This window comes from Thermosynechococcus sp. TG215, assembly GCF_031583455.1.
Classification (GTDB): Bacteria; Cyanobacteriota; Cyanobacteriia; order Thermosynechococcales; family Thermosynechococcaceae; genus Thermosynechococcus.
In genome coordinates this window covers 975,093-1,032,763 of record NZ_CP134178.1, presented here as the reverse complement: position 1 = coordinate 1,032,763, position 57,671 = coordinate 975,093, and the positions used below count along the sequence as shown (strand labels likewise).

53 protein-coding genes (2 of these 53 cut by a window edge) are annotated in these 57,671 nt (G+C 53.9%); 25 read left to right on the top strand and 28 right to left on the bottom strand.

The annotated features are described in order from the left end of the window. The 4 genes in view from RHJ02_RS04840 to RHJ02_RS04825 are tightly spaced (at most 41 nt apart) and all read left to right on the top strand, a layout consistent with a single transcriptional unit that may run on beyond the window. Positions 1-404: the end of a transglycosylase SLT domain-containing protein gene (locus tag RHJ02_RS04840; protein ID WP_206201308.1), read on the top strand. The gene continues 1,705 nt to the left of window position 1, outside the view; the window shows 404 of its 2,109 coding nt (coding positions 1,706-2,109); its start codon lies beyond the left edge, outside the window; it ends in the stop codon at positions 402-404. A gap of 41 nt (positions 405-445) precedes the next feature. After that, entirely contained in the window at positions 446-1,168 is a 723-nt protein-coding gene (locus RHJ02_RS04835) for a D-alanyl-D-alanine carboxypeptidase family protein (protein WP_310800517.1), read from the top strand. Then, on the top strand, positions 1,165-1,869 hold the full coding sequence (fabG, locus tag RHJ02_RS04830; RefSeq protein WP_206201306.1) for a 3-oxoacyl-ACP reductase FabG: 705 nt from the start codon (positions 1,165-1,167) through the stop codon (positions 1,867-1,869). Before RHJ02_RS04835 ends, fabG begins: the two co-directional genes overlap by 4 nt. Positions 1,870-1,880: 11 nt before the next feature. After that, the gene (locus RHJ02_RS04825; protein WP_190278145.1) at positions 1,881-2,042 is read left to right on the top strand and encodes a hypothetical protein; all 162 of its coding nucleotides are present in this window, start codon (positions 1,881-1,883) and stop codon (positions 2,040-2,042) included. On the opposite strand, the gene RHJ02_RS04820 is transcribed toward RHJ02_RS04825, so the two are convergent. From RHJ02_RS04820 to RHJ02_RS04805, 4 genes are read right to left on the bottom strand one after another with little or no spacing between them, the layout of a single operon-like run. Beyond that, on the bottom strand, positions 2,029-3,228 hold the full coding sequence (locus RHJ02_RS04820) for an LL-diaminopimelate aminotransferase (RefSeq protein WP_206201305.1): 1,200 nt from the start codon (positions 3,226-3,228) through the stop codon (positions 2,029-2,031). The genes RHJ02_RS04825 and RHJ02_RS04820 overlap by 14 nt on opposite strands. Then, on the bottom strand, positions 3,225-4,610 hold the full coding sequence (gene ftsY, locus RHJ02_RS04815) for a signal recognition particle-docking protein FtsY (RefSeq protein ID WP_310743467.1): 1,386 nt from the start codon (positions 4,608-4,610) through the stop codon (positions 3,225-3,227). The genes RHJ02_RS04820 and ftsY overlap by 4 nt, the downstream gene beginning before the upstream one ends. 28 nt (positions 4,611-4,638) lie before the next feature. Further along, positions 4,639-5,499, bottom strand: a complete 861-nt coding sequence (locus RHJ02_RS04810; protein WP_310743466.1) for a 3'(2'),5'-bisphosphate nucleotidase CysQ — start codon at positions 5,497-5,499, stop codon at positions 4,639-4,641. After that, the gene (locus tag RHJ02_RS04805) at positions 5,500-7,230 is read right to left on the bottom strand and encodes an ABC transporter ATP-binding protein (RefSeq protein WP_310800516.1); all 1,731 of its coding nucleotides are present in this window, start codon (positions 7,228-7,230) and stop codon (positions 5,500-5,502) included. Between the two features lie 57 nt (positions 7,231-7,287). Here RHJ02_RS04805 and RHJ02_RS04800 point away from each other — a divergent pair, with 57 nt between their 5' ends. Beyond that, positions 7,288-8,550, top strand: a complete 1,263-nt coding sequence (locus tag RHJ02_RS04800) for a PAS domain-containing sensor histidine kinase (RefSeq protein ID WP_206201301.1) — start codon at positions 7,288-7,290, stop codon at positions 8,548-8,550. On the opposite strand, the gene RHJ02_RS04795 is transcribed toward RHJ02_RS04800, so the two are convergent. Then, entirely contained in the window at positions 8,545-10,863 is a 2,319-nt protein-coding gene (locus RHJ02_RS04795) for a diguanylate cyclase domain-containing protein (protein ID WP_310800514.1), read from the bottom strand. The genes RHJ02_RS04800 and RHJ02_RS04795 overlap by 6 nt on opposite strands. Positions 10,864-11,306: 443 nt before the next feature. Here RHJ02_RS04795 and RHJ02_RS04790 point away from each other — a divergent pair, with 443 nt between their 5' ends. The 6 genes from RHJ02_RS04790 to RHJ02_RS04765 all read left to right on the top strand — a co-directional run bounded on the left by RHJ02_RS04790 (position 11,307) and on the right by RHJ02_RS04765 (position 17,115). Beyond that, positions 11,307-13,178, top strand: a complete 1,872-nt coding sequence (locus RHJ02_RS04790; protein ID WP_206201299.1) for a PP2C family serine/threonine-protein phosphatase — start codon at positions 11,307-11,309, stop codon at positions 13,176-13,178. Then, the gene (queA, locus tag RHJ02_RS04785; protein ID WP_206201298.1) at positions 13,178-14,242 is read left to right on the top strand and encodes a tRNA preQ1(34) S-adenosylmethionine ribosyltransferase-isomerase QueA; all 1,065 of its coding nucleotides are present in this window, start codon (positions 13,178-13,180) and stop codon (positions 14,240-14,242) included. Before RHJ02_RS04790 ends, queA begins: the two co-directional genes overlap by 1 nt. Positions 14,243-14,686: 444 nt before the next feature. Continuing rightward, entirely contained in the window at positions 14,687-14,884 is a 198-nt protein-coding gene (locus tag RHJ02_RS04780; protein WP_206201297.1) for a hypothetical protein, read from the top strand. A gap of 60 nt (positions 14,885-14,944) precedes the next feature. Beyond that, a complete protein-coding gene (locus tag RHJ02_RS04775) occupies positions 14,945-15,757 on the top strand; it encodes a carbon-nitrogen hydrolase family protein (RefSeq protein WP_302676632.1) in 813 nt (270 codons plus the stop codon). A 120-nt stretch (positions 15,758-15,877) separates the two neighbouring features. Continuing rightward, positions 15,878-16,075 (top strand): hypothetical protein, encoded by a 198-nt coding sequence (locus tag RHJ02_RS04770; RefSeq protein ID WP_206201295.1) that lies wholly within the window; start codon positions 15,878-15,880, stop codon positions 16,073-16,075. Positions 16,076-16,248: 173 nt separating this feature from the next. Further along, positions 16,249-17,115 carry an alpha/beta hydrolase gene (locus tag RHJ02_RS04765; RefSeq protein ID WP_310800513.1) on the top strand — a complete coding sequence of 289 codons (867 nt, stop codon included), beginning with the start codon at positions 16,249-16,251 and terminating at the stop codon, positions 17,113-17,115. 12 nt (positions 17,116-17,127) lie between these two features. On the opposite strand, the gene RHJ02_RS04760 is transcribed toward RHJ02_RS04765, so the two are convergent. After that, positions 17,128-17,661, bottom strand: coding sequence for a P-loop NTPase family protein (locus RHJ02_RS04760; RefSeq protein ID WP_206201293.1), 534 nt, complete (start codon positions 17,659-17,661; stop codon positions 17,128-17,130). A gap of 163 nt (positions 17,662-17,824) precedes the next feature. On the opposite strand from RHJ02_RS04760, the gene RHJ02_RS04755 reads away from it, so the two are divergent. The 5 genes from RHJ02_RS04755 to RHJ02_RS04735 all read left to right on the top strand — a co-directional run bounded on the left by RHJ02_RS04755 (position 17,825) and on the right by RHJ02_RS04735 (position 21,732). Then, positions 17,825-18,472 carry a DUF3386 domain-containing protein gene (locus RHJ02_RS04755; protein WP_206201292.1) on the top strand — a complete coding sequence of 216 codons (648 nt, stop codon included), beginning with the start codon at positions 17,825-17,827 and terminating at the stop codon, positions 18,470-18,472. 2 nt (positions 18,473-18,474) lie between these two features. Further along, positions 18,475-19,683: a ribonuclease Z gene (locus RHJ02_RS04750; protein ID WP_310800512.1), complete on the top strand. Its 1,209-nt coding sequence runs from the start codon at positions 18,475-18,477 to the stop codon at positions 19,681-19,683. A gap of 135 nt (positions 19,684-19,818) precedes the next feature. Further along, complete coding sequence (locus tag RHJ02_RS04745) at positions 19,819-20,049, top strand: hypothetical protein (RefSeq protein WP_149817400.1); 231 nt, start codon at positions 19,819-19,821, stop codon at positions 20,047-20,049. Positions 20,050-20,103: 54 nt separating this feature from the next. After that, a complete protein-coding gene (locus RHJ02_RS04740) occupies positions 20,104-21,273 on the top strand; it encodes a cysteine desulfurase family protein (RefSeq protein ID WP_310800511.1) in 1,170 nt (389 codons plus the stop codon). Between the two features lie 9 nt (positions 21,274-21,282). Further along, a complete protein-coding gene (locus RHJ02_RS04735; RefSeq protein WP_206201289.1) occupies positions 21,283-21,732 on the top strand; it encodes a hypothetical protein in 450 nt (149 codons plus the stop codon). On the opposite strand, the gene RHJ02_RS04730 is transcribed toward RHJ02_RS04735, so the two are convergent. Further along, a complete protein-coding gene (locus RHJ02_RS04730) occupies positions 21,729-25,451 on the bottom strand; it encodes an EAL domain-containing protein (RefSeq protein WP_310744891.1) in 3,723 nt (1,240 codons plus the stop codon). The two genes, RHJ02_RS04735 and RHJ02_RS04730, sit on opposite strands and share 4 nt — an antisense overlap. 712 nt (positions 25,452-26,163) lie before the next feature. Here RHJ02_RS04730 and RHJ02_RS04725 point away from each other — a divergent pair. The 4 genes from RHJ02_RS04725 to RHJ02_RS04710 are packed head-to-tail and all read left to right on the top strand — an operon-like array spanning position 26,164 to position 28,707. Continuing rightward, on the top strand, positions 26,164-26,319 hold the full coding sequence (locus RHJ02_RS04725) for a hypothetical protein (RefSeq protein ID WP_206201287.1): 156 nt from the start codon (positions 26,164-26,166) through the stop codon (positions 26,317-26,319). A 44-nt stretch (positions 26,320-26,363) separates the two neighbouring features. After that, positions 26,364-26,612 carry a hypothetical protein gene (locus tag RHJ02_RS04720; RefSeq protein ID WP_225901658.1) on the top strand — a complete coding sequence of 83 codons (249 nt, stop codon included), beginning with the start codon at positions 26,364-26,366 and terminating at the stop codon, positions 26,610-26,612. A gap of 13 nt (positions 26,613-26,625) precedes the next feature. After that, positions 26,626-28,002 (top strand): magnesium transporter, encoded by a 1,377-nt coding sequence (mgtE, locus tag RHJ02_RS04715; protein WP_206201286.1) that lies wholly within the window; start codon positions 26,626-26,628, stop codon positions 28,000-28,002. A gap of 3 nt (positions 28,003-28,005) precedes the next feature. Continuing rightward, positions 28,006-28,707: an MgtC/SapB family protein gene (locus RHJ02_RS04710; RefSeq protein WP_206201285.1), complete on the top strand. Its 702-nt coding sequence runs from the start codon at positions 28,006-28,008 to the stop codon at positions 28,705-28,707. A gap of 5 nt (positions 28,708-28,712) precedes the next feature. Here RHJ02_RS04710 and RHJ02_RS04705 read toward each other — a convergent pair whose 3' ends face one another. From RHJ02_RS04705 to RHJ02_RS04660, 10 genes are all read right to left on the bottom strand, one after another. After that, complete coding sequence (locus tag RHJ02_RS04705) at positions 28,713-29,114, bottom strand: hypothetical protein (protein ID WP_206201284.1); 402 nt, start codon at positions 29,112-29,114, stop codon at positions 28,713-28,715. A gap of 139 nt (positions 29,115-29,253) precedes the next feature. Then, on the bottom strand, positions 29,254-30,657 hold the full coding sequence (gene leuC, locus RHJ02_RS04700) for a 3-isopropylmalate dehydratase large subunit (protein WP_206201283.1): 1,404 nt from the start codon (positions 30,655-30,657) through the stop codon (positions 29,254-29,256). A 145-nt stretch (positions 30,658-30,802) separates the two neighbouring features. Further along, a complete protein-coding gene (locus tag RHJ02_RS04695; protein WP_206201282.1) occupies positions 30,803-31,468 on the bottom strand; it encodes a hypothetical protein in 666 nt (221 codons plus the stop codon). Positions 31,469-31,485: 17 nt separating this feature from the next. Next, positions 31,486-32,487 (bottom strand): DNA methyltransferase, encoded by a 1,002-nt coding sequence (locus RHJ02_RS04690; protein WP_310800510.1) that lies wholly within the window; start codon positions 32,485-32,487, stop codon positions 31,486-31,488. Between the two features lie 67 nt (positions 32,488-32,554). After that, entirely contained in the window at positions 32,555-33,511 is a 957-nt protein-coding gene (gene gshB / locus RHJ02_RS04685) for a glutathione synthase (protein ID WP_206201280.1), read from the bottom strand. A gap of 5 nt (positions 33,512-33,516) precedes the next feature. Further along, positions 33,517-33,780, bottom strand: a complete 264-nt coding sequence (grxC, locus tag RHJ02_RS04680; protein ID WP_250682073.1) for a glutaredoxin 3 — start codon at positions 33,778-33,780, stop codon at positions 33,517-33,519. Between the two features lie 96 nt (positions 33,781-33,876). Beyond that, positions 33,877-35,190 carry a CO2 hydration protein gene (locus RHJ02_RS04675; protein ID WP_206201278.1) on the bottom strand — a complete coding sequence of 438 codons (1,314 nt, stop codon included), beginning with the start codon at positions 35,188-35,190 and terminating at the stop codon, positions 33,877-33,879. 15 nt (positions 35,191-35,205) lie between these two features. Then, a complete protein-coding gene (locus RHJ02_RS04670; protein WP_310743460.1) occupies positions 35,206-36,681 on the bottom strand; it encodes an NADH-quinone oxidoreductase subunit M in 1,476 nt (491 codons plus the stop codon). Positions 36,682-36,708: 27 nt separating this feature from the next. Continuing rightward, on the bottom strand, positions 36,709-38,544 hold the full coding sequence (locus RHJ02_RS04665; protein WP_310800509.1) for an NAD(P)H-quinone oxidoreductase subunit F: 1,836 nt from the start codon (positions 38,542-38,544) through the stop codon (positions 36,709-36,711). 163 nt (positions 38,545-38,707) lie between these two features. Continuing rightward, the gene (locus RHJ02_RS04660; protein WP_310744888.1) at positions 38,708-40,042 is read right to left on the bottom strand and encodes an HlyD family efflux transporter periplasmic adaptor subunit; all 1,335 of its coding nucleotides are present in this window, start codon (positions 40,040-40,042) and stop codon (positions 38,708-38,710) included. Between the two features lie 318 nt (positions 40,043-40,360). On the opposite strand from RHJ02_RS04660, the gene RHJ02_RS04655 reads away from it, so the two are divergent. Both RHJ02_RS04655 and RHJ02_RS04650 read left to right on the top strand, forming a co-directional pair. Beyond that, positions 40,361-40,735: an FHA domain-containing protein gene (locus tag RHJ02_RS04655; RefSeq protein ID WP_206201274.1), complete on the top strand. Its 375-nt coding sequence runs from the start codon at positions 40,361-40,363 to the stop codon at positions 40,733-40,735. A gap of 74 nt (positions 40,736-40,809) precedes the next feature. Then, positions 40,810-41,352 carry a biotin transporter BioY gene (locus RHJ02_RS04650; protein ID WP_399375764.1) on the top strand — a complete coding sequence of 181 codons (543 nt, stop codon included), beginning with the start codon at positions 40,810-40,812 and terminating at the stop codon, positions 41,350-41,352. 10 nt (positions 41,353-41,362) lie between these two features. On the opposite strand, the gene cobN is transcribed toward RHJ02_RS04650, so the two are convergent. Then, the gene (gene cobN / locus RHJ02_RS04645) at positions 41,363-45,040 is read right to left on the bottom strand and encodes a cobaltochelatase subunit CobN (protein WP_310800507.1); all 3,678 of its coding nucleotides are present in this window, start codon (positions 45,038-45,040) and stop codon (positions 41,363-41,365) included. A gap of 158 nt (positions 45,041-45,198) precedes the next feature. Here cobN and RHJ02_RS04640 point away from each other — a divergent pair, with 158 nt between their 5' ends. Then, positions 45,199-47,391, top strand: coding sequence for an ATP-binding protein (locus RHJ02_RS04640; protein ID WP_310437873.1), 2,193 nt, complete (start codon positions 45,199-45,201; stop codon positions 47,389-47,391). On the opposite strand, the gene coaE is transcribed toward RHJ02_RS04640, so the two are convergent. The 3 genes from coaE to RHJ02_RS04625 form a co-directional block, all read right to left on the bottom strand. Next, positions 47,362-47,973: a dephospho-CoA kinase gene (gene coaE / locus RHJ02_RS04635; protein WP_310437874.1), complete on the bottom strand. Its 612-nt coding sequence runs from the start codon at positions 47,971-47,973 to the stop codon at positions 47,362-47,364. The two genes, RHJ02_RS04640 and coaE, sit on opposite strands and share 30 nt — an antisense overlap. Further along, a complete protein-coding gene (locus RHJ02_RS04630; RefSeq protein ID WP_206201270.1) occupies positions 47,966-48,529 on the bottom strand; it encodes an FxLYD domain-containing protein in 564 nt (187 codons plus the stop codon). Before RHJ02_RS04630 ends, coaE begins: the two co-directional genes overlap by 8 nt. Positions 48,530-48,628: 99 nt before the next feature. Further along, complete coding sequence (locus tag RHJ02_RS04625; RefSeq protein WP_310800506.1) at positions 48,629-49,552, bottom strand: DUF928 domain-containing protein; 924 nt, start codon at positions 49,550-49,552, stop codon at positions 48,629-48,631. A 156-nt stretch (positions 49,553-49,708) separates the two neighbouring features. Between RHJ02_RS04625 and RHJ02_RS04620 the strand changes: the two genes are divergently transcribed. Next, a complete protein-coding gene (locus RHJ02_RS04620) occupies positions 49,709-50,446 on the top strand; it encodes a 7-carboxy-7-deazaguanine synthase QueE (RefSeq protein ID WP_315862918.1) in 738 nt (245 codons plus the stop codon). A gap of 13 nt (positions 50,447-50,459) precedes the next feature. Here the strand turns inward: RHJ02_RS04620 and RHJ02_RS04615 are convergent, their stop codons facing one another. The 6 genes from RHJ02_RS04615 to RHJ02_RS04590 all read right to left on the bottom strand — a co-directional run bounded on the left by RHJ02_RS04615 (position 50,460) and on the right by RHJ02_RS04590 (position 55,752). Next, on the bottom strand, positions 50,460-51,644 hold the full coding sequence (locus RHJ02_RS04615; protein ID WP_206201267.1) for a hypothetical protein: 1,185 nt from the start codon (positions 51,642-51,644) through the stop codon (positions 50,460-50,462). A gap of 113 nt (positions 51,645-51,757) precedes the next feature. Next, positions 51,758-52,591, bottom strand: a complete 834-nt coding sequence (locus RHJ02_RS04610) for a hypothetical protein (protein ID WP_310743455.1) — start codon at positions 52,589-52,591, stop codon at positions 51,758-51,760. A 245-nt stretch (positions 52,592-52,836) separates the two neighbouring features. Continuing rightward, positions 52,837-53,844, bottom strand: a complete 1,008-nt coding sequence (gene cbiB, locus RHJ02_RS04605; RefSeq protein WP_310800505.1) for an adenosylcobinamide-phosphate synthase CbiB — start codon at positions 53,842-53,844, stop codon at positions 52,837-52,839. A gap of 38 nt (positions 53,845-53,882) precedes the next feature. Beyond that, the gene (locus RHJ02_RS04600; RefSeq protein WP_310800504.1) at positions 53,883-54,953 is read right to left on the bottom strand and encodes a Fe(3+) ABC transporter substrate-binding protein; all 1,071 of its coding nucleotides are present in this window, start codon (positions 54,951-54,953) and stop codon (positions 53,883-53,885) included. A 65-nt stretch (positions 54,954-55,018) separates the two neighbouring features. Beyond that, positions 55,019-55,330, bottom strand: a complete 312-nt coding sequence (locus RHJ02_RS04595) for a hypothetical protein (RefSeq protein ID WP_310744885.1) — start codon at positions 55,328-55,330, stop codon at positions 55,019-55,021. Positions 55,331-55,419: 89 nt separating this feature from the next. Then, positions 55,420-55,752, bottom strand: a complete 333-nt coding sequence (locus RHJ02_RS04590) for a hypothetical protein (protein WP_206201264.1) — start codon at positions 55,750-55,752, stop codon at positions 55,420-55,422. 376 nt (positions 55,753-56,128) lie between these two features. Here RHJ02_RS04590 and RHJ02_RS04585 point away from each other — a divergent pair, with 376 nt between their 5' ends. Continuing rightward, complete coding sequence (locus RHJ02_RS04585; RefSeq protein WP_310800503.1) at positions 56,129-57,637, top strand: pyruvate kinase; 1,509 nt, start codon at positions 56,129-56,131, stop codon at positions 57,635-57,637. A gap of 8 nt (positions 57,638-57,645) precedes the next feature. Here the strand turns inward: RHJ02_RS04585 and RHJ02_RS04580 are convergent, their stop codons facing one another. Beyond that, positions 57,646-57,671: the final stretch of an efflux RND transporter periplasmic adaptor subunit gene (locus RHJ02_RS04580; protein ID WP_310743452.1), read on the bottom strand. It continues 1,216 nt past the right edge of the window; the window shows 26 of its 1,242 coding nt (coding positions 1,217-1,242); its start codon lies off the right edge, out of view; its stop codon occupies positions 57,646-57,648.

The following is a 57,671-nucleotide window of genomic DNA, read 5'->3' as shown; positions in this document are numbered from 1 at the left end:
ATCCTCTATTGGTGATGGCCTTGATTCGCCAAGAATCTCGCTTTGAAAAGCAGATCCGCTCAGTGGTGGGGGCAACGGGGTTGATGCAGTTGATGCCAGAGACGGCTGCTTGGATTGCCGAAAAGTTGAACCTAGAGAGCTATTCCCTTGTGGATCCAGAGGACAATATCCGCTTGGGCACATGGTACGTTGACTACACCCACAATCAGTACAATCAAAACACGCTCTTAGCCTTGGCCAGTTACAATGCCGGGCCGGGAAATGTCAATCAGTGGTTGCAGCGTTTTGATATGACCGATGGCGATCGCTTTGTGGAATCGATTCCCTTTTCTGAGACCTATGGCTATGTCAAGAATGTCTTGGAGAACTACTGGAACTACTGGCAACTGTATGCCCAGCCCTAGGAAAAATCGTCTATTCTCATAAAAAGGCACGGGACTGCGTCATGGATCAAGATATTCCTGTTGCGGAGCGGCTACAACCAATCACTCAGGGCAAAGTAGAACCTCGGCGAGGGGGGTGGGCGATCGCCAGCACCCTTGTCCTTGTGGGGCTAATGGGCGTGGGAGCCGTGTGGTTCCTCAATCGTCCCACGGAATCGCCAACGGCTACGGAAACGGAGCCAACGCTAACGCCAACAGAAAATCTGCTGGGACATCTGCCCTATGAAGAGGCGCCCCTCTCAGAACTTGAAGCGGTGAGTGCCGATGGCCAAATTAAATTACGGCGAGCCGCAGCAGAACGGTTCCGGGCGATGGTCGCCGCCGCGCAGCAGGAGGGGGTGGTGTTGATGCCCCTCTCTGGATTTCGCTCCAAACAGGATCAGGACTATCTTTTTTTTGAGGTCAAGGAGCAACGGGCACAACGGGCAAGTGAGCGGGCATTGGTGAGTGCGCCCCCCGGCTATAGCGAACACCATACGGGCTATGCCATTGATATTGGCGATGGCAGTCGGCCAGACACCCATCTCAAGGAGACTTTTGAGGACACCCCCGCCTTTCGCTGGCTGGAAAAAAATGCAGCGCGTTTTAGTTTTGAACTGTCCTTTCCCCGTCATAACCCGCAGGGGGTGAGTTATGAGCCTTGGCACTGGCGATTCGTTGGCGATCGCCACAGTTTGCAAACCTTCTACAGAGCACGACAACTCACACTGAGGGATCAGCCATGAGGGGATTTGCCCATCGCGCGGTTTTAGTGACAGGCGGCACAGGCGGACTCGGTCAAGGGGTAGTGCCGGTTCTCCTCAGTCAAGGCTATACGCTGACGGTGCCCTACATTGATGCGGCTGCCCGAGACGCCCTCGAAAAGCAATTGGCGGCAGCGGAGTTGGCCAACGTGCGGTTTGTGGCAGCGGATTTGAACAATGAAAGTGAAGTGGCCGCTCTCGTGGAGCGCATGCCGCAATTGGATGCCGTGGTTCACCTTGTCGGTGGCTTTAGCATGGGCGCAACGGCACAATTTGCCCTCAGTGATTGGCAGCAGAGTTTTCGCCTCAATGTCGAGACCACCTTCTTGGTTTGTAAGCACGCCCTCAAACGTATGCAGACTCAGCAATATGGGCGCATTGTCACCATTGGCTCACGGGGTGCAGTTGAACCAGCGGCTGAACTGGCTGCCTATTGTGCTGCTAAAGCCGCAGTCGTGGCCTTCACGCGGGCGATCGCTGCCGAAACCAAAGGCAAAAACATTACCGCCAATGTCATCCTTCCCAGCATTATCGATACCCCTGCCAATCGGGCAGCGATGGGCGAAGCGCAAGCGGTCAATTGGGTGAGTCCTCGGGCGATCGGTGACCTGATTGCCTATCTCATTTCCGAGGGAGCGGCTGCGATCAGTGGTGCCGTGATTCCCATCTATGGCAATGCCTAGAGCGAGTTGCCATGTTCTTTATCATTTTGCTCATTCTTCTTTGTACGGTCACCCATCTCTTTACGGAGGTGCTAGTTTTAACTCCCCTAGAGGTGTTGCGCTCCATTCATATTCCTGCAATTGTCCTTTGGGGCGGCCTGATCCTACTCTTGGCATGGATCATGGGCGATTAGCGCCCGACACCTGAACGACCGTTTGGCTAAATTCGGCAATTTGGGCAGCCGCCACTTCTAAACAGGGGCGATCGCGCACGAGGGCAAAGCGCACATACCCCTCTCCCCCTTGACCAAAGCCAGAGCCTGGAGCGGCGGCAATCCCTGTTGCCTTAACAAGGGCTTGGCAAAATCCCAGGGAATCCCGCTGCCAAGGGTCAGGGAGTTTTGCCCACACGTACATTGTCGCTGGCGGGAGGGGCACCGGCCAGCCATGGTCGCAAAGCGCTTGGACAAAGGTATCACGCCGCTGGCGAAAGATCTGCCGCGTTTGCTGGACACAGGTTTGATCTCCCGTGAGGGCGGCAATCGCACCCCGCAGGATGCCAGCGTATTGGTTAAAATCAATCACCGATTTAATTTGGCGCAGGGCAGCAATAATGTCGGCACGGCCAATGGCAAAGCCAATGCGAAACCCACCCATGTTGTAGGACTTAGACAGGCTATAGAATTCAATGCCCACTTGGCGATCGCGATCCACTTCAAAGATCGAGGGTGCCCGCTCCGCATCAAAGACGAGATCAATGTAGGGAAAATCATGCACCAGTAAAATCCCGTGGCGATCGCAAAACTCAACTGCTGTCTTGAAAAAGTCCAAGGGCGCAACCGCCGTGGTGGGATTGTGGGGATAGCTGAGAATGAGAAGTTTGGCCTGCTCTCGCACCGGCAACGGAATGGCCTCTAAATCCGGCAAAAAGTGATTTTCTGCCCGCAAGCGCAAGGGATACAGTTGTCCCCCCGCAAGATACACCCCCCCCGCATGGGAGGGATACCCCGGATCAAGCACTAGCGCATACTCTTGGGGATTCATCACTGCAAGGGGCAAGTGCGCCGTCCCCTCCTGTGAACCAATCAGCGTCAGCACTTCCCGCTCGGGATCTACCCTGAGGCCAAAGCGGCGTTCAAACCAAGTGGCCACTGCCTGTCGAAAGGCCGCTGTACTGGCAAAGAGTTGATAGCCGTAGGTACTGGCATCACGCACCGAGGCTTCAATGGCTGCAAGAATATGATCCGCTACCGGTAGATCTGCAGACCCCAAGGAGAGATCAACAATTGGCTGTCCCGTGGCCGCCACCGCCGCCTTAGCCCGATCCATGGCGTCAAAGACATTGCCTTGGAAATACCGCAGGCGATCGGCCAGCTTCATGCTGCCACCTCCACCTCACTGGAGAGCAAGGCCTCGACAAATTCAAAACTGGAAAAGGGGCGCAGATCCTTAATGCCCTCGCCCGCACCAATGAAGCGAATCGGTAGTCCCAATTCCTGCACTACCGCCAAGGCCACTCCCCCTTTGGCCGTCCCGTCCAGCTTGGTTAAGATCACGCCAGTGAGTTGCGCCGCTTCTGCAAACACCTGTGCTTGGCGCAAGCCATTTTGGCCGAGGGTGGCATCGAGAACCAGTAGCGATTCAATTTGAGCATCACCCGCTTTTTTATCAATGATGCGACGGATTTTCTTGAGTTCCTCCATCAGGTTGGCCTTGTTTTGCAAGCGGCCAGCGGTATCCACTAGCAGCAATTCTGTGCCTCGGGCTTGGGCAGCGCCAATGGCATCAAAGACCACAGCAGCAGGATCGGTATTTTTGCCGGGGTTGGCAATCACCTCGACATCGGAGCGCTGTCCCCAAATTTTCACCTGCTCCGTGGCAGCTGCCCGAAAGGTATCTGCCGCTGCAATCAGACAGCGATAGCCTGACTGGGTGGCAATGTGGGCCAGTTTACCAATGGTGGTGGTTTTGCCAACGCCGTTGACACCGGCAATCAACCAGATATTCAGCGTGCCTTTTTTCGGAGCAAAGTCGCGGCGGTAGCCGGCTTCAAAGGGGCGATCGAGAATGTCCCGCAGAATTTCCTTCAGGTAGGCGATCGCCTGATCGGCAGGGAGTGTTTCTTGGCGAATTTTTGTTTGCAGCGCCGCAATAATCTGATCCGTGGCCTTGACCCCCACATCCGACTGCAACAGCAGCATCTCAATTTCTTCGACGGCATCCCGACTTAAGGGGCCTTGGCCGACGATCGCCCGCAGTTGATGTACTAGGCCACGACGGGTTTTGCCCAGACCTTGGCGCAGACGTTGCAACCAAGTAATTTCCTCAATATCCACCTCCTCTGGGCGCCGGCCTTGGGCGGCAAGCACCTCCGCCGACCACAAAAAGCCCTCATCAAGGACAAGGGAGGAGTCTAGTTCTACCGACTCAGCTTCCACAACGGGCTGGACAGGGGCAGGTTCAGCAACAGCGGTCTCTTCAGACTCGATAGAGACGGGAACGGGGGCATCATCAGCAGGCGGTGTTTCTTGAGTTTCTTCAGCGGTTTCAATGGTTTCAATCGTCGCGGCACTCTCCGATTGCTGTCGCGCTTGAATCGACTGGAGTGCCGTTTTTGCCCAGTTGAGGATGCCGGGGGAAGCAGTGGATTCAGTTGTAGATTGCGGGGATTCTGCGGATGGCGCTGCCGTTGGGGTTTCTGCAGGGGGCGATGGCTCCTCACCACTGCCACCAAACTTGCGTCGAAACCAATTAAAAACCATGGCCTATCCTCTGTGCGACTGAACTTGCCTATTTTCCAGAATAGCCTTGATTTTCGTGTAAAAAGGCTTGCAGGCGATCGCCCACCGTGCGACTCAAAGCTGGATGACACACCACTAGGGGCGGCCAATGCTGCACATCGGCGCGATTGTAGCGGGGCAACTCACCATTGGCATAGGTAAAGGCTCCCCCCGCCTCCTGCATGATCAAATCCGGTGCCGCTAAATCCCAGTCCTTCGGGGCACTGCGCCCTGTGAGGTTGACGTACAGATCTGCATCCCCTTGGCAAATACTCGCCGTTTTACAGCCCATACTCCCCATCGGAATTTGCTGTACGCATCCTAGGGTTCTTAAAAAGGCCTGTAGGCGCTCTCCGCCGTGGCTCCGACTCATCACCACCCGCAACGACTGCCCCTCAGTGGGGGGTTGTACCCGCAGTCGCGTCGCACCTTGGCGCGTCTCTCGATAGGCACCTGCACCGGCAATGGCAGTGTAGATCACCTCCTGCTCTGGCCAGACGACAGCGGCTAAACAAGGGCGATGTTCATGGACAAGGGCAACGTGAATCGCATACTCCCCCCTTTGCTGCAAAAAGTCGTAGGTGCCATCGAGGGGGTCAATGATCCACTGGTAGGGCTGGGGCAAGGGCTGCCCTGGGGTGTAGGTCTCTTCGGTTAAATAACCAAACTGCGTCGGCGGAAAATGAGCTTGGAGGGCGTGGCGCAAAAAGCAATCAACCGTTTCATCGGCAAGGGTGACAGGATCACCGCCTTTGTCCTGCACCGCTAGATCCTGCACCTGACGGTAAAACTGGCGCAGTTGCTCAAGGGCTTGCCAAAGAAGCGGGCGCAGGGTGGCAAGGGTATTCTCAAGATCAAGGGCGGGGGACATCTAGGCTGCCTCAAGGGAAAGACCACGGGGAATCGCGGCAATTAGCGTGCGAGTATAGTCGTGCTGTGGCTGTTGGTAAACGGTTTCCGCGTCACCCATTTCCACAATTTCGCCATTGTACATAACCATGAGGCGATCGCTCATGAATTTCACCACACTGAGATCGTGGGAAATGAAGAGGTAGGTCAGTTGAAACTCCCGCTGGAGTTCTTTGAGCAAATTCAGGACTTGCGCCTGCACCGACACATCCAAGGCCGACACTGACTCATCACAAACGACAAACTCAGGATTCAAGGCCAAGGCACGGGCAATACAAATTCGCTGCCGCTGCCCCCCGGAAAATTCATGGGGATAGCGATTCTGGGCTTGGGGGTCAATGCCCACCCGTTCAAGGAGATAGGCCACCCGCTCTTGGTGTTGCCGTCGCGACTGATGACGGCGGTGAATCCGCAGGGGTTCTGCCACCAACTCGCCAATGGTCATGCGGGGATCTAGGGAACTATAGGGGTCTTGGAAAATGAGTTGCATCCGTTGCCGCAGGGAACGCAATTGGCGAGGCGATAAATGGCTGATGTCGCGATCGCCAAAGATAATTTTTCCCTGTGCGGGTTCTAGGAGGCGCAAGAGGGTCCGTCCCAGTGTTGTTTTGCCACAGCCCGATTCCCCCACCAAGCCAAGGGTCTCCCCGGCGCGAATCGTAAACGAGACATCCCTGACGGCAGTGACAAAGCGCTGCTTGCCCGCCACGGGATACTTGACCCAGAGATGTTCAACCCGCACCAAGGGGGGTTGGCTCGCCAAATGCGCCAAGCGTTCCTGCTGCTGCGCTGCGGAAATCACTTCTAATCGCGGGGGCGTGGCCGCTAGAAAATCCGCCACTGTTGGCAGAATCGCCAGACGCTGATCCAAGCGGGGACGACAAGCCAGTAGCCCCTTGGTATACGGATGTTGGGGGTGACGAAAGACCTGCTGAACTGTCCCCGATTCAACAATTTGCCCTTGGTACATGACAACGACCTGATCCGCCAATTCCGCAATCAGATTCAAATCATGGCTGACAAAAATCAATGAGAGAGGGTACTGCTGCTGCAACTCCCGCAACAGCCGTAGGATCGCCGCTTGGACAGTGACATCGAGGGCAGTGGTGGGTTCATCGGCAATTAAAAGCGCTGGCGAAGCGGCCATGGCCATGGCAATCATGACCCGCTGAATCTGTCCCCCAGAGAGTTGGTGCGGATAGCGACGGAGAAACCGCTTTTTCTCCTCTAGGGGGGCTGCCGCTTTGAGAAGATGCACCTGCTCAAGGAGAGCGATCGCCCGCTGTTGACATTGCCCTTGGGGCAGTCGTTGCTGCGGATCAATGGCCTCTGCCAGTTGAAAGCCAATGGAATAGACCGGATTGAGAGAACTCATCGGTTCTTGGAAGACCATACTGATTTGGCGACCCCGAATCTGTTGCATTTGGCGGGGGGTGCAGCGCAGCAAGTCAATGGCCTCCCCCTCTGGCTCTGGCTGAAACCACGCTTCGCCGTGGCTGATCTGTCCCGGCGGCAGGAGTAACTGCAAAAGTGCCAAACAGGTCACCGACTTCCCTGACCCCGACTCACCGACAATGCCAAGGGTCTGACCCCGCTCCAAGCGAAAGGAAATGCCATCCACTGCCCGTAGGGTTTGATCGGCTTGGCGAAAGTCAACGGTAAGTGCTTCCACACGCAAAAGGGGTGATGACATCACAGGGCAAACCAACTCGGAATAATCCTAGAATAGAGGCGATTCTGACACTTAGGCATGGAGTTGATCTTTTTTGGGGTTGGCCTGCTGTTGGGGCTAATGGTCTGGTTCTGGCAGTGGCAGCAAGTGCGACACGCTTTGGAGACGCTCCTTGAGCAGTACGCGGCTCGCCCCTTCAAATCCTCACCGTGGCAACGCTTGCGAACCCTACTCAGCCAACAGCTTCAGGAACAGGAACGCTGCCGTCAGAAAATGCTGCGCTGTCAAACGCTCCTTGAATATGCCCCCATTGCCTATTTGGAGGTGGATGAGGCCAATTGCGTGGTCTGCTGTAACGAAGCGGCGCGATCGCTCCTTGGTTTGGTGCATCCCGAAGGCCGCCTTGTTTTGGAACTGGTGCGCTCCTATGAATTGGACTGTCTCATCCAAGAGGTGCGCCAAGAGGAAACGATGCGGGAGCAGGAATGGCTCTATGCCTACCTCACACCGACGGGGCAAACCAAGCGCAAACCCCTGCGGGCACGGGGACTCTGCCTTGGCGAGGGGCATGTGGGTGTATTTATTGAGGACTGCGAAGAGGTGGTGCGGCTGCGGGATGAGCGCGATCGCTGGGCAGCGGATGTCGCCCATGAACTGAAAACCCCCTTGACCTCCCTGCGCTTGGTGACTGAAACCCTACAACAACGGGTGCCGGAGTCCTTACGGGATTGGGTCGATCGCCTCCTTGAGGAAATTATTCGCCTCAGCCTCCTTGTTCAAGAACTCCTAGAGTTAAACCGCCTGAGTCACACTCCCGCCGATAGCCTTGAGCGGCATCCCCTTGACCTTGTCCAACTCATTGATACTGCGTGGCAATCCCTCGCCCCCCTCGCTGCGGCTAAAAACATTCACCACGAGTACACAGGCCCAGAGCAATTTTCCTACTGCGGCAATGAATCGCAACTGTTTCGGCTCCTGGTCAATCTTTATGACAACGCCATTAAATACGGCCCTGTGGGTGGTCAAGTGCTGACGCGGCTGCTGAGCGATCGCGAGGGGGGCTATCTGTGTCTCGAAGTCATTGATACGGGCAGTGGCTTTCCCCCCAAGGACTTACCCTATGTGTTTGAACGCTTTTATCGGGCACAGGCACGGCGGCATCGCTTTGTGATTCCTACGGATAGTGAAGGGCGGATGCCCCCCGTCGGTAGTGGTAGTGGCCTAGGATTAGCCATTGCTCGCCAAATTGTTGAATGCCATGGCGGCTATATGCAGGCGGCGAATCATCCCGACTATGGCGGCGCATGGTTGCGTATTTATCTGCCTCTGACTTCGCTATAGTTCCTTGGCGACCCAGCGATCGCGCCCAAGGGTCTTCGCCTCGTAGAGACACTGATCCGCCAGATGCAACAACATGGCTGGCTCATGCTCTGGAGTGGGCAGCGTCGTTGCAATCCCAAAGCTGGCCGTCAATTGCGGGCCGACTGTACTTTTTGCGTGGGTGATATTTGCCTCCGCTAGTGCCTGCTGGAGCTTTTCGACAATATGGATAGCCCCTGCTTGATCCGTACTGGGCAGCAGCAGGGCAAACTCTTCCCCACCAAAGCGCGTGGCCAAATCCCCCGCCCGCTGTAGATGACTCTCTAAAATTTGCGCCACCTGTTTGAGGATTTGATCCCCCTGCAAGTGGCCATAGTGATCGTTATAGGCCTTAAAACAGTCAATATCCAGCATCACCAAGCTCAGGGGCTGCTGCTCCCGCTGACAGCGTCGCCATTCCTTTGCAAACAGTTCATCAAAGCAGCGGCGATTGCCAATATCCGTCAGACTGTCAATGTACACCATCTGCTGCAGATTGGCATTGGCGGCTTCCAACGCGGCATACATCTCCGCCTGCTGCAGTGCTACTGTTAGGGGTTCAGCAATCCGTTGCAGTAGGAACAACTCCTCCCGCTGCCAGAGGCGAGGGCCACGACACTGGTGGGCAATTAGGAGTCCCCACAGGTTATGCCCTTGCAGCAGGGGCACTACTAGATTCGCCTGAACTTGCAAGCTACTTAGGAGCTCACGATAGCAATCCTGTAATTGCGCTTGATTGACATCGCTAATGGTCACAGTGCGTCCTTCTAGAAACCGCTGCGCTGTCTCTTTACTAAAACAGGGATCGTGAATCACTTGACCTAGGATTGAATACTGCGGCGAGGTGGTGGCTTCCACTTCCACAACGCCACTGCCATCGGCTAAAAAGCGGTAAATCAGCACGCGATCGCTCAGAAGCAGTTGTTGAATACTGGTGACTGCCCGCTGCAAAATGTCCTCTAAGCGAATGGACTGGCGAATGTCCTGAATGATTGTGCTGACAATCATTTCCCGCTCTAGGGCAGTTTTTAGCCGCTCTTCTGTGCGCTGTTGCTCCGACACATCTAACAGCACCCCATGGAGCATGTGACTCTGGGGATCTAGCTGCCCGCGATCGCTCAACCAGCGGAAACAACCATCGCGGTGTTGAATGCGATAGGTGGTACTGTAGGCACGCTGCTGCCGAATCGCCTGTTCAATATCCCGTTCCGCCAAGGCCAAATCCGGCGCTGGGATAATCTGGCGCAGATCCGGTAAATCTTGGGGAAAGTAACCCGTGAGGTGATAAATCTGATCGCTAACATAGCTAAACCGCCACAGGCGATCGCGATCGCGCCGATAGATCGCAACGGGCAAATGACTAATCAGAGTGTTATAGCGCTGTTCGCTCTCCGTAATCGCCACCGTAATCGCCTGTTGCCGTGACAGTTGCCAGCGCAGTTCCGCCGTGGCCTTATTGAGCTCTTGGGTTAGCACCTGAATCACCCCTTGAGCTTCCGTAATGTCAATGGCCGCCAAAAGATTACTTTGGGTCACAATCCCCACCATTTGACCATCATCGTCCACAACCACCACCCGCCGCACTTGGTGCTCCTTGAGGAAATGATTCACCTGCCACAAACTTTGATTGGGCTTCACGGTCAGCACGGGCTGAGACATAATACTGCCAACGGCTCCTGTGAGCACTCCCCCTTGGCCCTGTAGTGCCTCAAAAATATCCTTTTCCGTAATAATGCCGCGCGGCAGCACACCCGAGGCGGATGCCTCAGGAACCACTAAACTGGTGACCCCCCGTTCGGTCATCAGGACAGCGGCCTCCTGTAGCGAAGCTTCCGCTGCAATGGTGGCCACATCGGGTACCATCACCTCCGCCACCCGTTTAATTCGCAGGAGATCCACAGGGCGCAGGCTCTCCCGAAAGGCTTGGCGGGTCAGCAGTCCTTCAACCCGTCCCGATTCATTGACCACGGCAAGGGCATCCACGCCCAAGTAGCGAAAACGCCCTAAAATCGCCAGTGGATCATCGAGATCACTGAGGCGCAGGCAATAATCCGATGGCAGCATGATCTGGGCAGCCGTGATCGCCTGTGGCGAGTAACCCTTACCAAGGGCACGGATCACTTCCCGTTGGGTGATCAAGCCCCGAAACTGTCCCTGCTCTTCGACGACTAAACCCAATCCTTGGTTGCTTTGTAATCCTTGGAGAATCTCATTGAAGGAACCCCTTGGAGCGATCGTCACTAACTGAGCCTGTACCAAGGCTTGCAAATTTAAGCCTGAATTCAATTGCTCCATAGTGCCCCTCTTTCGCCAAGATATACTGTTAAAATAATGTCTAAAGTTGTGTCTATCGTTTTTAATCGTTCTGGCAAATAAAAACAAGACTTACAAAAGTTTGTATCACTAATTGTGATCCTTTTTACCCCGGATTAATTATTCTAATTCTATCTTGATAGTTCGTGGCAACATCAGGGATGTTGACAGGGCTGAATAAGCCCTTGTCTAAAATATGGGATGTGAGTCTCTTCTGTAGGGGCTTTCACCGTTTTGAGTATGTTCGATCCATCGCCAAAGAGCTGTCACTGGGATATTCCGCTGTTGCCGGAGAAAAGCTAGGATAGGGAATTGAATGTATTCTATTCGCTGCTGCTATGGACTAGCGAATTACTGGATCAGAGACTTTATGCGTACCTGCTGCGGGTGATTGTGACTGCGGCAGCCCCCTCAGGATTGAAGCGATGAATCCACCTGCGCCTAATCTCATTTGCCCAGAGTGTGGCACTGCAAATTCCATTCACCAAGTTGAGTGTTGCCACTGTCAGGTGCCACTCCTGAAACGCTACTTGTGGGCGATCGGTTCTGGTTTGGATCCCTACAGGGTGGGTGAACTGTTGGGCGATCGCTATCTAGTGCAAGGCAAACACTTGCTCTTAGACCTATTGCCGGGGGAGCCAGCGCCCAGTGTGGACAACACCTCCCAGCTCTACCGTCCCTATCTGCGCCTCTTTCCCAAGCGTCCCCATGTCCCGGAATTATTTGGCGCCCTTTCCCTCCCTGAAGGTGAACTGTTGCTCCTTGAGCATGCCCCCGTCAGTTGCATTGACATTGCCGATGCCAAAATTGCCCCCGGTCTCACCCATGCCGCTCCCCTCACCACCATCTGGGAGAAAGCCAATTTAGTACGCCGCCTCAACTGGTTATGGCAAATCATCTCCCTTTGGCCAGCCTTGGTGGCAGAAAATGTGGCTCTCACACTGCTCAATCCCCAGCTTTTGCGAGCCGAGGGATCCCTTGTGCGGCTGCTGCAACTGCAAGCAGGCCATAATCCCACCTTGGCTGACCTTGGCAAATTCTGGCAAACCCATTTCAGTTTTAGCGACCAAGGGGAAAACTTTCAGCAGGCCTTCACGATCCTGTGTCAACACATGCAGGATCCTCAGGAAACCACCCCTGAATTTATTCGTGACACCCTAGAGACCCTCTTTCAACAGGCTCTCGATCACCTCGGTTATGAGTACCACTACGATATTGCTAGCCGCTCCGACCAAGGGCCTAGTCGGACTCGCAATGAGGACAAATGCTTTCCAGAGCGCGATCTCACGAGCCAATCACAGGTGTTCGCCCTCGTGTGTGATGGCGTCGGGGGGCATGAAGGGGGCGATGTCGCTTCCGGTTTGGCCATTGACATTCTTGAGGAGACGCTAACCCCCCTCAAGCTGCTGGAGATGTCCCCTGCTACAGTTGAACAGGCGATTCAAACCGCTATTCGCCGCACCAATGATGCAATCAATCAACGCAATGATACGGAGCAGCGCCACGAACGCCAGCGCATGGGAACCACAGTTGTCGGTGCCCTGATTGAACACGCCCATCTTTACCTTGCCCACATTGGCGATAGCCGCGCCTACTGGATCAACCGCTGGGGCTGCTACCAGCTCACCCTCGATGACGATGTGGCCAGCCGTGATGTGCGCTTGGGGATGAGTACCTACCATCAAGCCCTTGAGCTGCCCTATGGTGGTTCCTTGGTGCAAGCGTTGGGGATGGCACCCTCCCAGCATCTGCACCCCACAGTAGAACGCTTTTTACTGGATGAAGAGGGAATTCTTTTGCTGTGTTCCGACGGCCTCAGTGATTTTAATCGTGTCGAAACCTACTGGCCACAGTACCTCCTGCCTGTGCTCCAAGGTCAGCTTGCCCTCACTGCTGCGGCCGAACAACTCATTGATCTTGCCAATCGCCTCAATGGCCATGACAATGTGACGGTGGTGCTCATTCACTGTCGGGTGAAGAATGCAGCGGGTGTCATTGACTTGGACTACAGCGATATTGTTTGTCAAGGGGAGTTGCCAGAGGTGACAGACATTACAATGGGCTACGTCCCCCCACCCGATCCAGCGGATCTCGACCTGACGGTTTCCCAGATTGTGGAACCCCCTCAACCCCAACCCAAGCCGCCGCCAGCCCAAAGGTCTCGTTTCCAAGCGTGGCTGCTACTGCTGGTGGCTGTGGGCGTTGCCACCGCTGCCCTTGGCTTTCTGGCTGTGATGACTTCTATGAATCGCTCTGTGGTAGAGCCATCCCCCTCACCGTTGACCCCACCCCAATAATGCCGAGTTCTGACGATTTTTCCCTCGACGCCTACGACTATCACCTGCCGCCGGAACGGATTGCCCAACAGCCCGTTTCTCCCCGCGATCATTCCCGCCTGATGGTGGTGGCACAGGAGACTGCTACCGATCACCACTTCTATGAGCTACCGCAACTGTTGCAACCGGGGGATTTGCTAATACTCAATGATACACGGGTGATTCCGGCACGGCTGAGGGGTCAAAAAGTGGGCGGCTCTGGCCGTACCGTTGAGGTGTTTCTTCTCGAAGAATTGAGCGATCGCCAGTGGCTAGCCCTTGTCAAACCGGGACGAAAATTGCGCCCTGGAGCCGTGATTCAAATCGGCACACTGCAAGCAACGGTACAGGCCATTGATGAGGAGACCCGAGGCCGGGTGATTGAATTTGACCTGCCGCCGGGCGATCGCCTGTGGTCCTATCTTGATCACCTAGGGGAAGTGCCCTTACCTCCCTACATTGACAACCCCATTGAAGATACTGAACAATACCAAACCGTCTATGCTCGCCGTCCCGGTGCTGTGGCTGCGCCAACCGCTGGCTTGCACTTTACCCCCGAACTCTTGAGTAAGTTGGCCTATCACGGCATTGATCATTGTTTTTTGACGCTCCACGTGGGCATTGGCACCTTTCGTCCTGTAGAGGCCAGCGATATTCGCCATCACCATCTCCACGAAGAATGGATTGAGGTACCAGCTGCTACCGTCGAGCGGATTCAGGCCGCCAAAGCTGACGGAGGACGGATTATTGCCGTCGGTACCACTGTTATTCGCTCCCTAGAAACGGCAGCCCAATCCGGCACCCTTCAGCCCTTTTGTGGCAAGAGTGATCTCTATATCTATCCGGGGTATCAGCCCAAGATAGTCGAGGGCTTCATTACCAACTTTCATCTGCCCCGCTCTAGTTTGATGATGCTCGTCAGTGCCTTTATTGGCCGCGAACGGTTGCTTCAGTTGTACCAACAGGCCATCGATCGCCAGTACCGCTTCTATTCCTTTGGCGATGCCATGCTCATTTTGCCCAGCGCTTGCCACAATACCGTTTGAGTGTGCTATCTTAAAGCCAGTTGTTTTGCAAACTACCGTTCAGGGAGATGGAGGTGATGCCCATGGCAGATAGTAGTAAACGCTTGGGTCGTCGTTTTGGAGTAGCTCAGCTCTAGGGAAGAGTTGTTCTCCATCTGTTGATTTGAAATCACACCTAGGAGGCCACTTCTCCTAGCAGTTGATACCCACGATAACCACCAGACCGCTCCTAAGGCCTTCCTTGGGGGCGGATGGCTTTTTAGGGGCATGTTGGGGGCGTCTGAGCGATAGTGTAGTTTTGTGACTAGGCATTAAAAAACATTTCAGATGCTGGGTGGCGAATGGGGTAGCGATCTATAGTAGGGGCAACCGGAACATCGCCATTATTGGCCAGAGAAGACAAATTGAGAGTGGACAACGACTAATGATGGTGGACTCTGGAACTGTTGCGTTCTGAGAGCAGCCATGGCCGTTCAATTCCTACCCCAAAAAACACGGCAAAAAACGCCGCGCTTGCATCCCATTAGTGGTCCCAAGCTACTGCTAGTCGTGCTGTTGAACCTCTTTATTGCCGGCTATGTCTTTTGGGCATACCGCACTGCCCATGAGCATCAGCTCCCGACCCAACGCAATCCGATCTTCCGGAACCTGCGTTCTCGCTAGACTTGCCCTAGGCAGATTGTGACGATAGAATGAGGGATTGCTGTCTTTTTTTCAATGGGCATGAAATCCTATCTCGCTGCCGCAGTACAAATGACGAGCCAACCGAATCTTGAGGCAAATCTGGCGCAGGCAGAAGAATTGATTGAATTGGCGGTGAGACGGGGAGCAGAACTCATTGGGTTGCCAGAAAACTTTTCTTTTCTCGGTGACGATCGCGAGAAGGTCGCCCAAGCGGCAACAATCGCTGAGCGGACTGAGGCTTTTTTGAAACGCATGGCGCAGCGATTTCAGATTACCTTAGTGGGGGGTGGCTACCCAGTACCAGCAACTGCAGGCAAAGTCTATAACACAGCAGTCCTCATTGGTCCTAACGGAGAAGAATTGAGCCGTTACCAAAAGGTGCATTTATTTGATGTCGATTTGCCCGATGGCAATATCTACCACGAATCGGGCACAGTGCTAGCGGGACGGCAGTTGCCCTCTGTCTATCCCAGTAAGGAACTGGGGAATATCGGCTTGTCGGTGTGCTACGACGTTCGCTTTCCAGAACTTTACCGCGCGCTCTCCCAAGCGGGGGCAACGGTGCTGTTTGTGCCGGCGGCCTTTACCGCCTTCACGGGTAAGGATCACTGGCAAGTTCTCCTGCAAGCGCGGGCGATTGAAAATACCTGCTACGTGATTGCACCGGCTCAGACGGGAATTCACTATGCGCGGCGGCAAACCCATGGCCATGCCATGATTGTGGATCCTTGGGGAACCATTTTGGCGGATGCCGGCGATCGCCCCGGCCTCGCCATTGCGGCCATTGAACCCAGCCGCCTCGAACAGGTGCGCCAGCAAATGCCCTGCCTGCAACATCGCGTCTTTTTCTAGGTTTTGGGCAAATTCTGCAATAAATCGTAACATGGCATACAGCCGGGGGAAGTTTCCTACGCTATCGTAGAACCATAGGTGAATCCTTGCCCTCACTCCAAACCCACTAGGAGAGTATCTATGGATAGCGTTACGGTTCCCAATCCGCAAGCCTCCGCCGAGGTTTGGAACTCCCTGAAGCGGGCGATCGCCCACAGTTCGGGTTTTCAGCGTTGGCTCAGTGAAAAGCAGGCCAGTGTTGTCGTTGAGCAGCCCACGGATCTCGATGCTTGCGTTACCGCTTACCTGCGTCAGGCTCTCGAAACCCTTGCCTATTAAAAATTGGTAAGAATTGTAAGCCTTGCCCTTCTACGAGCAGCATTCTGACTCCTGAGGTCACAGATTACCCTCACGGTGCATTCCTTGGGGGGGTTGATATTCGAGGTTGGGGCAACCCTATCCTTTGGCGTTCCCTTGGTTATAGTGGTAAAGTGCCAGCCCCCAAGGTGCATATGATTGAAGGCCCGTGGATCCATAAGTTTATTGTCTCCAATGGGATTCGCCTCCACTATGTCACCCAAGGAGAAGGGGAGTTAGTGCTGCTGCTCCATGGCTTTCCCGAGTTTTGGTACTCTTGGCGACATCAAATTCCTGTCTTGGCGGAAAAGCACAAAGTCGTTGCCCTAGATTTGCGCGGCTATAATCTCAGCGATAAACCCCAAGATACCGCTAGCTATGTTCTTGACGAGTTAATTCTCGACATTGTTGGTGTCATTGACGGCCTTGGCTATCGGCGCTGTCATTTGGTGGGGCATGATTGGGGAGGGATGGTGGCTTGGGGCGTGGCCTATGCGGTGCCGCAGCGGATTCAAACCTTGAGTGTCCTAGCCTGTCCGCATCCAGCAATGTTCCACCAGTTGAGTTTGGAGCAATGGTTGCGCAGTAGCTATATGCTGCTGTTTCAACTGCCTTGGCTGCCGGAGCTGCTCTTGGAGTGGGGGAGCTATGGAGCAGTTGCCCAAATCTTTCGCTGGGCAGCGGTGAACCAACAGGCAATTCGGGCGGCGGACATTGCCCGCTATCAGGATGCGGCCGCCCAACGAGGTGCCCTATCGGGAATGCTCAACTACTACCGCGCCGGGTTGCAAAGTCTCTGGAGTCGGGAGTGGGGGGTTCTCGAGGTACCGACGCTGATGCTCTGGGGGCGGCAAGACCCCACCTTGGGCATTGAACTCACCTACGGCACGGAAGCCTACGTCAAGGAACTGAAAATTCAATACTTGGACTACTGTGGCCACTTTGTGCAGCAGGAGCAACCTGATTTGGTCAATGAGTATTTGCTAGAGTGGCTAGAGACCGTTTCTGCTGCCCTAAATTAGACCTAAACCAACCTAAATTAAACGCCGCAACTGTGTAATTTGGTCAGCGATCGCCAGCAGCGATTCCGGCATTTCAGGTCCCGTCAAGATCACATCCAGCGTCCGCGGACGATTCTCTAAAAAGTTCAATACCTCCGCTTCACTCAGCACCCCCAGTTGAATGGCCACACTCACCTCATCTAAGACCACCAGACGATACTCCCCCCTTTGCACCGTCGTTTGCAGATGCTGCCATAGCTCACGTACTGCCGCCTTTTCTTGAGGAGTCAGGGTGTCCGTTTCTCCTAAACAGCGTTGCAGCGCCGGTCGCCACCACGTGAGATGCTGTCCCAACTGAATCGGGTGTTCAATCCCCGTTTGAATTCCCCCCTTGAGCAATTGAACAATGATGACGCTGCTGCCTTGAGCAGCTACCCGCAACGCCTGCGCCATGACCGTGGTGAAAAAGTGCCGCTGCCGACAGGTAAACACCTGCACCACTCCCTCAATACCATAGGTTAGGGGCAAGCCTGCCTCAGAAACGGAAACCGCGAGTTGTGCCACCATCGTGTTCCTGTCCAGTTAAAAAGGAGAACGACCCCCTAGGGGTTATACATCTAGTGTAGTGCGCAATGATTTAACCCTAGTGAACACTAGATATACGTGGTCGTCAAGGGGTCAGAAAATTGAGTTATCTTAAAACAATGTGACTGTTACTGAGGATGCCCCCATGCCAGCGACACAGGCTCTTGATGCTGAGGCGCTCTTTCGCGTTGCCTACGAAAATCGTTACACATGGGATGAGAATTTTCCCGGCTTTACGGCCAAGGTCACGCTCATTGAGGGCGATCGCACGTACCACGGGCAGGTAAAAGTGAGCCGCGACTACGCCGTTGAAGTGAGTGGCATAGAAGACGAACAAGTGCGCGAATCCCTCTACAACCAATTGCGGGATGTGATTGTCCACCGCAAGCGCAACCGTTTTGAAGAGGCCCACGGCAAAAACACCTTCCAAACTGGGGAAACCGACGCCAGTGGGGCAGTGGAAATCCTCGTTAGCGGTGACGCCATGGGGTCGAACTACAAGGTGCGGGACAATCAAATTGTCTATGTCAGCCGTGTCATGGGGCGAGTTGCCTTTGCCATTACCCACCGTGAAGCCCTTGATACCGGTGCAGGCTACATTTCCACCAACTATGTGGCTGTCTTCCGCAATCCGCAAACCAACGAAGTGCTGCGGCAAATGGAGTTTGAGGATACCTATGTGCCCGTCGGCAATTACTACCTGATGAGCCGGCAGGTGGTGCGCACCCATGAAAATGGCCAAACCAGCACCGTGGAAATTCGTTTTGATGACCTGCAACTCCTAGACGACTAAGCGTGGAAATTACATTTCTAGGCACCAGTTCTGGGGTACCCACCCGCACCCGCAATGTTTCCAGTGTGGCTCTGCGGCTGCCTCAGCGCAAGGAAATTTGGCTCTTTGACTGCGGTGAGGCCACCCAGCACCAATTGCTGCGCAGTGACCTGCGAACCAGTCAGATCCGCCGCATTTTCATTACCCACATGCACGGCGATCACATCTTTGGCCTGATGGGCTTGCTTGCCAGTTGTGGCCTTGCGGGAACCGTGAGTCAAATTGATGTCTATGGCCCGCCGACATTGGATCGCTACATTGCCAGTTGTTTGCGCTGGTCTGTGATGCGGCTTCCCTACAAGTTGCAGGTGCATACCGTCGAGCCGGGGGAAGTCTTTAGTGATGGCGAGTTTACGGTGACCTGTCGGCTGCTGCATCATCGAGTACCTGCCTTTGGCTACCGCGTCACTGAGAGCGATCGCCCCGGTCGCTTTCATGTGGAAAAAGCCCAAGCCTTGGGAATTCCCTTTGGGCCACTGTATGGTCAACTCAAGCAGGGCAAAACGATCACCCTCGCAGATGGCCGCACCTTTGATGGCCGCGACTTCTGTGATCCACCGCAGCGGGGGCGCAGTATGGTTTATTGCACCGATACAGTCTTTTGTGACAGCGCGGTTGAATTAGCCCAGCAGGCGGATGTCCTCATCCACGAGGCGACATTTTCCCATCAGGAGGCGGATCTGGCTTTTGCACGGCTGCATTCTACATCCACGATGGCGGCTCAGGTGGCGACCTTTGCCCAAGTGAAATTGCTCTTCCTCACCCACTTTAGTGCCCGCTACGCCCCCGGCAACCCTGTGCAAGTGGAGGATCTGCTTGCGGAAGCACAAGCCATTTTCCCCAATACTCGTCTGGCGCGTGATTTCCTGCGCTATGAGATTCCCCGCAATGGCGTGATGTCCAAGGAAGTCTCCTGCAGCAATCCAGAAGTACTGGCAACGCCCAGTGTAGACAAAGGGGAGCCAACAGCAGATCAGGTGGCGCAGAAAAATACCCCCGCGATCGCCATCAACCGTGCCACGCGCCAGCAGATGCAGCAGAAACTGGGAATTGACGCTGCTACAGCCAATGCGATTTTGGAGCGGCGGCGGCAGCAAAAGTTTACCTGCCTAGAGGAACTCGAACGCCTGTATCCGCAGGTGGCATGGGACACCCTCAACGTGGAGTTCTAAAGAGCAATTATTTTCAGTCTCAAATAGGAACTTGTGATTGAGATCAACGTCTTTGTGTGCTGTTGATCACAGTTAAGCTTTGTGAAGCACTGGCATAGTTGAGACCATACACGCAAATTGCAAGGGGATTGGTGTATGACGCTGCTGGAGCTAATCCGCCGTATTCAGGCGACTCGGATCGTAACCCCTGCTCAAGAGCGGCAGATCAATGAATTGTTGTGGCAGCGTTCCCTGAGCGCCACGGAATATCAAGCAATGCAGGAGCTGGTTACGGGGATTATTGCGGGGGAAATTCAAGTCATCTCTCAGATTCAGCGGTTTGGCAGCAAAAAGGAGCTAGGGAATAATCGGTTACAATTGGCTTAAGGGACTGGGTTTTATGACAGTTCCGCCATTGGTTTTTGGGAGCTGCTCCTGCCCATGCAACTGTATTTCGACTATGGTGCAACAACCCCCTGTCGAGCAGAGGCTATTGCAGCGATGGTGGCGGCCTATGAACAGCAGTGGGGTAATCCATCGAGTATTCACGAGTGGGGGCAACGTGCAGCGATCGCCCTTGAACAGGCACGGCTGCAGGTGGCAGCACTGATTCATGCCCAAGCGGATGAAATCATTTTTACCTCTGGGGGCACCGAAGCGGACAATCTGGCGCTGTGGGGGGTGTGTCAACGCTATCACCAACCCCAACATCTGATTATTTCTGCGGTCGAGCATTCAGCGGTGGCCAAACCGGCGGCTGCCCTTGAAGCTCAAGGCTGGCAAGTGACCCGCTTAGCGGTGAATCCCTGGGGAGAGGTGGAACCCGCCCAACTACGGCAGGCCCTGCAACCGAACACGGTCTTGGTCTCGATCATCTACGGCCAAAGTGAGGTGGGCACGCTGCAACCCATTGCTGAACTCGCAGCCATTTGCCAAGAGGCGGGGGTGCTTTTCCATACGGATGCGGTTCAAGTGGCGGGACGAGTTCCCTTGGATGTGCAACGGCTAGGGGTGGATTTACTCTCGCTGTCCAGTCATAAAATTTATGGCCCTCAGGGAGCGGGGGCGCTCTATGTGCGATCGGGGGTACCCCTAGAACCGCTCTTGCGTGGCGGGGGACAAGAACTGGACCTCAGGGCGGGAACCCAAGCAGTGCCAACCTTGGTGGGTTTTGGGGTGGCAGCGGAATGGGCCGCCACTGAACTAGCGACAGAACCGATGCGCCTTGCTCAACTGCGCGATCGCCTGTGGCAGCAGTTGCAGGATCATCCGCAAGTGGAACGAACAGGGCATCCATGGCAGCGGTTGCCCCATCATTTGAGTTTGATCGTGCGCGATCGCCACGGCCAGCCCTTGAATGGCAAAACCTTTGTACGGCAACTCAACCTTGCGGGCATTGGCATTAGTGCGGGATCCGCCTGTCAAAGTGGTCAAACCCAACCCAGTCCCACCCTCTTGGCCATGGGCTACGATCCTGAAACCGCCAAAGCGGGAATACGCATTACCTTGGGGCGAGAGACCACCGCTGCCGATGTCGATTGGCTGGCCATGGTGCTGCGGCAATATCTTGCAGAGGCGATCGCCCCCCCCTTAGCGGTATCTCTTTCCTAGGGTGTATCCATGGTGTGGGCGGCATTATCTGCACAGGGGACTTGGGCACTGGCCAGCTATGGCGTGGTTGCCACCCTGATTCTGCTGTGGACAATTCTGCGATCGCTACAACACCCCTCGCAAAAAGCCGCCCTCGAAGCCGAAGTCGTGCGACTGCAAGATCACTGCAATCAACTCCAGCACCAACTTCAGGCAATAGCCGCCGAAAATCAACAATTGCGAGCAGGCAGCGATTACTGGCAACAGCAACACCAAGCCCTCAATGCTCAACTCACCACCCTAGAAACCACCTATCACCAACTGGAGATGAACCTTCAACGTCTCGAACAGGAGCGCGATCGCCTGCAACAGGCACTGCAACAGCCCGCCGACTGGTGGCAGGAAATGACGAAAAACTATCAAAGTTGGTGGGAAAGCCTGCCCTTTCTTCCCCATGAGGATACCAGCAGCAAGTCCTAGGACAAGCGATTAATCGGCAATGGTGGATAGAAGAGGTAGCCTTGGCCATAGCGACAACCGAGGTCGATTAATTGGGCGGCTTGGGTTGCTGTCTCCACCCCCTCTGCCACCACATCTAAGCGCAGGCTTTTACCGAGGGCAATCACGGCACCAATAATTTCCCGTGCCGCTTGGCTTTTCTCTAAGTTCTGGACAAAGGAGCGATCAATTTTCAGGGCGTGGATCGGTAACTGATGCAACCGACTCAGGGAGGAATAGCCCGTGCCAAAGTCATCAATGTTGAGGGCAACTCCCAGTTGTTGCAGTTCCTCGGCCACCTGCAATGTGGCTTCAAGGTTGCGGATCATGGTCGTTTCCGTAATCTCCAGATGCAACAGATGAGGGGGCAATTGGGCACGGCGCAGCGCCGCCAAAATATCACTGACAAAGTTGGCATCCACCAGTTGTTGAGGCGAGATATTAATGCCCAAGGTCATGGTCTGGCGACGGCTGTCCTGTTGCCGCCACTGGCTGAATTCCTGCATCGCCCGTTCAAAGACCTGTCGGCCAAGGCTGACAATGAGACCGGCTTGCTCCGCAAGGGCAATAAATTCGGCGGCAGGAATTTCACCCTTTTCAGGATCAAACCAACGACTCAGGGCCTCAAGACCCACGATCGCCCCGCTCTCCAGTTCAACAATGGGCTGAAAATAGACCTGTAGCTCACTGTTGGCGATCGCCTGATGCAGTTGACTCTCCAGCGTAAAGCAACTCTGGGCTTGGGTGTGCATTTGCGGGTCAAAAATCCGATACTGCCCCAGCCCCTGTTTTTTCGCTTGGTACATGGCAATATCGGCATCCCGCAACAGGGTAGTGGCCGAGGTGTCGGAGCGATCGCTAAAGGTGACGCCAATGCTGGCACTGAGACTTAACAGATGGCCATCAATGACCAAGGGCTCCTGAATCACCCGCTCTAGATCGGCAACCCGTGCTTCTACCTGAGCCACCATTTGCTCAGGATCCAGATCTTCACACAGCACCACAAACTCATCGCCACTCAGGTGAGCCAAGGTATCCCCCTCCGGCACCACACTTTGCATCCGCTGGGCAAGGGTAATCAGCACCTGATCTCCTGCTTGGTGTCCCAAGCTATCGTTAACCCGCTTAAAGCGATCAATATCAATAAAAACAACCGCAAAGGGGCGATCGCGATGGCGTTGATACTGCCGCCAGCAATGCTGCAATCGGTCTTGGAGCAGGGTGCGGTTCGGCAGTCCCGTTAGGGCATCGTGGAGGGCATCGTGAATTAAGCGATCCTCCATTTCCTTGCGGGGGGTAATATCGCGCCCCACACATTGATACTCCACACAGCGGCCATGGTGATCAAAAAAAGCACGGGTTGTCCATTCAAACCAAGCAAAACGTCCTTCACCAAAAGTCACGCCACATTCAATCGTGCTGATGGGCTGCGTGGGGGTGAGGGCTTGCAGATGCTGCTGGAAGCGTTGCTGCGTCAGCGGATCAAAGGGATGCTGGAGCACATCCCCCAGATCACAATTGATGCCCGCAGCAGCAAGATAGCGAAAGAAAGCGGGATTGCCAAAGGTGAGATGTCCCTCAGGGGTACAGCGATAGAGCAATTCTGTCTGTGCCTCCAGCACACGCCGATAGCGTTCCTTTTCCTGATGGAGGGCACTGACCAATTCGGCACGGTTGATGCCAAAGCCCAGTTGTTCGGCCAGTTGGCGGATCAGCTCCACCTCGTCAATCGCCCAAGGTCGAGGAGAAGAGCAGTGGTGGCACAGGAGTAATCCCCAGAGACGTTCCTCCTCAATAATCGGTACCACTAAGAGGGCACGCACCTGCAATTGGTTGAGAAAGTCGCGATGACACTGGGTTATTTCAGCGGTGTTAATATCAGCAACCGCCAGTACCCGCCCCTGAAGATAGGCTTCGGCAGACTCACGGTGGAAACAGGGGTCATAGAAGGTGCGGTGCATGAGAGAAAACTGCGGTGCCGCCACCGATTCAGCCACCACCTCACCCCGGCCATCGGCATAGAACTGGAAAATGAGGGTGCGATCGACCCCCAGCAGTTGACGCACTTCCTCAAGGGCGGTTTTAAGAACCGTTTCCAGATCAAGGGAACGGCGAATTTTCAAGGTTAGCCGATGCAGGAGTTCCGCTTGGGTTTGCCGTCGCTGTAACGAAGTAGTGGAGTCCACCTGAAGCGTAATATTCTGGAAGAAAACCGCAAGGCCTCGGCCAGTGGGAAAAGCCCGTACCGCAAACCATTGGTTCAGCCCCTCATAGAAGGCTTCAAATTGGACGGGAGTTTGCTCTGCCATTGCCCGCCGACTTTGGCTTTCAAAAATTGAGTTGCGGGCATCGGGAAAGAGATCCCAGAGGTTTTTCCCCAGCATCTCTGAGGCAGATTTCCCCACTAGACGGCAAAAATTTCCGTTGACATAGATAACTGTGAAGTCGCGATCCACTTCAAAAAAGTGATCCGACATGCTCTCCAAAATATCAGTCACTTGGTTGTAGGCCGCTTGCAGGCGATCGCTAAATTGGCGCTGTTCCGTGACATCCCGTGCAGCACCATAGATGCGCCCTTGACTGAGCAGGCCTTGCCATTCATACCAGCGATAGTCTCCCCCTTGGGTGCGCAGGCGAATTGTGTGGTTACTGATTTGCTCCCCAGCAAGGAGACGTTGCTGCATCTCCCGATGGCGGGGGCGATCGCCGGGGTGGAGAAATTCCTCAAACTTTGCCCCTGCCAACCGATTCAGGTCATAGCCCAAGCAGGTATGCCAGTGTTGATTCACCCGCCGCAGCCGTCCCTCACTATCGGCAATCATAAATAGCTCTAGGGAGGAGCCAAAGAAATACTCTAATTCAGCTGTTTTTTGGGCAATTTCTGCTTGCAGACGCATGCGATCGCTAATGTCCCGCTGCACACCAAAGTGGCCAATGATTTCCTTATTTTGGTTGTAGAGACACACATAATTCCCCTCAACCCAAAAGGAGCTACCATCGCGGCGGTGGAGTTCAATTTCAATGTGAAAATAGCCCAGATCAAAGAGTGCTCGCCACAGCCGTTTGGCGAGTTCCAGATCATCCTTAAAGCAAATGCGCGGCGTCAGGCCAATCAGCTCCTGCGGCGGTAATTGATACTGCTGGGCAAAGGCACTGTTGACACGCGTAATCCGCTGATGATCAAGGACATACTCCAAGATTTCCTCTTTGTTGACTGTGTCATCCCAGCGGATGGGCTGATCCAACATCATGAAGAAGCAGGCCTCAAGGGATTGTTGAAAAAAGGCTTCCAGTAGTTCTTGCTTGGCTTGTAGCTCTAGCTCGAGTTGACGGCGACGGGTAATATCCCGCGATGTGGAGACTAAAAATAAAACATTTCCCCCTGCATCACAAATGGGGTGCGTGAGGGTTTCCAACCAAACATATCCGCCATGCTTTTTGCGGATGCGATAGGTTTCTATCACATTCACACTGCCTTGCAGGGCGAGGGCATGGGCACCACTGCGAATGCGCTCTGCATCCTCAGGATGAAATAATGTGTAGGGACTCTTACCAATCAGTTCTCCAGGAGAATAGCCTAAAAGGGTTTTGCTGGAGGGAGTCACATATAGATAGTTGCCATCCGGTTCGTGCAGGCAAATGAGATCATCGGTGTAGTTGACCAATAATTCAGTAAAGTGCTCAAATTCATCTATAATCATTCGCTAGAATCCACAATTTTTATCACGCATTAAGATACTTCTGGACGTTTTACACTATAAAACTTTAAGTAATGATTAACAATTTTAGCGAATGACAGCCCTTTCCTGAAATATCAGCGACATAACGGGAGTGCGGTGCTCTGCCATCGGGGCTTTTACCGGGGTGAGGGTGTTCGATCGCTGTGAAAAGGGCGATACGACCAGAAATGCCCTACTGCAATGCCCTAGCTGTTCATATGATCCTTGACAAAGACTTGCTCACCCCCTAAAATGCCTATTGGCAGTTGGAAGATTTCCTAGGCTGCTGGCATTTGTCTATTTTTGGAGATTTTCTTAATGGAGTCTAGTAGGAGTCACTGTAATGCTGCTTCTGGTGACCCCATCTCCGCTAATGAAGATCCCTGCCATAGGTGGAGCCTCTCTCCCCTAAGGATCGCCGAGGTGAATTCAGACTTGTCTGCTGCCTAATGGCTTGAACTTCTGGTTCATCTCCGCGCGTTCCAAGGCAGTCGATCTGCAAATGGAGATGGATCACGAAGCAAATTGGTCAATAGGTCTCAGTCTCGTATCTACCTGAGTCTGCCTAAGGTTGGCTGGCTCAAATCTGTTTTTTGTTGAGAGCGATCGCCCGTAGTCAAGCGTTTTTATTGAACGACTACTTTTCATCGCTCAAGTTGTTGCGTGGCAAAACCATTAGCAACGGAGAGTTTCTATGTTTGAAGTTTGTTTGTTCAGCATGATGGCCGAAATGCTGGGAATTACCCTTTCGGAAGTGCTGGGTGTTGCCCTTGGCCACCTGATGATTACGGTCATGAGCCAAGCGATCGCCCACTTGGGAGAGTTCTCACCCTTTGAGTTGTCTCGTTAAACCCTAAAACATCCTATTGTCGTTTCTCAATGGAGCTTAGAACCATGATGACCCACGATGCAAAGCAGGCATTTCTGTGCCCCTATACCCTTTACCGTGGGCACGTCACCCTAGACGCGCTGACCTTTGATGCCTACCTGCAGAAATTTGCTCAACGGGCAGGGTTTATTGCTGCTCTCCATACGAGTGGGAAACTTTCTACATCCGAAGCCTACAACCAGTTGGCTGATCTCTGGCATCAATTGAGCGAAGCCTATGCCCCTGTCTCACCCACCCTAAATTGTCAACCATAGAAGGAGCAATGCGATGGTAATCAATCCCCTCGATGATCTGCTGACCTATCCGCAGGGTCTCGGTGCTGCCAAGCGGACAGCCAACCAACTGACGATTCCTGAGCTAGTGCGTGCCCTGCGCCAAATTGACCCCCATAAGCGGGTATTGGCCTTTCGCCTCCTCGAAAAAGACAAGGCGATCGCAGTCTTTGAAGCCCTGACTCCCGATGAGCAGGCAACCCTCATTGAAGGGATGACGGATCCTGAGATTCTGCATTTTCTAGAAGCCCTTGAGGCCGATCAACGGGTGCGTCTCTTTGAGGAATTACCTGCCAAGGTCACCAAACGGTTGCTCAGCCAGTTAAGCTCAGAATCCCGCGACGCCGTGAACCTGCTGTTGGGCTATCCTGAGGGCACAATTGGTCGGCGCATGAATCTGCGCTACTTGGCGCTGCGGCAAGACTTGACCGTGGAGCAGGCGATCGCCGCTATCCGTGAGAGTTCCTTGGATATTAATGACCTGAGCATTATTTTTGTCATTGATGAACAGCGCTTTTATCGTGGCTTTGTGCAGCCGATCCAGTTGATGAAAGCAAATCCCCACCAGCCGCTTCAGGATTTGGTGCAAGGACAGGAACTGGCGATCGCTGTGACCGCGCCGGAACTATCCGCAGCCAAACTCCTCAAGGAATACGATGTCCCTGCTATTCCTGTGGTGGATCAAGAGGGGCGACTGGTGGGCGATATCACCTTTGATGATGTGATTGACCTGATTGAGGAGGAGGCAACGAGCACCATTTTGGCGCAAGCAGGTGTGGGTAACCTGCTCAACCGCGATCAAGCTTGGAGTGAACGACTGGTGCGCGGTCCCATTCGCTATGCAGTGCAACTGCGGATTATCTGCCTGATCATTACCCTCATTGGCGGTATGATTGTTGGCGGCGTGATTCAGTACTTTGAGGAAGTTCTGGAAGCCGTCGTTGCTGTGGCCATTTTTATTCCTGTGGTCATGGACATGGGAGGCAATGTCGGTACCCAATCCACCACTGTCTTTGCCCGTGGTCTTGCTTGGCAGCACATTGATATTCGTCGCTATGGCGGTTATCTCTTTCGCGAGTTTCGCATTGGTGCGATCATGGGTCTTATCTTGGGAACTGCTGGCGGCTTGATTGCCTTCCTCTGGCAAGGGTTACCCAACGACATTCCCCAACTGGGCTTGGCCGTGGGACTTTCCCTTTTTATTGTGATTACCTTCGCGGCGGTCTTAGGGGCATTAATTCCTTGGGTGTTGCTGAAGTTGGGTTTTGACCACGGACCATCGGCGGATCCCTTTATCACAACCATCAAGGACTTTACAGGGCTGTTGCTCTACTTCTATCTGGTGAGTGCCTTCCTAGGGCTGTCGTTTTAACCGATGTCAACAAGTGATTTTATTGTCCGTTTGGTAGCGGCCTTTTGTCTTGGGGCAGCCCTCGGCTTGGAGCGACAATGGCGGCAGCGCATGGCCGGTCTGCGCACAAATACCCTCGTGGCAACGGGGGCAGCACTATTTGTCATGCTCTCGGCTTTGACGCCGGGGGAAGCGAGTCCAACGCGGATTGCCGCCCAAATTGTCTCTGGTATTGGGTTTCTCGGCGGGGGCGTGATCCTGCGGGAAGGCCTCTCAGTACGGGGTTTGAATACGGCCGCTACTCTCTGGTGTGCAGCGGCGGTGGGGGCACTGTGTGGTTCGGGATTACTCTATCAGGCAACCTTAGGAGCAGTGGCAGTGCTCATGGCCAATCTGCTCTTGCGTCCCCTCGGCTATCGCATCAATCAGCAGCCCCTCAAGGGCACCGAAGTGGAGTTGTGCTATCGCTGTGATATTGTCTGCCGTGCTGAGGCAGAGGCTCATTTGCGGGCACTGCTGTTGCAGTCATTAGCGGGCAGTCGGCTGAAGTTGCGATCGCTCCTCAGCGAGGATATTGAAGACACCCCCGATCGCGTCCATATTGAAGCAGAACTCCTCAGTCAAGAGCGCAATGATGACTTTGTAGAAGGGCTGGTGAGCCGCTTGAGTTTAGAACCCAGTGTTCTTTCGGCGCGCTGGCGCATTACAGAGCAGGAGTATGGTTGATTTCTCTAGGGATAGAGGCGCATATTCAGACGAGCCGTGGTGCCCGCTTGCGGACATTGCAGACGCGGCGTATAAGTACCGCCAACTCGCCACACGGAAATATAGCGATTATCCCGTACCCATTGAATGGTTACTTCGCCACTACAGCCAAAATTACCGCCAAGATCGCGATCGCTAAAAAAGCCGCGCACGAAGCCATTGCCGCTTGCCGTGACGTTAATGGTGCCCTCATAAACTCGTCCATTGACTTTGGTGGTGTAGGGCAAGATATCTCCCGGCAAGGGGCTAAGCTGGTAGCCGTAAATTTCAGTCAGCCCGCTATCAGAAACTAGCGTCTCAGCAGCAGCAGGCAAAATAGAGGCCATACCCAGAACCACTGCGCCTAGCAAGCCCTGTAACATTTTCATAGACAGCCTCCTTTTGGAAAGATTGGAAACATAAACCGCTCCTCCCCTTGTCTCTATTGTCATTGTCTAGGAGGATAATTTCATACTTTAGGGAATGTGACAGGGCTGATAAAGAACTTGATATCTATTAAGCAGGACATCAAAGAAATGCCCGCACATCTGTAACTTCACCCGTAATAGCTGCGGCGGCCACCATCGCTGGACTCATGAGGAGTGTCCGTCCCGCTGCTGATCCTTGGCGTCCTTTGAAGTTGCGATTGGAAGATGAGGCACTGATCTGACGCCCTTGCAGCTTGTCGGGATTCATGGCGAGGCACATCGAGCAACCAGGATTGCGCCATTCAAACCCTGCGGCTTGGAAAATGACATCGAGACCCTCCGCTTCGGCTTGCGCTTTCACCCGTTCTGAACCGGGAACCACAAAGGCTTTGACACCGGGTTTGACTTTGCGCCCTTCGACAACTTTGGCAGCCTGCCGCAGATCACTAATGCGACCATTGGTGCAACTGCCAATAAAGCAGACATCAATCTTGGTGCCTTGAATGGGCTGCCCCGGTTGCAGATCCATGTAGGCATAGGCTTCAGCGGCGATCGCCCGTTCTGCCTCGGGCAAACTCTCTAGGGTGGGCAAGGTCTCATCCACCGCAATGCTTTGGCCGGGGGTAATGCCCCAAGTGACCGTCGGTGCAATATCTGCAGCCGCAAATGTGACAACATCATCGTATTCAGCATCGGCATCACTGACGAGCGATCGCCACCACACCAGCGCCTCATCCCAAGCCTTGCCTTGGGGAGCAAAGGGGCGGCCTCGTAAATAGGCAAAGGTGGTTTCATCGGGGTTGACATAACCGCAGCGGGCTCCCCCTTCAATGGCCATATTGCAGACGGTCATCCGCTCTTCCATTGAGAGCTGGGCAAAGGTACTGCCAGCAAACTCATAGGCATAGCCAACACCGCCTTTAACACCAAGGTGGCGAATAATGTGGAGGATGAGATCCTTGGCATAGACCCCAGAGCCAAGGGAGCCATTCACTTCTACTTTGCGAACCTTGAGCTTATTGAGGGCGAGGGTCTGAGTCGCCAACACATCCCGCACTTGACTGGTGCCAATCCCAAAGGCGATCGCCCCAAAGGCACCGTGGGTAGAGGTGTGGCTATCCCCGCAGGCGATCGTCATCCCCGGTTGCGTTAACCCCTGCTCGGGAGCAATCACATGGACAATGCCCTGACGACCGGAGCCAATCCCAAAGAAAGGAATATGGTGAGCACGGCAATTCGCCTCAAGGGCTTGCAGCATCTCTTCGGCAAGGGCATCTTGGAGAGGACGCGCCAGCGTATCTGTCGGCACAATATGATCCACCGTCGCCACGGTTCGCTGCGGATACAGCACCGCCAATCCCCGCTCCCGCAGCATGGCAAAGGCTTGGGGACTCGTCACTTCGTGAATCAGGTGCAGGCCAATAAAGAGCTGCGTTTGCCCTGAGGGCAGTGTCGCCACCGTGTGCTGTTCCCAAACCTTATCAAAGAGTGTGCCGCGACTCATAGACTCGTGAAAAAATCCAGCCTATCAATTATAGGCAAAAGGAAGAGATTCAGTACAGTGATTATACAAGGCAACTATCCGTTTTCAGTCGCATCACGGCCATGTTGCAGCTTGGTTTATGATGTTTAACTTTATGAAAAAAGCTTTAATCGCTATGATTAAGCCAAAACTCGCGAACCTTTGTAAAGTATTTCAACCGCCCTTCAATTTTGCTAATTTCACGGGGATAGAATTCAGCTAATGCATCACACAACTCAAGCATCCACTGCTTACGGGAGTAGCCACGGTTAATCGTTAAAACATTAGAGTTCGCAATCTGAATTTGCCCCCAACCCAAAGGGCCAATTGTTAAGCAGTCCCACCCCAAAAACTCGATTGGCAGAAATTGAACATTTTCAATACCGATACGAGTTCTTTGAGCCTCATAGGCAATCAGCAAAATTGCAAAAACATTTTCATCTGATTGATAGAAACGAGTGAGGCGTTCTACAGAAATTAAATTGGGCATATTAAACTGTGTACTCAATCTGTGGGTTTTCACGTCAATGACATAGTAAAATCCTTGATCATCCTTGAAAGCGAGATCAGCCATGGCTCTACGGGCAAAATGTGCTGAATAGTTTTTACAAATCTCTTCACCAAGAACCGCCTGTAGATGATTGGCAAGAATTTGCTGAACAGCATCGCCAACAGCTCTTGGGCTATTGATTGTCACAGCAGACAAGAAATCTTCCTGTGAGTTTAAGAGTTCTTTGATGTTTTCTTCGATTTGACCAATCTGATCACCATAGAAAATATGTCTTTTTTCCATTGATTCTTATGTTTCCTCTAGGGAAAAAGCTCTGGTTGGTGAAATAGTTTTTCGCACTGATACTGCTTTTGCGTAAAACGTCCTTGCTCACTTAATGTGTTTCTTTCCCAAAACACGCCATCAGCATAGCCCTGAATCGAAGCATCTACTTCAGCCATTTCAAGGCGCTTCTCCGCTAGGCAAGCATAAGTCTCATCCAGTTCAACCCCCAAAAAACGCCTACCGAGCTTCTTGGCAACGACAGAGGTTGTTCCGGAGCCGAGGAACGGATCAAAAATAATGTCATCTGGATTGGAGCTAGCTAAAATGACCTTAGCCAGTAGTTTCTCGGGCTTTTGGGTGGGATGATCTGTATTTTCTGGCATTGACCAAAAGGGCACAGTTAAGTCTGTCCACAGGTTAGAAGGATGCGTTAGGCGGTAATTTCCTTCTTCCGTGGCTTCCCAATCTTTGGGATGTCCATTGACTCTATAGGGAGCGATGACTTTACGCTTGAGCTTAACAGCCTCAACATTAAAGGTGTACTCATTAGAAACAGTGCAGAACCATATATCCTCAGAGGCATTTTTCCAATTCTTGCTTGCTCCTCGTCCTTTCTCGCGCTCCCATGTAATTCGGTTGCGGATTTGAAAACGGTCTTTAATGACTTCAAATACAGCAATTGAGGATTCCCAATCAGAGCAAATGTAAATAGATGCAGTTGGTTTTAGAATTTTTTCAAGACTCGACAAGCAAGACTCTAGCCAGTTGATGTAATCCTCTAAACTTTTTTTCTTGAAGCTAATTGAGTTAAATACTTTGTTCAGGTTGTAAGGTGGATCAATAAACAGCAAATCAACAAATTGACTTGGGAGAAACTTGATGACCTCAAAGATATCTTGATGGATGGTGCGGTTAATGATTTCTGATAGGCTCACAGGATGACTCAACCGTAGGAGTCGCTGTCGATACTTCGCTTGTTCTTGCTCGGTCAACGTAATTGTTCTATTTCTGGGGGCGCGTTCTTTGCTGTGAACCATATCGCTTTATCAAAACTTGATTACTGGTTTGAATCACATCCCCTGAGTGGCTAAGCATGACTCAATGTTAACCTAATAGCCAAGCCATCACCTGTTGACCAAGGCAAGTCCCATTGAGGCGATCGATCTCACGAACGCCCGTGGGGCTAGTGACATTCACTTCTGTCAAATAGCCACCAATGACATCAATCCCCACAAAGTACAGGCCATCGCGCCGTAGGGCAGGGGCTAAAGTTTGACAAATCTGGCGATCGCGCTCGGTAATTTCCACTGCTGCCACGCGTCCGCCGGTGGCCATATTGCCCCGAAATTCATCCCCTGTGGGAATCCGATTCACAGCACCAATGGGTTCCCCATTGAGGAGAATGATTCGTTTATCGCCTTCCTTGGCCGCGGGTAGGTACTCCTGCACCATCACCGGTAGCTGTCCCCACTGAGTACTCATTTCAATCATGGAATTGAGGTTGCGATCGCCCGCCTGCAAAAAGAGAATGCCTTCTCCGGCTTTGCCCCCCAAGGGCTTGAGCACCGCCATGCCCTGCTGCTGCACAAATTCCCGAATGCGCTGCTTATCTCCTGTGACAATCGTCTTGGGAGTCACACTCGTAAATTGCAGGGCATACATCTTTTCATTGGCATGGCGCAACCCTGCGGGCGAGTTGAGGACAAGGGTGGTCTGGGGATCGATTAAATCAAGACAGTACGTGGCATAGAGGTAGGCGGTATTGACTGGGGGATCCTTGCGCATCCACACGGCTCGAAAGGTGTTGAGGGGTCGCCATTCCACTGCCCCCGTCTGAAACCAAGGTTGGGGAATCTGCCACTGGCTGGCCACTAGTTGCACGGGCGATAACTGGATCGGGGTGAGCGCTGCCCATACCTGACCTTCGCGGATCAGCAGTTGGGAAATTTCCGTTACCCACACCTGTGCGCCTGCCGCTTGCGCTGCTTCCATCAAGGCCACACTGGTATCGTGGCCGGGGTCAAGGCGGGCGATCGGGTCAATAATAAAGGCAATATCCACCGTCATTAAGCTGCCGCTTGCAACAGAGCGTCCAATTTCCCTTGTGCCTCTAGGGCATAAAGATCATCGCAGCCGCCAATGTGTTCGTTGTTAATAAAAATTTGCGGGAGCGATCGCCGGCCATGGGCACGTTGAGCCATTGCAGCACGAGCCGCTTCATCGCCATCAATGACGTACTCGGTAAATTTTACTCCCTTGCGGGTTAACAGCTGCTTTGCCCGAATACAAAAAGGACAACGAGACCACGTATAAATTTCCACGTTGGCCACGGCTTTACCTCGTTACAAAAATTCACTTTGATTCCAGCCTAGCAAAAAGGGAGAAGAGACACACCCCCTCTCCCTAATGTCCTGTCCTACAACTCCCTACAAATAATTGGGATCTTGGACATTGCGAATTTTGCAGGCTTCAGCAATGCCGTACTGCGGTCGCAAGAAGCGATCCATCTGAGCCACAAAGAAACGCCGGTTGGCCATGAGATGCTCCGGATTGGGATCATCTAAGGGGTAGTAGAAGGCGGCACGGGTTGCTTGCAAAACAGCGGAGGTCACCGTGTACATGGCGTGCTGGAAGGCAATTCCCAACTGCACCAAAATATCATCCTCGCCGCGACAGTGCTGGTGGAAGTAATCCTTCAGGTATTGGGGTAGGAAGTGATACATGTCCTGATGCAGCAGTGTGGGGGGAATGCCCGCCGTCCCCACAGGGAATTTATCGGCAAAGAGAATGCCATAGTGGAAGTCCACCTGATCAGTGGGCACCTGATTGGCTTGGGCATTGTAGGACTTCGTTCCCCGGAAGGGCGCCGTGCGGTAAAAGACCGCTTCCACATAGGGGAAGGCCGCTTCATAGAGCCACATAAAGCCCTTTTCCTTGGGCACAAGGACATGCACCTCGCCATCAATATAGACGTGGTGGTAAATCGGGCGACCGGCAATGGCAAAAATTCCATTGACCAAGAAGTTCATGGCATCCTTGACGCTGGTAATGCTGCCCTCGTCATAGCGATCGCTCATCTCGAAGAAGACGGGTGCCATCACTTCCCAAAATAGCCCCAGCACGTTCATGTAGGTGGCTTGGCGAGCCTGCTCCAAGAAGAGGTCGGGAAAGAGCTTGTACAGCCCGAGCATCAGCGGGTTGCCTTTGAAGTAGGCGCGGATTGCCCTATCGGCGGCGGCTTTGTACTCTTCAGTGTCAAGGTAGATATCCAGCTGCCCACCCATGCGATGCCACATCATTGAGCGCGCCAAGCTTTCGGAAAACTCCATGTTGATGCGGTCGTGCCAAAGGTGGTGGAGCAGACGCGGCATTTTCCCTGTTTCCCCCTTTGCAATAAATTCCATCAATTCGGGGTGGGCATGGGCAGGGCCACGCCAAATCCGCAGATCCGCTGTATCCCCAGCATAGTGATTGGCCAATTCAAAGTAGTCCTTGGTTGGAAAATACTTGAAGAAGGGAAAAGGATGGATAAATACCCGCTCACCGAGGTACAGCAAATTCCGCCAGTAAAAGTCCATTGGAATGGCGTAGGCCTTGTACATACCGATGATCTTCATCAGGTTCACTGGCGTGTCGGGAATGAGGGCACCCCCCGCCTCAAGGCGGTAAATAATGTCGGCGAGGGGGTGATCCAAGGGGGGCAGTTTGGCAGAACTGGGACGCTCAATTGTTTCAACCATGGTTTCCTCTCTGAGCTATAGGGGTAAACTGGCAACGGTTTCGGTGGCAGTGGGGATGGCGGCAACCAGCTGCGCACTGGTGGTTTCACTCCAACGCACCAGCCATGTTGGTTGGATGCCCAGAACCAGAATCAGCAGTGTCAGTACCATAGCGGGGAACTTCTCTGACCAAACCACCCGTGGGTAGTAGGCAGTGGCATTGTCAAGACGACCAAAGCAGGTGCGGTTAATCAAAATTACAAAATAAACAGCCGTGAGGCCGGTGCCCACCACCGCAATTAGAGTTGGCATCGGGAAGGTACCATAGCTGCCTTGGAAGATTAAAAATTCCGCCACAAACCCCACTAATCCTGGAATACCGGCACTGGCCATCCCCCCCAAAATGAGGAGAGCACTGGTGGTCGGTAACCCCCGCAGAGGATTGAGCAAGCCATTGAGCACATTGAGTTCGCGGGTGCCAACTTTCGTTTCAATGACGCCAACCAAATAGAACAGCAATGCCAAAATCAGGCCATGGCTAATCATTTGGGCAATGGCGCCGACGATGCTGAGGTGGGTATGGGCTGCTGCCGCCAACAATACGTAGCTCATGTGACCAATGGAGCTATAGGCCACCATGCGTTTAATGTCCTTTTGGGCGATCGCAGCCAGTGCTCCATAGCTAATGCCAAGAGCCGCCACAAGGGCCAGCAGGCCAGAAAACTGCCCCCAAGCCTCTGGAAAACAGCCTAAGGCAAACCGCACTAGGCCATAGGCACCCAGCTTAGCTAGGATCCCCCCAAGGAGAATGGCGGTTGGCATTGAGGCTTCCACATAGGCATCGGGCAACCAACTGTGGAGGGGCACCAAGGGCATTTTGATGCCAAAACCTAGGATCAACAGCAGCAGCAGAATCCCTTGGGTCGTCGGTGCCAAGCCAGCAACCTGAATATCTTGATAGTCAAAGCTAGGAGCGTGGGTGAGCCAGCCCATCCCCAAAAAGGCAGCTAGCACGAGAATTCCTGAGACTGCCGTATAGATCAGAAACTTGATCGCTGCCTGCTCGCGACGCTGCCCGCCCCAGATCAAAATCAACAGGTAAAAGGGCACCAACTCAACTTCGTAAAAGAGAATAAACAGCAGCAGATTTTGTGCTGCTAACGCCCCGGTAATTCCCGCATTGGCCAAAAGAACAAGGGCATAGAAGAGCCGATGGCCACTTTTTTCACCCGTGAACACGACCACAAGGGTTAAGAACGTCCCCAAGACAATCAGCGGGAGGGACAACCCATCCACACCAAGGGAGTAGTTCAATCCCAAGGGCGACAGCCACGGCACAAATTCCGTAAATTGCAGTGCGGTCTGCTGGACATCAAACTGCGTCAGCATCCAGAGGGACAGGGCAAAGGTGACACCAGCGCTCACCAAAGCAACCGAACGCAAGGCTCGTTCTGGCAGCAGCGGCATCAGCAGCGCACCGATGACAGGCAAAACAATTAACAGCGTCAGCATAGGGCAAGAACCTCAAGGAATGGAGCACTAAGCCAGCAGTGGCCAACAAATGGCAATCACCAGAAGGGCGACCCCCATCAAAATGGTGAGGATATAGGCTTGGGATTGACCCGTTGTACTGTACTTCAGGCGATCGCCCCCTAGGAGGGTTGCTCCGCCAAAGGCATTGCCAGTGCCATCCACCAACGTGCGATCAAACCAAGCAGTCATGCGGGAAATCATATCCACTGCTCCCACCACTGTGGCTTTGTAGAGCTTGGGCGTATAGAAATCGTAGGCCAGCAGATCCTGTACCGACGGTAGCGGAAACTGCACCGGCTTGGGAATGGCTTTGCCGAGATAGACCCATGCGGCTGCTCCCCAGCCCAAGATAGCGGTTACCGTCAGGGCAGCTGCTGTGGTTAGGGAAGGATCTGTCCAAATCACCCAATCAAAGCGCCCCATGAGAATGGGCAAGTGCAGCACCAGACCCAGATCAACGGTCATCGGCAAAATCATCGGCCAAAAGACCTCGGGCGATCGCGCCGTCATTGGTTTGACCTCACCGCCCCAAATCAGGCAGAACGTGCGACCAAGACTAAAGGCAGCAAACGCATTCATCAATAGAAGCACCACCCCCACCCAAGGCAGTTGGGCAAAGGCCGTATCCAGCAATTCTGCCTGTGGGAAAAAGCTGGCCAAGGGGGGAACCGCCAGCAACCCTGCAGAACCAACGAGAAACGAAATACCGGAAATGGGGCGCCGCGACCACAGCCCGCCCAATAGGCGCAGATCTTGGGTAATGCTATTCCAAATAATGCTGCCAATGCTCATCATCAGCAGTGCCATGGCCACGCCGTAGGTGAGGATAAAGACAAAGGCTAAGCCCGGCTCCTTGAGACCAACGGCAATAAACACCCAGCCCATGTAGGCACTCACCAAATAGGAGAGGGCGCGTTTAATGTCCACTTGGGCAATGGCAATCAGGGTTCCTCCCAAGGCAGTGACGCTACCAATGACCAGCAAACCTGTTAGAGCGACAGAGGAAAGGCTCAGCACCGGCGTCAGCTTCACCAGCACCCATGCCCCCGTGCCCACAACAATGGCATTCCGCAGAATAGAGGCAGGCACAGGGCCTTCCATGGCCTCATCCAACCACAGATGCAATGGGAATTGGGCACATTTCCCCATTGGCCCAGCAATCAGCGCCAAACAAATTAGGGTAATGAGGGTGGGATCCACCTGAGCCGTAGCTGCCCAAGCCGCTAAATCGTCGTAGTTCCAAGAGCCAGCAAGGGGATAAATCGCCAACACCCCCATCAGCAGCACCAAGTCTCCCACCCGCTTGGTGAGGAAGGCATCGCGGGCACCGGTCACCACCAGCGGTTGGTTAAACCAGAAGCCAATGAGCAAATAGGTCGCTAGGGTCAGAATTTCGAGCATGACATAGTTAAAAAACAGAGAATCCAGCAGCACCAGCGCCCCCATCCCCCCCTCAAACAGAGCCAATAGGGCAAAAAAGCGCGCCCAGCCCCAATCCATCTCCATGTAGCCGATGGCAAAGATCTGAGCCATGAGGTTCAAACCCGTAATCAGCATCAGGGCAGTGGTCGTCAAAATCGAAATTTCAACGGGAATGTCAAAGTGCAGACCCGCCACATCCAGCCACGTCCAGTGCAAAGACTGCGGCGGCTGGTTGGCGATCGCCACCGTGGCCAACAGTGCATGAACAAAGGAGAAAAACGTGAGCAAGAGATTCAAATAGCCCGCTGGACGAGGTCCCGTTTTCCGAGTAATCCCCGGTGACCAAATCAAGGACAGCACCATTCCCGCCAGCGAGTAAAAGGGAATGAGCCATACTGTGTCCGCAAATGATTGCAACATAAACCCCGCTTATGCCTATGGACAAGACTAATTAGATTTAATCTTATCTATGAACGGTACTGCACTTCACAGGGTCAAGAATAAAGTTGCATCAATATCCCTTATTGCCCAGATAAAAGGCAACTATGAAGGATTGAGCATTGTTTAGGATAGCTATAAAAGCTTAGGGGGAAATTTGAAAGGTCACTCGTGCGGTGTAGCCCACATAACAGAAATTGCCTTCGCCCCAGTCTTGATCAGCGTCTAATTCAACGCGCACTTGGCTTTGACGTGGATAGTTTTCGGGAATGGGAATGACCTGATCGTCGCCGGGGTTGAGGCGACCCAAGCCAGAGCGAATGTTGGTGACTGTGCCCCAAACCACCTTGCCTTTGCTGCCATAGAGTTCAATTTTGGCCTTGGTACCGGGGTGGATTAGCCGCAGGGACTGTTCCTCTACAAACACATCAATCCAGCGCCGTTGACAATCCAATAACTGCAAAATTTGATCCCCTTTGCCGAGAAACATCCCCGGACGGGCATCCACCCGCCAGACATAGCCGGCAATGGGAGCCGTTACCTTCACCACCTTGCGCTGAGCAACCTCCTGCCGGGCTTGGGCAACCTGTCGCTGTTGAGCCGCAATTTCCTGTTTCAGCCCTTGGACGATCGCCTGCTGTTCGCTAATCTGAATTTTTAGCTCCTGAAGCCGCAGGCGGGGGTCATAATTACTGCGAGTGTTGCGCAGGGTCAGTCCCAATTCAGCGGCACGGGCATCGGCCTTGAGCGCCTCTACCCTATCAGCGGCAGCCTCCACTTCCCGTTGGCGAGCAGCCACTTGCGCTTGGCTTTGCTGCAATTCCGTTAGAGCCGCATCTGCTTGGGCTTGGGGTACCGCTCCCTGCTGCGCCAACTGGCTAAAGCGCTGGTAGTTAATTTTTGCGAGTTGATAGCGTGCCTTGGCATCAGCCAGATTCGCTCTAGCAGCCCCTAGTTCCGCTTGGGCAGCCGCCACTTGGCGATTGGTTTGTTTCACCTCAAGCAGCTGTTGATGGCGTTCATCCCCTTGGGCAGAGGCGAGGAGTCCCTGCAACTGAGCCAGTTTTGCCTGAGCGGCTTCTAGTTCACCCTGCCGCCGTTCCAGCCATTTTTCAACTTCCTTGAGGTCGCCTTGGCTAAGGTAGTCATTTTCTAGCACGGCTAGGGGCGTCTCCTCCGCTGGCTTGATAAATTGCCCCACCTTTGCCCTCAGTTGCTGGAGGGTTCCTTCCTCCGGAGCCCGCACATTCACAATGACGCCATTAATGACCGCATCACGACTGCGAACCGTTGTCAAATGTTGGTAGAGAAACACCCCTGCAAAGGCAAGGATGCCACACCCGGCTGCGAACACTAACAAATTGGCAAGGAGCGATCGCCGTAGCTTCAGTTGCTGAGTCGGTACAACCTGATTTTTAATCTCCGTCAAAGGCGAGACTTGGCTTAAACTAGATGCAGAATCTGAAGCTGGCTTTTTCATAGAAAACTCACAACAAGTCAATTAAAGTGAATAAAATCGCCCAGCTACTTTGCATAATTGACAGGTAAAAGCTTTGTGCTAAAAACGCCTCATGTTTCCCTCACAATTGAACCTTAAAGAGTCTTGAATATTTTTTTACTAGCTTCATCTAAACATACTCACTAACCTTTTGTTATCCGTACAACTACTGAAGCTGACATCCGAAAATTACCTAATTAAAGACATCCAATCTTGGATTACCACAGGTTTTCAGAGCCTTAGCCCGCCCCAAAAGTATGGATAGAGTACGTATGATAAAAGTATCCGTGGCAGACCCCTATGACCCACCTTCCAGACGTTGACAAACAAGCATGGCTAATTGTGCGCTCCCAAGGTACGGTGGTCGGCAAGTATCACCTCGCAGGAAAGGCGTTCTGGAAAATTGGCCGCGCCAGCGACTGTGACATTATTATTCACGACCCCTATATTTCCCGACATCAGGCAACCATTGAACTACGCCCTCGGGGCAATGCCCTGGTGTACCTGATCCGTGACAACAATAGTCGCAATGGCACATTAATTAACGGTACACCCCTGTCGGAGGAGCGAGTCTTATACCATGGAGACCTTATTATGATGGGGGATACGGATCTCGCGTTTCACTATACAAGTCCGACCCCGTCTGTCCCGCCTAATGTGTTGCAGTGCTCTTGAGAACCAACCTGTCACCCCTCGATGAATTTTTGTGGGCCATTTTAGGCCTCCTGCTGACAGTGGCTGGAACCTTCATGGAGGCGGCGATCGCCCTCCCCAACCTCCTCAATGAGGAAGGGCAATTTGTTTTGCCCAGTTCATGGGCCGCCGTTCCCGTGTATGGGTTACCCGTCTCCTATCAAGTTGCGGCGGTTCTTCTAGTGGGCTGCATGGGGGGACGGCAAGCCGCCGCCCTCTCTCAGGTGGCTTATCTGATTCTGGGTCTCAGCGGGTTTCAGGTGTTTTCCCAAGGGGGAGGTCTGGACTACTGGCGTGAACCGACATTCGGTTACCTCTTGGGTTTTGTGCCGGGGGCTTGGGTCTGTGGTTGGCTGGCTTTTCGCCCCCAAAAGCGAGTGAGTTTAGAATGGCTTGCTTTGAGTGGCCTAGGGGGACTGGTGCTCATTCATGTCTGCGGTGCCCTCTACCTCAGTGGTCTGGCTCTTGCAGGGCAGTTGAGTCAACCCTTGGTGGAGCTACTAGAGCAGTATTCGCTTTTTGCCTTGCCAGGGCAGTTGGTGATTGTCTGCTTGGTGGCAGCGGTAGCGCGGGTATTGCGCTTGATTTTGCTGTATTAAAGCTAAACCATTAAAATTTGCCTTCAATTAAACCTTCGGCCTCTAGGGCGATCGCTCGCAGGCGGTCTAGGATCTGCGGATCCGGTGCTTGCCACAGTTGACGCTGGGCAGCTTCGAGGAGTCGCTCCGCCATGTCCCGCAGTGCCCAAGGATTATGCTGCGCCACAAAGGCTTGCATTTCGCTATCAAGCAAATAGGTCTGAGTAATGCCTGTAAACACATAATCGGGCACACAGCGAGCCGTAGCGGCATAGCCAAAGAGATAATCCACTGTGGCGGCCATTTCAAAGGCACCTTTGTAGCCATGGCGCTTGATGCCGGCTAGCCATTTGGGATTAATGACGCGGGAGCGATAGACTCGCAGCAGTTCCTCTTGGAGGGTGCGAATTTTTGGCTGCTCTGGCCGTGAGTGATCGCCAAAGTAAACCGTGGGCTGCTGCCCCGATCGCGATCGCACGGCAACGGTCAAGCCCCCCTGAAACTGGTAATAATCATCGGAGTCCAATAGATCATGCTCGCGGTTGTCTTGGTTTTGCAGCACCACTTGCAATTGACTCAGCCGCTGCTCGAGGGCTTCCGCTGCATTGTGGCTGTGGGCTTCGCCGGTGTAGGCATAGCTACTCCAGTGAATATAGGCGCGGGCAAGATCGTCATCCCCCTGCCAGTTTTGGGCTTCGATCAGTCCTTGGAGTCCCGCCCCATAGGCACCGGGCTTGGAACCAAAGATGCGAAAGCGTGCCCGTTCCTGAGCTTGATTCAGGGAGAGACCCTGCTGTTGCCAATAGGCCGTTTCTTTGGCCACTTGGGCTGCCAAGGGATTTTGATCCGCGGGTTCATCCAACTGGCTCACCCGCTGCACCGCTTCATCAAAAAGAGCAATCAGGTTGGGAAAGGCATCGCGGAAAAAGCCAGAAATCCGCAGCATGACATCCACACGCGGTCGTCCCAACAGCGACAGGGGAATCACCTCCAAATCCACCACCCGCCGCGAGGCGCCCTCCCAGACAGGACGAACCCCCAACAGGGCAAGGGCTTGGGCAATATCGTCGCCCCCGGTGCGCATGGTTGCGGTGCCCCATACCGAAAGACCTAGGGTACGGGGAAATTCTCCCTGCTCTTGACAATAGCGTTCGATGAGGGCTGCCGCCGATCGCTCCGCCAACGCCCAAGCAGCTTCCGTCGGTACCGCTCGCAAATCCACTGCATAGAAATTCCGTCCGGTGGGTAGGACATCCGGACGACCACGACTGGGGGCACCGGCAGCGCCACTGGGAACATAGCCGCCATTGAGGCCATGGAGAAAGTGGTCAATTTCTTGGCGGGTCTGTTGCAGGGCAGGGTAGAGCACCGTACGAATCCAATCCAGTACCTGCTGAGTTGCACGGCCACAGGGGAGATCAGGGGTGCCCTTCAGTAAGTCCTCCACCAGTTTTGCCGCGGTTTCCTCGAGGGCATGCTGCCACTCACCAACGGAACGGTATCCAGGTACAGGACTTGGATCGGTTGGGTTAGCGGTCAGGGGATCTAAATCAACCCCTTGATCCTTTGCTAAGGCACGAGTGAGACCCATGTGCTGGCCACTGGGACTGCGGGCGATCGCCACCATCAGATCTCGCAACTGCCGTCCCTGGGGGCATTGGCCAAGAATATGCAGGCCATCGCGAATCTGGGCATCCCGCAGATCACAGAGGTAGCCATCGGTGCGCGCTAGCCACGCCGTCCAGGTTTCCTCAGGATTGGGGGCACCAATTTCTTGATCGAGATCGAGTTCTTTGACGAGGGCTTCAATCTGCTGCCGCAGCACACTCAAACGGGGGCGATCGAACTGCTCAGCGGCGTAGTATTCCTCAATGTAGTGGCTGAGGGTCTCTAGACCGCCGTACAGCTCAGCACGGGTGAGGGGGGGGGTCAGATGATCCAAAATCACTGCTTGAGCACGGCGTTTGGCTTGGGCACCTTCACCGGGATCGTTGACAATGAAGGGGTAAAAGTGGGGGACAGGGCCAAGGGCAATTTCGGGAAAACAGGTGTCACTGAGGGCAATGCCTTTGCCAGGGAGCCATTCTAGATTGCCGTGCTTGCCGACATGGACAATCGCATCCACCCCAAAAACATGGCGCAGCCAAAAGTAAAAGGCGAGATACGCTGGGGTGGGTTCCAAATCGGGGGCATGGTAATTCAAACTGGGGTCGCGATCGTAGCCCCGACTGGGTTGGACACCGACAAAAATGTTGCCCCAACAGTCACCAGCAATGGGGAGGTCTGTGGTGGGCGACGGCCAGCGTTCGTTAATGGCCGCCTGTACTGCCCTTGGTAGGTTCTGAAAATAGTGCTGGTAGGCCTCAAGGGGAAGGGTGTAGCGGGGCTGCCGCCAGTGATTGCCTTCGGGGTCGTTGGTGCGGTAGCGGCTGAGGTGGTGGATCAGGGCATCGCCATCCTTGGGCAACGGGTCAGTACCCAGATCATAGCCAGCCTGCTGCAATGCCTTCAGGAGTGCCACCGTACTGTTGGGGGTGTCGAGACCGACGCCATTGGCAAGACGACCATCGCGGCAGGGATAGTTGGCTAAAATCAGGGCAATGCGGCGCTCATGGGGGGCTTTGTGGCGCAGTTTCAGCCAGTTGGCTGCCAGATCACTGACCCAGTGCAGGCGATCGCCCGCCGGGGCATAGGTGGTCACGGTGGTTTCCACATCTGTTTGAATTTGCGACACCGCCTTAAAGGACACCGCACGGGTAATGATGCGGCCATCCACCTCCGGCAGGACGACGTGCATGGCAAGGTCGCGGGGCGTCAGTCCTTGGGGATGGTGTTGCCAAGTCTCGTGGGTGCTGCTGCTGAGAATGACCTGTAGCACGGGGACATCCAATTGCTGCCAAAAGTTGACCTCCTTGGGCTTGGCGATCGCGAACCCCGTCGTATTGAGAATCAATTCCACCTTGCCCCGCCATGCCGCCAGCAGTTCCCGTTGAATGTCTAGATCTTGCAGCGAGGAGACAAACAGGGGGACAGGTGCCAATTGCCGCTGCAGCAAGGCCTGAGCGAGGGCATCCATCACCGCCGTATTGCCCGCTAAGTAATGGGCACGGTAAAAGAGAATCCCCACCTGCGGCCAGTCGCTGGCTATCTGCCCCGCAATCGGATAGCTGCCCCAGCGGGGAATCCTTTGGGGGGGTGGGGGGGGCTGACCCCAACCGCAACCGTAGTGGCCAATGAACTCTAGGGCACGCTGAATATTTTCCTGTCCGCCCTCGCGGAAGTATTGCCAGAGGCGATCAACTTGGGCCAGCGGCCAACTGGAGAGGCTCATGAGTTCTAAGTCGGGGCGATCGTCCCCCGGCAATAAGATCAACTGCCCACCGCGATCGCTGACCATTTGCTGCGCCACCTCTAGGCCATAGCTCCAATAGCCCCGTCCCCCCAAGAGGCGAATCACGACCACGTCGGCCTTGGCTAGGACGCGATCGCCATAGTCATCAATGGCTGCTGCTGCTTGTAAATGCAGTAAATTCGCCAAGCGTAGAGGGGGAAAGTTCTCGGGTAGCTGCTTGTAGGCTTGAGCCAGCAGGGCAATATCCGTATCCGCTGCCGTTAAAATAATAACGGGAGCACTGCTTTGCTGTAGAAATGCAACATCGCTGTTATCTGTGGCAACAGTCAGATCATTTAATGTAAGAATTCGATGCATGCGTTGACAACAATCATTAAAGAAACTGGTGGGTTTTCCCCCCTGTCCCCCTTGAGCCGCTACAACAGAAATTAATGGGAAAAGCCTCTAGCGATCGCAACCCGCATGGCAATGCCACTTTCTGTGATGAACCGATCAAGGATTGAACTTCAAAAACTATGCGCCAGCCCGTCTTTGATCGAATTTTACCAGCATTTTTCTACGAGCGAATCGCCACAGTCCTGCTCGCAGAAGCTAGCCATCGCGGCGCAACTGTCCTTACCCGTGAAGAGGTGATAGCGTCTGCCGATGCCCCTTTTCTCGTCGTCGTGGCAGAGACCTTTGCGCTGCTGTTGCAGGCAGAAACCGTACCGCAGATGAGTGCCTATCGGGTAAAAATCCTCACTGAGCCGGTGGCGATCGCTCGCTTTCTGCGCAAAATTCGCAGCCAGACACCCCTAGGCCAGCGTTCCCTGATCCGCTCAGTTTTACAGCAGTTGACTCCCTTGACCGCCAAAGACCAAACGTTGCCCGCCGACTTGGCCCTTTCGCTGATGAATGTGCTCAGCGAAGACATGGCTCAGCAGTGTCAAAATTGTGCCCCCCTTGTCACTGCTGCCTTGAGCGAACGACAGGCCAAAGAGCGCCTGCTGCATCAGGTCACCACCCAAATTCGCCAAAGTCTGGAGCTACCAGAACTGTTGAAGATGGCAGTGGATCGGATTCGCGAATTTTTAGGTGCCGATCGGCTACTGGTGGGACAGTTTTACAATTCTACTGGTCAATTGCAGGGGCAAATTGCCTACGAATCTTGCCGCCATGGCGGAATTCCGTCGGTTCTTGGGCTCTGGGATGACTGCTGGCAGTGGTCTGCCCTACCCAGCAGTAGCTATCAGCGTCTCAGTCGTGGCCAAACCATCACAGTCAGTGACATTGACGAATTTTATCAAGAGGTTCCCTGCCTACAGGCCTTTGCCGTCCGCTGGCAGATCAAGGCCTGGCTAATTGTGCCAATCATTGTTCAAGAAAAACTTTGGGGAGTGCTCATTGCCCACCAGTGCGATCGCCCCCGCCAATGGCAACCCCAAGAAGTTGAGTTTTTGACCCATTTGAGTCAACACCTGAGTATTGCCATTTACCAAGCGCAACTCTACAGCGAGCTGCAACAGCAAAAGGCTACCCTTGAACAGCGCGTGAATGAACGCACCCAAGCCCTGCGGGAAGCCCTGAGTGCCATGGAAGCCGCTCATCGGATTAAGAATGACTTTTTGGCCACCATGAGTCATGAGTTGCGCACGCCCCTCACCTGTGTGATTGGGGTTTCGGCCACCCTCTTGCGCTGGCCCCTCGGTCCGCTAACGGAAAAACAGCGGGAGTATTTGGAAATTATCCATGAGAGTGGCACGCACCTGCTGGAGTTAATTAACAGCATTCTTGATCTCTCCCAAGCGGAATTGGGGCGATCGCGGCTGCATTACAGTGCCTTTTCGATTCGGCAACTCTGTACCGACTGCCTCGAAGTGGTCAAATCCCAAGCCCAGCGCCATCAAATTCACTTGCAGCATCAACTGATGATCCCGCCAAGTCGCGATCGCTTTTGGGGAGACTACCGCCGCATCCAGCAAATTCTCATTAACCTGCTCAGTAATGCCATTAAGTTCACGCCTGCGATGGGGGAAGTGATTCTGCGGGCATGGTGGAAAGAGGATGAACTGATTTTCCAAGTGCAGGACAATGGCATCGGCATCCCTGCGCACCTGCAACCCTTGCTCTTTCAGAAGTTTCAGCAGTTGGATAGCTCCTTTGGCCGTGCCTATACCGGCGCTGGTCTCGGCTTAGCCCTCACCAAGCAATGGGTGGATCTGCACAATGGCTGGATTGAAGTTGAGTCCACTGAAGGCAAAGGCAGCACCTTCACCGTTGGCTTACCTGCAACCTCTACGGACACCCTCTTGGAGCCGACCAAAGTCAAATTGGATGTGCCGCCCCTCGCCACAACGGATGTACTGGTCGAACCGGAGGGGCGAATTGTGCTTGTCAGTGAAGAGGAAGCCACAGCCACCCTCATCTGCTCGATTTTAACCACAGCGGGTTACCAAGTGATTTGGCTCGTCGATGGTGAAGTGGAACGGTTGCTAGCCCTGACGCCCATTGCCGTTCTTTTGGCAGAACCCTTTAGCTCTGGGGATTTGCAGGAGCTTGTAGATCAATTGCGACAACGCTGTACCCCTGAGCAACTGAAGATTTTTATTTTGGGATCAGAGCGCCCTTATCGGGGGGCCGATCGCCACATTTCTCTGCCCATTCATCCAGAAAGTTTTCTGCAACAGGTAACGATGGGGCTAACTTCCCTTGCGATCCCTGCCCAGTAGGGAAAAGGCTTGATCCACTTGACGGTAGAGTTCTTGAAGACCACTTGTATTCCAAAGAACGGTGTCTGCTCGTCGAATTTTCTCTTCTAGGGGAAGTTGACTGGCTAGGCGCAGGGCGGCGGCACTTTCAGAGAGACCATCCCGCTGCTGAAGGCGAGCTAACTGCTGTGCAGCTGTGGTGGCAACGACCCAAATCTGATCCACTAACCCTTCGAGGTGGGCTTCGAACAATAGGGGAATCACGAGGGTCAGCAGGGGCTGATCACATGCTTGAATGGCTTGCTGCATCTGGGCAATAACCCAAGGGTGAATTTGCGCTTCTAGCCAGTGGCGCTCTTGGGGTTGGGCAAAGACAATTTCCCCTAAACGGGAGCGATCGAGGCTGCCATCATCACGGCAAATCTCAACACCATAGCGATCGAGAATCGCTTGATAAATGGGCGTTCCGACGGCAACCGCCTGCCGCGCTAACTGGTCGGCATCGACAATAGGCACACCATACTGCTGCTGCAAATAGGCAGCCACCACCGATTTACCGCAGGCAATTCCCCCCGTGATACCGAGGCGAAGCGGTCTAGACACCCCCTTGGAGCCGCACCGCTGGCTGCATTAAGCGCACCCGTGCCCCAATATCCGCTGGCACAGTGGGGAGCATTTGTTGATAGGTCACTGTCTGACCGGGACCGACAGTTGCCGGTTCTGGCGTCGCTGCACCCGTTTGTAGAATTTGGCCATTAGGCCCCACGACCTCATAGTTAACGGATTGAATCGTTACCGGTTGGCGGTTATTGTTCGTCACGGTACCGGTCACCACTGAAGAGCCTGGTAACTTCAGTACAGGTTGAAGCTGCGGCTGCCCCACACGGATATTGCGTAGGAGCTGTTGTTCCAGCACTTTGGGATCGACTTCTTGGGGCGTCTCTGATGGTGTTGGCGTAGAAGCGGCTGCCGTTGCGCCAGAAAGGTTGAGCAAATGATTCCAGTAGCGTTGATTGCGTCCCCACTCATAGGGAGAGTTGCCAATAATCACAATGTCGCCCGCAGCCCGCTGTGCCAAGGCAGGGAGGGGGGCGATCGCTCCAAGAAGCACAATACTGGTTAGCCAAAGGGGAAATGGCGATCGAGTTATCTTTAGCATGGCGCACGCTCCTGTCAATGCAGCCTACTCTCCATCCTACTGCAACTTGATGTGGGGTTTGGGGTCAGCCAACCGCTCTCAATATCGGCACAGGGGCAGCTATCGCAACAGCGGCATATTAACAATTTGGGGATCAATACCGGCACTCTTGAGCACATCTTGCCACTGCTGTTTGATGGCAGCGTCATTGGGATTGCTTTGCTGCAACTCCACAAGGGTTGCCAAGGTATCGTTCCAGAGTTGACTGGTGGCCAAAAGGGGCAGGCGATCAGCCGGAGGCATGGTGGTAATTACCTGGGCAAGGTTGCTGTCCAGCTCAGCCCGCTCAATCCAGCCCGTCACAAAGGGATTGGCATCGGGTTCATTGGACTTACAGGTGAGGGAGAAGATCCACTGGTATTTTTGCCCCGGTTGTAGCTTCGCCTTACTGGCATCCACTGTCACAGGTAAAATGCCGGCTTTACCATTCAGGGGCACTTGTTGGGTGAGGAGCAGATCGCCAGCTTCTGAGAGCAGCATCAGTTCCGCCGATTTGGCCGTGCTTTGGGGAACAAAGAAAAAGAGACTGGGATTGGCCGCAGCGGTCATCCCCAAGTTGTTATCGGGCACAAGAGCAACAATTTTTGTCAGAGAGCCTTGGGTACATTCCCCAAAGCGGGTGGCGCCTGCGATCCGTTGCCCTGGCATGCCGCGATTTGAGGGTACAAAGGTGAGACGATTACTCGATTGGGCAGCGTAGCGATCGCGAGCAATATAGGCCTCGACATTACTAATCGCTGTGAGGGCATAGCGGTTACCGGGGCGCAGACTGAGGGCACGGCGGAAATTCACCAAGGCGGATGGATAGTCGCGTTTGGCGGTGAGTTGATACCCCCGCTGCATGTAGCGATCGAACTCACTGGCTTCGCTAGGGGAAGTTTGGCCAACAGCAGGTAACGATGGCAAAATAACTGGCAGGGCACCCATCCCCATTGCCAAGGTACCGACAAGCAGCCACGAAAGGCCAAAACGGTGGGCAGACATAGCACTTACCTACTGAACACGCTAACTATCTTTAAGGTACTATCGGAAAGAAAACCCGATTGTGATCAGGCTTGCACATCCCCTGTGATTTCCGTAAAAGAGCAGCAAACGAGCAATCATTCCTCCCTTGCGCCGATCACGCTTCCCTTGGTGGAGATGTTCTCAGCGATTCAAGGGGAAGGCGCTAATGTGGGGTGTCGGCAAATTTTTATTCGCTTGGCGGGTTGTGATCTCCGCTGCACCTATTGTGACAGTGCCCACACATGGTTTGTTCCCGCCCATGCCCTAATTGAAGCACAAGCGGGCGATCGCTACTTTCAAACCGTACCCAATCCCGTCACTGCCGCCCATATTCTCGAAGCCGTACAGCAGCTCAATACTCCCCCCATCCACGACAGTATTAGTCTCACCGGCGGCGAACCGCTGCTCCATGCTGCAACACTGGCACTATTTTTGCCCCTCCTCAAAGCCCATAGCTCCCTGCCCCTCTACCTTGAAACTGGCGGACACCATCCAGAAGCACTGGAGCAAATTCTTCCCTATCTCGATAGTGTCGGCATGGACATTAAGCTCCCCAGCGTCAGTGGTGAGTGCCATTGGTCAGCCCATGAAGCCTTTTTGCGCCTGTGCGATCGCGCCCCTGTCGAGGTCTTTTGCAAAGTGATTATTTCCCAAACAACGGATCCTGCTGATTTAGACCGCCTCGCTACCCTTGTGGCCAGCGTCAATCCCCATATCCCGGTCTTTCTCCAACCTGTAACGCCCGTAGGTACCGGTCGCTGTACCCCCCCACCCACCCCGGAACAACTCCTCAGGTGGCAAGCGCAATTGAAGGCACAGCTGACCCAAGTGCGCGTCGTCCCCCAAACCCATAAATATCTCGGCCAGCGCTAGGGGTATTTTTTAATTACTTTTTAATCAAAATGTACGCACGGACATAATTGGGGATGCGACGGGCAGCCGCTTGGTAGGTAGCACGGTCTGGAAAAATTCCCGCTAGAAAGTCCAACTGATAGAGATTGGGCATAAAGGCTCCCCCCGTATCGGCAATCACGCCGAGGCGCAGTTTAGGCTGACCGCCTTGGGTATCTTCAACCACAATGACTCGCCCAAGACCGATATTCCAGACATCCCCCGCAAAGGTCACCTCAGGTTGGGTATTGATTTTGTTTTCAATGGTGCTGCCATAGCCCTTAAGGAAAGGGACTTCACGAAAATACCAGTAGCGTCGCTGCTCGTAGGGATCAACCCCCTTGACGAAGGGAATATCATTATTGCGATCCACATTGAAAAAGGCTTCAGTGCCATCGGTAAATTGCACCAGAATCGTCCCCTGCATCAGGGCATCCTCAAGCCCTCTCCTCGTCAAGTAGGCCAAAGGCTTCACCCGTCCATAGAGGGAGCCACCCGGTTCAAAAATCCCTTCCAGTACCTGTTGCTTTGTCAGTTGCTTATAAAATAAGTCCTCGGGTTGATCGGGAACACGGGGCGGCAGAGCATAAAGCGCCGTATTGTACGTCTCTGTGCGGGTGCGTGATCCGCGATGGGTAAATACCGCATAGTTGGTGAGGCGCAATTCCTTAGTTTGATGCGGATTGCGGGGGTTGTGGGGCAGCCATTGAATGACGCGAAAGTGCCGATTAATAAATGCGGGGTCTTGCAAACGAATTGGGCGCTTGCGACTAATATCCTCCGTGAGCGTCGCAATCATAAAGTCTAGGGTGTCGAGGACTTGGGGCAGCGTCACCCCCTGAATCGCCAGAATGCCCTCCCGCTGGGTAATGGGGTCTGTTTCCCTAAAGTCTTGAAAATACTGGCGAGTGCTACGCAACACTTGCAGCAGCTTCATCGGGGCGGTGCTAATGCGGTGGGCGGGCAGGGGGCGATCGCGAAACAGGTTCCGCCCATCCACTTGAAACTGGGGCTGGCCAAACTCATCCAGCACGGTGTACAGGGGAGATACAGCCACAGGGGACGTTGTAACCGTTGCAGATGCTTCTACTGGTGCTGAGGGAACCGTTGCCGCTTGACAGCCCACTGCCAAAAACATCAAACTCAGACAACTTGCCGCACTCAGCCAATAGAAACGCATAAGCAGACCTTGAACATGTTTAGCCTGCACTCCCTAATCCTCGCATCGCAGGTGGGGGTTAAGGCGCGGCAATGTAGGGAAGCGGAGTGGCCAATCGATTCATCATCCTAACCTTATGTGGAAAACTCCACAAGGGATGCTGCTCTCACACCTATACGATAGACCTGCGATTCAAAGTCGGTAACAGTACCAGTGGCGGTGAGGGCTTGGATAAACTCTTCGCGGCGACGCGGATTGACATAGAGCTGACCAGCAATGTCAGTGATGTGAGCCTGTAGATCCGCTGGGGAGTCATAAGCGTAGATGCGAGCCAAGGCGGGGTTGACCTTGAGGTAATGACCATTGGGACTAGATTGCAAGATCCCCTCTGTGGCATTTTCAAAAATACTGCGGTACTGGCTCTCGGCAAGGCGGAGCGATCGCTCGATCTCTTGGCGCTCTAGCACATTGGTAAATACTTGACCCATCACTTGCAGCAGTGGTAGGAGGGTCTCTAGGTGGGAATGAGCCTGACGTACAAAGTCTAATCCCAAAAAGCCGATCAACTCCTCACCGCGATTGAGGGCAACCACAAGGAGGGACTGAATTTGCTGGACGTCTAGACCTTGGCGATCAGGGGAATCCTTGGGCAGGTTTTGGATGCAAGGCCAGATGACATGATCCTGGCTCTGAATTTCTTCGAAAAAACGGGGATAGTCTTGAGTCACAATCCCCTGAAGCTGTTCCTGCTGAGGTTCAATGCCGGGGGCGCACCATTCGTAGGTATTGGAAAAGCTCCCTTGGGTACCGGGGTCACGTTCAAAGAGGTAAGCGCGATCGGCCTCCGTCATTTCCCCCAAAAGACCCAGCACCTTGTGGATGGCCTGGGGAATCTCCGTCAGGGGGTCGAAAAAGGTTAGCAGTGCTCCATCCTGAAGCAGTGAAGCTACGGAGAGGTGATTCCCCAAAAGCTGCTGGCCAATGCTGTTGGCGCTAATGACTTGATATTGGGGTGGGCGGGTGGCAGAAACACCAATCAGTAGTAGCCCTTGGGCACTGTAGTTAAAAAAATCTCTAACAGGCGATCGGCCATGGAGAGGGAGGAAGCGGCCAGTGTCTGGCCTTGCAGAGGAGAGGGCTGAACCACGGCCAATGTTTCTAAATTTTATTTCTTAATCCATCTACTCTAAACGATTATGGCCAAGATGAACTGCTAAATGGAAAACACTTTATGCCACACCAAATGCCACACCAAAACGATGCCGCCTGTGGCTGTAAGGGTGATCAGGTAGAGGGAACGGCTGAGCCGCAGAGCTGCAATAATCGTGCCTTGATCAATGGGGTGCAGCGGTTCTCCTAAAAAGGGTTTCACTTTCACCGTGCCGCGATAGATATTCGTACCCCCCAGCCGTACGCCAAAAGCGGCTGCATAGGCACACTCACTCCAACCGGAATTGGGACTGGGATCCTTGGGCGCATCCTGGCAACACCACTGCCATACCCGCTGCCACTGCCTAGAGCAAAGGGCAACTAGAAAGACGAGCCACCGACAGGGCAACCACGTGAGCACATCATCGGTTTTGGCAGCAAACCATCCCCAGTGGGTGTAGGGTGGCTCGCGATAGCCAATCATTGAGTCCAAGGTACTGGCAGCTTTGTAGGCCATGACGAGGGGCAAGGGGGTTAGTTGCGGAACGATAAGGGTGGCGATCGCCCCATAAAACAGCGGTGCCATCATGCCATCGGTCGTATTCTCACTCACCGTTTCCAGAACCGCCCGCAGAATCTCAGGCGCCTCTAAGTGGGCAGTCTCGCGACCCACATACTTAGCCAAGGACTGGCGTGCCCCCTCAAGATTGCTAGCCGCCAAAGGTGCCAATACCTCTGCCGCTGCATCCCGCAGACTACGACCCGCAAAGCCACTGGCGGTGCCCACGACTGCAATCCCCCAACCGAGGAGGGGCGAAATCGTCATTCCCAGTGTCACCACCCCCCAACTGATGAGGGCAGAACCTACGATTAAGCTCAGTGTCAGCAGCGCCCCCCCCAACCGCTGTCCCCAAACTGGCCAGCCTTGGCCATAGTTGAACCCGTTGCTAAGGGATTGAATATAGGCTCCCATCCAGCGCACGGGATGCGGCCAGCCCCACGGATCCCCAAGGCCAAAGTCAAGGAGGGCAGCAGCCAGAAGAATCGTGTAGGCAATGAAGGCGCAAGACACAGGAACGATCAACGGGGGCGATCGCTCATTTTAGAACCTTAGCGCCACCCCGCCCGGTCCATAATCCGCAGAGCCTCGGCATTGTTGCGGCCAAACACTGCAGCATTGACATTTTGGCCACGGAAGTTGCCAAAGCGCCGCACAACCGGATGCAAGGGTACCCCGGAGCGCACGGGATATTCAAAGTTGGCCATGGCAAACATTTCCTGTGCCTTGGGACTCACCAGATACTCCAAAAAGCGAATTGCCGCCTGACGATTGGGGGCACCGGCCACCACACCACCACCACAGATATTCACGTGGGCACCGCGATCGCGCTGATTCGGGAAGAACAAACCAACCTTCTCAGCAACTGCGCGGTCTTCTGCTTTATCTGAGGCCATTAATCGAGCGAGGTAGTAATGATTTGTAATTGCAATACCTCCAACACCCGCTGCACAAGCGCGAATTTGTGCGGTGTCATTTCCCTCTGGGGGTCGGGCAAAGTTGGCAACCAATCCCCGCACCCACTCTTCTGTTCTTTGAGAACCATGAATCGCCAGCAGTGAGCCTACCAAGGATTGGTTATAGACATGGCTGGAGCTGCGTGTGAGAATCTGCCGCCGCCACCTAGGATTAGCTAAGTCTTCGTAGGTGGACAGTTGATTGGGATTGACGCTGGATTTGTTGTAGATTAGAACGCGTACGCGCCGCGAGAGGCCAAACCAGTGACCTTGGGGTTCCCGCAGGTTGGCTGGCACCACGCTGTTGAGTACCCTTGACTGAATCGGCTGCAAAAGACCGGCCTGCTGGGCTCGCCACAAGCGACCAGCATCCACCGTAATCAACACATCGGCAGGACTCCGACTGCCCTCACTGCGAATCCGTTCAATTAGGGCATCAGCCTCAGCTTCAATGAGATTGACCCGAATGCCAGTTTGCTCGGTGAAACCGTTGTAGAGGGCTTTGTCGGTATCGTAGTGCCGTGCTGAATAGACATTGATCACACCCCCTGCCTGCCGCTGTTGAGCATTGCTCGATTCTGCTTTTTGGTTCCAGAGGTGGTGGGCGACATAGGCCGTTGCCCCAGCGCCCATGCCCAAGAGTACACGGCGACCGACTTTCTGCATAGTTGAGAATTTCTCCTAAATGCAATCTGAGAAATATTCTAGGACGATGGCTTTGTTTTTGCAATTTAGTTGCAATAAGTTAAGTCTTTGCTGTACCACCACTGGCGATCGCTAGGGGATAACTCCACCCAATAGAGCGTAATCACCATCATGGCGCCCGTTTCGAGGTGGCGCACCCAATAGCTGGGATGCCGTTTTGTGGCACTGTCGAGAACAAGCCGCCGCCCAATGCGCCGCCAACTGGGTTCTTTGCTGCGCCAAGCAATGCGGCAACAGGGCCACGGTAACTGCTCGCGGTCAAAAAGGCGACAACAGGCACCCATGACCTCATAGCTGAATGAATAGCCGGGACTGTAGAATTGAGTCCCACTCGCCAAGACAGGTGGCTGTTCTATGGTTGAATCTAAGCCAATCAAGGGGATGCGCTAACGTGCAGGCCAGCTTTCCAGTGTATCAGGAATCCCCCCTAGGGTTCTTGGGCGGCAATCAAAAGGGCACAGCAGCTAAAGCCAATGACGAGGGGGAGCAAAGACTGCAGCCAGCCACTCAAGCCCGTGGTGACTAGGGCGATCGCCAGTGCCAACATCTGTAGGCGGCGTTGCTGCGGGGATGGGGCAGCCGGCAGGTCAATGAATTGCAAGCCATCGGTGGGCAAAGGTAAGGGCATCACGCCGCCAGGGGGAAACGCCCAATACTGGTACTGCTCAATAAAGAGATCTGTCCAGCCATGTTCTTGGCACCAGGCCACTGCGGACTGATAGGAGTATTTGAGTAATTGCAACGAAGGATGACGATCCATAGGGGCACTGGTCAGGGCAAGACAATGAACATCTCTATTGAGAACATAACAGAACTGGGAAATCGGTTTGGAACCCTTGTAGTAACTCTTAATCCTTTTGCTTGGGAGAAAATTAAGATTCCCGAAAGAGGTCAGCAGATATACTGAAAGATAGATAGAGTTGTGTCAGAAAGCACAACGGTTCCTACACCACCGTTCGTTGCAGCCGAGTGATGTAAAGAAGTGTTTATTTATGTTTTGCAGTGAGGGGTATTGTTAAGCCATCAATTCATGGTTTTCAAGAATCACTAAATTTCCCGCAAATCCCCATGAAATCTGGCTTTGCCATGAGTCCAACCGAATCATGAATTCCCTTAAAATCATCTAGGAGGCAGTTATGTTGCTGGAGGCACCGACTGTACCGGTTTCACCGGTTGCCTTGCTCCATAGCTTGTTAGAACTGCGGCAGGAAATTACTAAAGAGGGGGAAGCCCGTTTTCAACAGTGGCAATCAAAAATTAAGCGATCCGAATTTATACCTAGTGCCCGCAATCTTGCCTACTATTTGGCCTTGCGCTGGCGGGATCTACGGGCAATTCAAATGGCCTTGATGCCTTGGGGGTTATCGTCCTTAGGACGGATCGAGTCGCGGGTGCTCCCCAATTTGGATGCGGTGATCAATACTTTGGGCGCCCTGTGCCATACCCATGAGTCACTGCCCCCCCGCCCACCCTTAGATGCCTTTTTTGCGGGCGATCGCCAACTGCGCCGCCAGACAGAAGAACTCTTTGGATCCATTCGCGGCAAACGCCATGGGCGCATCATGGTGACCCTGCCCCCTGAGGCGGTGACTGACCCCCAATGGAGCATTACCCTGCTGCGCAAGGGCATGAACTGTGCCCGCATCAACTGTGCCCACGATGACCCTGCCACTTGGGAAGCGATGATTGAGCACCTGCAAGCGGCAAGCCACATTACGGGTCAACCCTGCAAAATTCTCATGGACTTGGGGGGGCCAAAACCCCGCATTGCCGACATTTTTCCGGAAACGGTGCGCGTCCACGGCGGCGATCGCCTGCGGCTGACAACGGAAATTTGCCCTGATGGTGGAGAAATACCGCAATTCACCTGCTCCTTGCCAGAAATTTTGCCGCAATTGGCGGTGGGGCAGCGGGTTTGGATTGATGATGGCCACATTGGCGGTCGCATTGTCAGCAAAGATGAGCAAGGGGTGGAACTGACTATCACCCACTGCAAAGAAGGACAGCGGTTGAAAGTGGCCAAAGGCTTGAACTTCCCCGACAGTGATTTGCGCCTCTGTCCGTTGACCGAAAGCGATCGCGAGCATCTGGCCTTTGCTTGCCGCCATGCCGACATCATTGGCTACTCCTACGTCCAGTCCGCCGAGGATATTGCCCTACTGCAACGGGAACTGGAGCATTGTTGTGGCGATCGCGCCGACCAGATGGGCATCATTGCCAAAATTGAGACCCCGAAAGCAATTCGAGCACTGCCAGAACTGATCATCCAAGCGGCGGGTCGGCAACCCTTTGGCGTCATGATTGCCCGAGGTGATCTCGCGGTTGAAATTGGCTACCAACGCTTGGCAGAAATGCAGGAGGAAATCCTCTGGCTCTGTGAAGCCGCCCATGTGCCCGTGGTTTGGGCCACCCAAGTCCTTGAAAACTTGGTGAAAAAAGGCGTGCCCTCCCGTGCAGAAATCACGGATGCGGCGATGGCGGAGCGAGCGGAGTGTGTCATGCTCAACAAAGGCCCCTATGTGGGACTGGCAGTAGATATCCTCGATGATGTCCTTGCCCGCATGGAAGCCCACCAGCAGAAGAAAACACCGCAACTGCGGGCACTGCACTCGTGGCACCCCTACGAGACAATTGTGCGCCAATAAACCTCTAGTTAGCCTTCAGAGAGGATGCTGGGGC

Coding starts and splice junctions, on each gene's coding strand:
- RHJ02_RS04755 (WP_206201292.1), top strand. CDS start 17,825: ATGCCAGCGACACAGGCTCTTGATGCTGAGGCGCTCTTTCGCGTTGCC.
- RHJ02_RS04725 (WP_206201287.1), top strand. CDS start 26,164: ATGTTTGAAGTTTGTTTGTTCAGCATGATGGCCGAAATGCTGGGAATT.
- RHJ02_RS04835 (WP_310800517.1), top strand. CDS start 446: ATGGATCAAGATATTCCTGTTGCGGAGCGGCTACAACCAATCACTCAG.
- RHJ02_RS04795 (WP_310800514.1), bottom strand. CDS start 10,863: ATGGAGCAATTGAATTCAGGCTTAAATTTGCAAGCCTTGGTACAGGCT.
- RHJ02_RS04650 (WP_399375764.1), top strand. CDS start 40,810: ATGGAGGCGGCGATCGCCCTCCCCAACCTCCTCAATGAGGAAGGGCAA.
- RHJ02_RS04660 (WP_310744888.1), bottom strand. CDS start 40,042: ATGAAAAAGCCAGCTTCAGATTCTGCATCTAGTTTAAGCCAAGTCTCG.
- RHJ02_RS04780 (WP_206201297.1), top strand. CDS start 14,687: ATGGCCGTTCAATTCCTACCCCAAAAAACACGGCAAAAAACGCCGCGC.
- fabG (WP_206201306.1), top strand. CDS start 1,165: ATGAGGGGATTTGCCCATCGCGCGGTTTTAGTGACAGGCGGCACAGGC.
- RHJ02_RS04655 (WP_206201274.1), top strand. CDS start 40,361: ATGACCCACCTTCCAGACGTTGACAAACAAGCATGGCTAATTGTGCGC.
- RHJ02_RS04695 (WP_206201282.1), bottom strand. CDS start 31,468: ATGGAAAAAAGACATATTTTCTATGGTGATCAGATTGGTCAAATCGAA.
- queA (WP_206201298.1), top strand. CDS start 13,178: ATGCCGAGTTCTGACGATTTTTCCCTCGACGCCTACGACTATCACCTG.
- RHJ02_RS04690 (WP_310800510.1), bottom strand. CDS start 32,487: ATGGTTCACAGCAAAGAACGCGCCCCCAGAAATAGAACAATTACGTTG.
- RHJ02_RS04590 (WP_206201264.1), bottom strand. CDS start 55,752: ATGGATCGTCATCCTTCGTTGCAATTACTCAAATACTCCTATCAGTCC.
- RHJ02_RS04765 (WP_310800513.1), top strand. CDS start 16,249: ATGATTGAAGGCCCGTGGATCCATAAGTTTATTGTCTCCAATGGGATT.
- RHJ02_RS04665 (WP_310800509.1), bottom strand. CDS start 38,544: ATGTTGCAATCATTTGCGGACACAGTATGGCTCATTCCCTTTTACTCG.
- RHJ02_RS04615 (WP_206201267.1), bottom strand. CDS start 51,644: ATGCGTTTCTATTGGCTGAGTGCGGCAAGTTGTCTGAGTTTGATGTTT.
- RHJ02_RS04770 (WP_206201295.1), top strand. CDS start 15,878: ATGGATAGCGTTACGGTTCCCAATCCGCAAGCCTCCGCCGAGGTTTGG.
- RHJ02_RS04735 (WP_206201289.1), top strand. CDS start 21,283: ATGGTGTGGGCGGCATTATCTGCACAGGGGACTTGGGCACTGGCCAGC.
- cobN (WP_310800507.1), bottom strand. CDS start 45,040: ATGCATCGAATTCTTACATTAAATGATCTGACTGTTGCCACAGATAAC.
- leuC (WP_206201283.1), bottom strand. CDS start 30,657: ATGAGTCGCGGCACACTCTTTGATAAGGTTTGGGAACAGCACACGGTG.
- RHJ02_RS04820 (WP_206201305.1), bottom strand. CDS start 3,228: ATGAAGCTGGCCGATCGCCTGCGGTATTTCCAAGGCAATGTCTTTGAC.
- RHJ02_RS04805 (WP_310800516.1), bottom strand. CDS start 7,230: ATGTCATCACCCCTTTTGCGTGTGGAAGCACTTACCGTTGACTTTCGC.
- RHJ02_RS04760 (WP_206201293.1), bottom strand. CDS start 17,661: ATGGTGGCACAACTCGCGGTTTCCGTTTCTGAGGCAGGCTTGCCCCTA.
- RHJ02_RS04800 (WP_206201301.1), top strand. CDS start 7,288: ATGGAGTTGATCTTTTTTGGGGTTGGCCTGCTGTTGGGGCTAATGGTC.
- RHJ02_RS04720 (WP_225901658.1), top strand. CDS start 26,364: ATGATGACCCACGATGCAAAGCAGGCATTTCTGTGCCCCTATACCCTT.
- RHJ02_RS04705 (WP_206201284.1), bottom strand. CDS start 29,114: ATGAAAATGTTACAGGGCTTGCTAGGCGCAGTGGTTCTGGGTATGGCC.
- RHJ02_RS04810 (WP_310743466.1), bottom strand. CDS start 5,499: ATGTCCCCCGCCCTTGATCTTGAGAATACCCTTGCCACCCTGCGCCCG.
- RHJ02_RS04730 (WP_310744891.1), bottom strand. CDS start 25,451: ATGATTATAGATGAATTTGAGCACTTTACTGAATTATTGGTCAACTAC.
- RHJ02_RS04585 (WP_310800503.1), top strand. CDS start 56,129: ATGTTGCTGGAGGCACCGACTGTACCGGTTTCACCGGTTGCCTTGCTC.
- ftsY (WP_310743467.1), bottom strand. CDS start 4,610: ATGGTTTTTAATTGGTTTCGACGCAAGTTTGGTGGCAGTGGTGAGGAG.
- RHJ02_RS04625 (WP_310800506.1), bottom strand. CDS start 49,552: ATGTCTGCCCACCGTTTTGGCCTTTCGTGGCTGCTTGTCGGTACCTTG.
- RHJ02_RS04600 (WP_310800504.1), bottom strand. CDS start 54,953: ATGCAGAAAGTCGGTCGCCGTGTACTCTTGGGCATGGGCGCTGGGGCA.
- RHJ02_RS04630 (WP_206201270.1), bottom strand. CDS start 48,529: ATGCTAAAGATAACTCGATCGCCATTTCCCCTTTGGCTAACCAGTATT.
- RHJ02_RS04775 (WP_302676632.1), top strand. CDS start 14,945: ATGAAATCCTATCTCGCTGCCGCAGTACAAATGACGAGCCAACCGAAT.
- RHJ02_RS04710 (WP_206201285.1), top strand. CDS start 28,006: ATGTCAACAAGTGATTTTATTGTCCGTTTGGTAGCGGCCTTTTGTCTT.
- RHJ02_RS04745 (WP_149817400.1), top strand. CDS start 19,819: ATGACGCTGCTGGAGCTAATCCGCCGTATTCAGGCGACTCGGATCGTA.
- RHJ02_RS04640 (WP_310437873.1), top strand. CDS start 45,199: ATGCGCCAGCCCGTCTTTGATCGAATTTTACCAGCATTTTTCTACGAG.
- RHJ02_RS04790 (WP_206201299.1), top strand. CDS start 11,307: ATGAATCCACCTGCGCCTAATCTCATTTGCCCAGAGTGTGGCACTGCA.
- RHJ02_RS04825 (WP_190278145.1), top strand. CDS start 1,881: ATGTTCTTTATCATTTTGCTCATTCTTCTTTGTACGGTCACCCATCTC.
- RHJ02_RS04620 (WP_315862918.1), top strand. CDS start 49,709: ATGTTCTCAGCGATTCAAGGGGAAGGCGCTAATGTGGGGTGTCGGCAA.
- RHJ02_RS04675 (WP_206201278.1), bottom strand. CDS start 35,190: ATGGTTGAAACAATTGAGCGTCCCAGTTCTGCCAAACTGCCCCCCTTG.
- mgtE (WP_206201286.1), top strand. CDS start 26,626: ATGGTAATCAATCCCCTCGATGATCTGCTGACCTATCCGCAGGGTCTC.
- RHJ02_RS04740 (WP_310800511.1), top strand. CDS start 20,104: ATGCAACTGTATTTCGACTATGGTGCAACAACCCCCTGTCGAGCAGAG.
- RHJ02_RS04670 (WP_310743460.1), bottom strand. CDS start 36,681: ATGCTGACGCTGTTAATTGTTTTGCCTGTCATCGGTGCGCTGCTGATG.